General features: G+C 61.6%; 55 protein-coding genes and 1 pseudogene (2 of these 56 cut by a window edge). 23 read left to right on the top strand and 33 right to left on the bottom strand.

What is annotated here, in order from left to right; translation table 11 throughout:
• The 3 genes from P9292_RS39375 to P9292_RS39365 all read left to right on the top strand — a co-directional run.
• Positions 1–838, top strand: partial view of an ABC transporter permease subunit gene (locus P9292_RS39375; RefSeq protein ID WP_250469538.1) — the final stretch only. 944 nt of this gene lie to the left of the window's left edge; only the last 838 of its 1,782 coding nucleotides appear in the window; the start codon falls outside the window, past its left edge; the stop codon is at positions 836–838.
• A gap of 57 nt (positions 839–895) precedes the next feature.
• Positions 896–2,437, top strand: coding sequence for an AMP-binding protein (locus P9292_RS39370; RefSeq protein WP_309965020.1), 1,542 nt, complete (start codon positions 896–898; stop codon positions 2,435–2,437).
• A gap of 73 nt (positions 2,438–2,510) precedes the next feature.
• On the top strand, positions 2,511–3,353 hold the full coding sequence (locus P9292_RS39365) for an IclR family transcriptional regulator (protein WP_250494786.1): 843 nt from the start codon (positions 2,511–2,513) through the stop codon (positions 3,351–3,353).
• A gap of 86 nt (positions 3,354–3,439) precedes the next feature.
• On the opposite strand, the gene P9292_RS39360 is transcribed toward P9292_RS39365, so the two are convergent.
• The 13 genes from P9292_RS39360 to P9292_RS39300 all read right to left on the bottom strand — a co-directional run bounded on the left by P9292_RS39360 (position 3,440) and on the right by P9292_RS39300 (position 15,385).
• A complete protein-coding gene (locus P9292_RS39360) occupies positions 3,440–4,840 on the bottom strand; it encodes a formimidoylglutamate deiminase (protein WP_309965017.1) in 1,401 nt (466 codons plus the stop codon).
• A 36-nt stretch (positions 4,841–4,876) separates the two neighbouring features.
• Positions 4,877–5,641, bottom strand: coding sequence for an amino acid ABC transporter ATP-binding protein (locus P9292_RS39355; protein WP_309965014.1), 765 nt, complete (start codon positions 5,639–5,641; stop codon positions 4,877–4,879).
• Positions 5,638–6,306 (bottom strand): amino acid ABC transporter permease, encoded by a 669-nt coding sequence (locus P9292_RS39350; protein ID WP_250469534.1) that lies wholly within the window; start codon positions 6,304–6,306, stop codon positions 5,638–5,640. Before P9292_RS39350 ends, P9292_RS39355 begins: the two co-directional genes overlap by 4 nt.
• Positions 6,307–6,323: 17 nt before the next feature.
• A complete protein-coding gene (locus tag P9292_RS39345) occupies positions 6,324–7,097 on the bottom strand; it encodes a transporter substrate-binding domain-containing protein (protein WP_244831435.1) in 774 nt (257 codons plus the stop codon).
• 40 nt (positions 7,098–7,137) lie between these two features.
• The gene (locus tag P9292_RS39340; protein WP_309965011.1) at positions 7,138–7,887 is read right to left on the bottom strand and encodes an IclR family transcriptional regulator; all 750 of its coding nucleotides are present in this window, start codon (positions 7,885–7,887) and stop codon (positions 7,138–7,140) included.
• A gap of 168 nt (positions 7,888–8,055) precedes the next feature.
• A complete protein-coding gene (locus tag P9292_RS39335; RefSeq protein ID WP_309965008.1) occupies positions 8,056–8,997 on the bottom strand; it encodes an FAD-binding protein in 942 nt (313 codons plus the stop codon).
• A complete protein-coding gene (locus P9292_RS39330) occupies positions 8,997–9,746 on the bottom strand; it encodes an electron transfer flavoprotein subunit beta/FixA family protein (protein ID WP_309965005.1) in 750 nt (249 codons plus the stop codon). Before P9292_RS39330 ends, P9292_RS39335 begins: the two co-directional genes overlap by 1 nt.
• 46 nt (positions 9,747–9,792) lie before the next feature.
• Positions 9,793–10,401 carry a HutD family protein gene (locus tag P9292_RS39325; RefSeq protein ID WP_309965003.1) on the bottom strand — a complete coding sequence of 203 codons (609 nt, stop codon included), beginning with the start codon at positions 10,399–10,401 and terminating at the stop codon, positions 9,793–9,795.
• Positions 10,382–11,569: an FAD-binding oxidoreductase gene (locus P9292_RS39320; protein WP_309964999.1), complete on the bottom strand. Its 1,188-nt coding sequence runs from the start codon at positions 11,567–11,569 to the stop codon at positions 10,382–10,384. Before P9292_RS39320 ends, P9292_RS39325 begins: the two co-directional genes overlap by 20 nt.
• A gap of 113 nt (positions 11,570–11,682) precedes the next feature.
• The gene (locus tag P9292_RS39315; RefSeq protein WP_244831429.1) at positions 11,683–12,468 is read right to left on the bottom strand and encodes an ABC transporter ATP-binding protein; all 786 of its coding nucleotides are present in this window, start codon (positions 12,466–12,468) and stop codon (positions 11,683–11,685) included.
• Entirely contained in the window at positions 12,456–13,229 is a 774-nt protein-coding gene (locus P9292_RS39310; protein ID WP_244831428.1) for an ABC transporter permease, read from the bottom strand. The genes P9292_RS39315 and P9292_RS39310 overlap by 13 nt, the downstream gene beginning before the upstream one ends.
• Positions 13,230–13,238: 9 nt before the next feature.
• Positions 13,239–14,249 (bottom strand): ABC transporter substrate-binding protein, encoded by a 1,011-nt coding sequence (locus P9292_RS39305; protein WP_250469924.1) that lies wholly within the window; start codon positions 14,247–14,249, stop codon positions 13,239–13,241.
• A gap of 134 nt (positions 14,250–14,383) precedes the next feature.
• On the bottom strand, positions 14,384–15,385 hold the full coding sequence (locus P9292_RS39300; protein ID WP_309964994.1) for a LysR family transcriptional regulator: 1,002 nt from the start codon (positions 15,383–15,385) through the stop codon (positions 14,384–14,386).
• 139 nt (positions 15,386–15,524) lie between these two features.
• Between P9292_RS39300 and P9292_RS39295 the strand changes: the two genes are divergently transcribed.
• A complete protein-coding gene (locus tag P9292_RS39295; RefSeq protein ID WP_309964989.1) occupies positions 15,525–16,541 on the top strand; it encodes a GlxA family transcriptional regulator in 1,017 nt (338 codons plus the stop codon).
• A 30-nt stretch (positions 16,542–16,571) separates the two neighbouring features.
• On the opposite strand, the gene P9292_RS39290 is transcribed toward P9292_RS39295, so the two are convergent.
• The 10 genes from P9292_RS39290 to P9292_RS39245 all read right to left on the bottom strand — a co-directional run bounded on the left by P9292_RS39290 (position 16,572) and on the right by P9292_RS39245 (position 27,797).
• A complete protein-coding gene (locus tag P9292_RS39290) occupies positions 16,572–17,774 on the bottom strand; it encodes an FAD-binding oxidoreductase (protein ID WP_309964986.1) in 1,203 nt (400 codons plus the stop codon).
• Positions 17,775–17,827: 53 nt separating this feature from the next.
• Positions 17,828–19,354 (bottom strand): NAD(P)/FAD-dependent oxidoreductase, encoded by a 1,527-nt coding sequence (locus P9292_RS39285; RefSeq protein WP_309965418.1) that lies wholly within the window; start codon positions 19,352–19,354, stop codon positions 17,828–17,830.
• 149 nt (positions 19,355–19,503) lie between these two features.
• Positions 19,504–20,868 carry an MmgE/PrpD family protein gene (locus P9292_RS39280; protein ID WP_309964982.1) on the bottom strand — a complete coding sequence of 455 codons (1,365 nt, stop codon included), beginning with the start codon at positions 20,866–20,868 and terminating at the stop codon, positions 19,504–19,506.
• 1 nt (position 20,869) lies between these two features.
• A complete protein-coding gene (locus P9292_RS39275) occupies positions 20,870–21,973 on the bottom strand; it encodes a hybrid-cluster NAD(P)-dependent oxidoreductase (protein ID WP_309964979.1) in 1,104 nt (367 codons plus the stop codon).
• Complete coding sequence (locus P9292_RS39270) at positions 21,966–23,219, bottom strand: SRPBCC family protein (RefSeq protein WP_250469916.1); 1,254 nt, start codon at positions 23,217–23,219, stop codon at positions 21,966–21,968. Before P9292_RS39270 ends, P9292_RS39275 begins: the two co-directional genes overlap by 8 nt.
• Before the next feature lie 84 nt (positions 23,220–23,303).
• Positions 23,304–24,149 (bottom strand): nitrilase-related carbon-nitrogen hydrolase, encoded by an 846-nt coding sequence (locus tag P9292_RS39265; RefSeq protein ID WP_309964976.1) that lies wholly within the window; start codon positions 24,147–24,149, stop codon positions 23,304–23,306.
• 10 nt (positions 24,150–24,159) lie between these two features.
• Entirely contained in the window at positions 24,160–25,080 is a 921-nt protein-coding gene (locus P9292_RS39260) for a glycine betaine ABC transporter substrate-binding protein (RefSeq protein ID WP_250510606.1), read from the bottom strand.
• A 22-nt stretch (positions 25,081–25,102) separates the two neighbouring features.
• Positions 25,103–25,825 carry an ABC transporter permease gene (locus P9292_RS39255; protein ID WP_309964971.1) on the bottom strand — a complete coding sequence of 241 codons (723 nt, stop codon included), beginning with the start codon at positions 25,823–25,825 and terminating at the stop codon, positions 25,103–25,105.
• Entirely contained in the window at positions 25,822–27,051 is a 1,230-nt protein-coding gene (locus P9292_RS39250) for an ABC transporter ATP-binding protein (RefSeq protein WP_309964968.1), read from the bottom strand. Before P9292_RS39250 ends, P9292_RS39255 begins: the two co-directional genes overlap by 4 nt.
• Positions 27,048–27,797, bottom strand: a complete 750-nt coding sequence (locus P9292_RS39245) for an ABC transporter permease (protein WP_244831416.1) — start codon at positions 27,795–27,797, stop codon at positions 27,048–27,050. The genes P9292_RS39250 and P9292_RS39245 overlap by 4 nt, the downstream gene beginning before the upstream one ends.
• A gap of 264 nt (positions 27,798–28,061) precedes the next feature.
• Between P9292_RS39245 and P9292_RS39240 the strand changes: the two genes are divergently transcribed.
• Together P9292_RS39240 and hutG are read left to right on the top strand one after the other, a co-directional pair.
• Positions 28,062–29,030, top strand: coding sequence for a LysR family transcriptional regulator (locus tag P9292_RS39240; protein WP_309964966.1), 969 nt, complete (start codon positions 28,062–28,064; stop codon positions 29,028–29,030).
• Positions 29,031–29,072: 42 nt separating this feature from the next.
• Entirely contained in the window at positions 29,073–29,885 is an 813-nt protein-coding gene (gene hutG / locus P9292_RS39235; RefSeq protein WP_309964962.1) for an N-formylglutamate deformylase, read from the top strand.
• Positions 29,886–30,318: 433 nt separating this feature from the next.
• Here the strand turns inward: hutG and P9292_RS39230 are convergent, their stop codons facing one another.
• From P9292_RS39230 to P9292_RS39220, 3 genes are all read right to left on the bottom strand, one after another.
• Entirely contained in the window at positions 30,319–31,836 is a 1,518-nt protein-coding gene (locus tag P9292_RS39230) for a DUF1254 domain-containing protein (RefSeq protein ID WP_309964959.1), read from the bottom strand.
• A gap of 290 nt (positions 31,837–32,126) precedes the next feature.
• Entirely contained in the window at positions 32,127–33,509 is a 1,383-nt protein-coding gene (locus P9292_RS39225; RefSeq protein WP_309965415.1) for a DUF1254 domain-containing protein, read from the bottom strand.
• Positions 33,510–33,535: 26 nt separating this feature from the next.
• Complete coding sequence (locus P9292_RS39220; RefSeq protein WP_309964957.1) at positions 33,536–34,360, bottom strand: hypothetical protein; 825 nt, start codon at positions 34,358–34,360, stop codon at positions 33,536–33,538.
• Between the two features lie 146 nt (positions 34,361–34,506).
• Here P9292_RS39220 and P9292_RS39215 point away from each other — a divergent pair, with 146 nt between their 5' ends.
• Together P9292_RS39215 and P9292_RS39210 are read left to right on the top strand one after the other, a co-directional pair.
• On the top strand, positions 34,507–34,803 hold the full coding sequence (locus tag P9292_RS39215; RefSeq protein ID WP_309964954.1) for a hypothetical protein: 297 nt from the start codon (positions 34,507–34,509) through the stop codon (positions 34,801–34,803).
• Entirely contained in the window at positions 34,790–35,065 is a 276-nt protein-coding gene (locus tag P9292_RS39210) for a penicillin acylase family protein (protein WP_309964952.1), read from the top strand. Before P9292_RS39215 ends, P9292_RS39210 begins: the two co-directional genes overlap by 14 nt.
• A 7-nt stretch (positions 35,066–35,072) precedes the next feature.
• Here the strand turns inward: P9292_RS39210 and P9292_RS39205 are convergent, their stop codons facing one another.
• On the bottom strand, positions 35,073–35,774 hold the full coding sequence (locus tag P9292_RS39205) for a 4'-phosphopantetheinyl transferase superfamily protein (protein ID WP_309964950.1): 702 nt from the start codon (positions 35,772–35,774) through the stop codon (positions 35,073–35,075).
• Positions 35,775–36,222: 448 nt separating this feature from the next.
• Entirely contained in the window at positions 36,223–37,506 is a 1,284-nt protein-coding gene (locus tag P9292_RS39200; RefSeq protein WP_309964949.1) for a cystathionine gamma-synthase family protein, read from the bottom strand.
• Positions 37,507–37,868: 362 nt separating this feature from the next.
• Between P9292_RS39200 and P9292_RS39195 the strand changes: the two genes are divergently transcribed.
• The 3 genes from P9292_RS39195 (at position 37,869) to P9292_RS39185 (ending at position 40,825) form a co-directional block, all read left to right on the top strand.
• Positions 37,869–38,654 (top strand): iron-containing redox enzyme family protein, encoded by a 786-nt coding sequence (locus P9292_RS39195; RefSeq protein ID WP_309964947.1) that lies wholly within the window; start codon positions 37,869–37,871, stop codon positions 38,652–38,654.
• A gap of 151 nt (positions 38,655–38,805) precedes the next feature.
• A complete protein-coding gene (locus tag P9292_RS39190; RefSeq protein ID WP_309964945.1) occupies positions 38,806–39,687 on the top strand; it encodes an aspartyl/asparaginyl beta-hydroxylase domain-containing protein in 882 nt (293 codons plus the stop codon).
• On the top strand, positions 39,671–40,825 hold the full coding sequence (locus P9292_RS39185; protein WP_309964943.1) for a hypothetical protein: 1,155 nt from the start codon (positions 39,671–39,673) through the stop codon (positions 40,823–40,825). Before P9292_RS39190 ends, P9292_RS39185 begins: the two co-directional genes overlap by 17 nt.
• 156 nt (positions 40,826–40,981) lie before the next feature.
• Here P9292_RS39185 and P9292_RS39180 read toward each other — a convergent pair whose 3' ends face one another.
• Positions 40,982–41,899 carry a LysR family transcriptional regulator gene (locus P9292_RS39180; protein ID WP_250469903.1) on the bottom strand — a complete coding sequence of 306 codons (918 nt, stop codon included), beginning with the start codon at positions 41,897–41,899 and terminating at the stop codon, positions 40,982–40,984.
• Positions 41,900–43,246: 1,347 nt separating this feature from the next.
• Between P9292_RS39180 and P9292_RS39175 the strand changes: the two genes are divergently transcribed.
• Positions 43,247–44,137, top strand: coding sequence for a DMT family transporter (locus tag P9292_RS39175; RefSeq protein ID WP_309964941.1), 891 nt, complete (start codon positions 43,247–43,249; stop codon positions 44,135–44,137).
• Here P9292_RS39175 and P9292_RS39170 read toward each other — a convergent pair.
• Positions 44,109–44,381 (bottom strand): hypothetical protein, encoded by a 273-nt coding sequence (locus P9292_RS39170; RefSeq protein WP_309964940.1) that lies wholly within the window; start codon positions 44,379–44,381, stop codon positions 44,109–44,111. The genes P9292_RS39175 and P9292_RS39170 overlap by 29 nt on opposite strands.
• Before the next feature lie 158 nt (positions 44,382–44,539).
• On the opposite strand from P9292_RS39170, the gene P9292_RS39165 reads away from it, so the two are divergent.
• The 10 genes from P9292_RS39165 to P9292_RS39120 all read left to right on the top strand — a co-directional run bounded on the left by P9292_RS39165 (position 44,540) and on the right by P9292_RS39120 (position 53,665).
• Positions 44,540–45,358 (top strand): ABC transporter permease, encoded by an 819-nt coding sequence (locus P9292_RS39165; RefSeq protein ID WP_244831403.1) that lies wholly within the window; start codon positions 44,540–44,542, stop codon positions 45,356–45,358.
• 84 nt (positions 45,359–45,442) lie between these two features.
• Positions 45,443–46,447, top strand: coding sequence for an ABC transporter substrate-binding protein (locus P9292_RS39160; RefSeq protein ID WP_309964937.1), 1,005 nt, complete (start codon positions 45,443–45,445; stop codon positions 46,445–46,447).
• A gap of 62 nt (positions 46,448–46,509) precedes the next feature.
• The gene (locus P9292_RS39155; RefSeq protein WP_309964935.1) at positions 46,510–46,983 is read left to right on the top strand and encodes a MaoC/PaaZ C-terminal domain-containing protein; all 474 of its coding nucleotides are present in this window, start codon (positions 46,510–46,512) and stop codon (positions 46,981–46,983) included.
• Positions 46,984–47,004: 21 nt separating this feature from the next.
• Positions 47,005–47,847, top strand: a complete 843-nt coding sequence (locus tag P9292_RS39150) for an ABC transporter ATP-binding protein (RefSeq protein ID WP_244831400.1) — start codon at positions 47,005–47,007, stop codon at positions 47,845–47,847.
• Positions 47,848–47,864: 17 nt separating this feature from the next.
• Positions 47,865–48,677, top strand: coding sequence for an enoyl-CoA hydratase/isomerase family protein (locus tag P9292_RS39145; RefSeq protein WP_309964934.1), 813 nt, complete (start codon positions 47,865–47,867; stop codon positions 48,675–48,677).
• A complete protein-coding gene (locus P9292_RS39140; protein ID WP_250469896.1) occupies positions 48,674–49,435 on the top strand; it encodes a hypothetical protein in 762 nt (253 codons plus the stop codon). Before P9292_RS39145 ends, P9292_RS39140 begins: the two co-directional genes overlap by 4 nt.
• A 22-nt stretch (positions 49,436–49,457) precedes the next feature.
• Positions 49,458–50,309, top strand: a complete 852-nt coding sequence (locus P9292_RS39135; protein ID WP_250528548.1) for a fumarylacetoacetate hydrolase family protein — start codon at positions 49,458–49,460, stop codon at positions 50,307–50,309.
• Positions 50,310–50,369: 60 nt separating this feature from the next.
• A complete protein-coding gene (locus tag P9292_RS39130) occupies positions 50,370–51,983 on the top strand; it encodes a CoA-transferase (protein WP_309964931.1) in 1,614 nt (537 codons plus the stop codon).
• 2 nt (positions 51,984–51,985) lie between these two features.
• Positions 51,986–52,792 carry a shikimate dehydrogenase gene (locus P9292_RS39125; protein ID WP_309964929.1) on the top strand — a complete coding sequence of 269 codons (807 nt, stop codon included), beginning with the start codon at positions 51,986–51,988 and terminating at the stop codon, positions 52,790–52,792.
• 57 nt (positions 52,793–52,849) lie between these two features.
• Positions 52,850–53,665, top strand: coding sequence for an IclR family transcriptional regulator (locus P9292_RS39120; RefSeq protein ID WP_309853070.1), 816 nt, complete (start codon positions 52,850–52,852; stop codon positions 53,663–53,665).
• A 55-nt stretch (positions 53,666–53,720) separates the two neighbouring features.
• On the opposite strand, the gene P9292_RS39115 is transcribed toward P9292_RS39120, so the two are convergent.
• The gene (locus P9292_RS39115; RefSeq protein ID WP_309964927.1) at positions 53,721–54,107 is read right to left on the bottom strand and encodes a hypothetical protein; all 387 of its coding nucleotides are present in this window, start codon (positions 54,105–54,107) and stop codon (positions 53,721–53,723) included.
• Positions 54,108–54,625: 518 nt separating this feature from the next.
• Between P9292_RS39115 and P9292_RS39110 the strand changes: the two genes are divergently transcribed.
• Entirely contained in the window at positions 54,626–56,077 is a 1,452-nt protein-coding gene (locus P9292_RS39110) for an ISNCY family transposase (protein ID WP_309964924.1), read from the top strand.
• 93 nt (positions 56,078–56,170) lie between these two features.
• Here the strand turns inward: P9292_RS39110 and P9292_RS39105 are convergent.
• Together P9292_RS39105 and P9292_RS39100 are read right to left on the bottom strand one after the other, a co-directional pair.
• A pseudogene (locus tag P9292_RS39105) lies at positions 56,171–56,289 on the bottom strand (IS3 family transposase); the annotation flags it as partial.
• A 69-nt stretch (positions 56,290–56,358) separates the two neighbouring features.
• Positions 56,359–56,900, bottom strand: partial view of an ATP-grasp fold amidoligase family protein gene (locus P9292_RS39100; protein ID WP_309847876.1) — the 3' portion only. The gene runs 340 nt beyond the window's last position; the window shows 542 of its 882 coding nt (coding positions 341–882); its start codon lies off the right edge, out of view — the gene reads right to left on this strand; it ends in the stop codon at positions 56,359–56,361.

The raw sequence follows: 56,900 nt of genomic DNA, 5'->3' as shown, positions 1-56,900 counted from the left end.
GATGCTGGCCGGCCGCCTCTTCGCGCCGTTTCTCATGCGCCGCAATCCGCATGCGGATACCGCCGCGCGCGCAGCCAGTCCGCTCGGCGTCTACACCTGCGCGATCATGGTGGTGCTGGTCGCGCCGGTGCTGTCGGTGATTCCGTACGCGTTCACGAAGAGCGACTACATCGCGTTCCCGCCGAAGCTTTTCAGCGGCAAGTGGTTCGGCACCTTCATGGATTCGCCCGTGTGGCACAGCGCGATCATCCGATCGTTCGAAGTGGGATTCGGCACCGCGGTGTTGTCGCTGCTGCTCGGCTTCGGCGCGACGCTCGCGATGACGCGCATGCCGCGCCGCGCCAGCAAACCGGTGTTCGCGCTGCTGGTCGCGCCGTTGATCGTGCCGCGTATCGTGGTGGCGGTCGGGCTCCTGTATCTGTTCGGACGCTTCGGGCTGACGGGCACCAACCTCGGGCTCGTGATCGGGCATACGGTGCTCGCTATTCCCTACGTAGTGGTGACGCTTGCCGCCGGCTTCCAGCGCTTCGACTGGCGTCTGGACGATGCCGCGCGGGTCATGGGCGCATCGCCGCTGCGGCGTATCACGTCGATCGTGCTGCCGCTTCTGATGGCGAGCGTGACGGCGGCGTTCCTGTTCGCATTTCTGGTTTCCTTCGACGATCTCACCATTGCGATCTTCGTGAGCGGCGGCATCAACTCGACGCTACCCAAACAGATGTGGGACGACATCCAATTGGCCGTGACGCCCACGCTCGCGGCGGTATCGACCACGCTGATCGTGCTGATCGCGCTGGTGGTGGCGGTGTCGTCGTGGATCAAGCGCCGCGCGCGCTGATTTCGACACCATTCAGCGACACCCAGCCATAAAAGCAGTCCATAACCCGATTCGAACATGCATCGTTATTCAGAATACTTTGGCCACCGGCACGCGAACGACGAACTCGATTGCGCGCCGCTCCTCGCGGCCGGATTGCGCGCCACGCCTGCGCGCACCGTCGTGCACTTCGACGATCATGCAATCTCGTGCGTGGACGCCTCGCGTCATATCGTGCAATTGCAACGCTGGTTCGCGGGTCAGGGGCTCGTGCCGGGCGATCGCGTCGCGGTGATGCTCGGCAACAGTCCCGAACACATCCATCTGATTTACGCACTCGTGTTGAGCGGCCTCGTCTGGGTGCCGGTGAACATCAAGTTGCGCGCGTCGGGTCTCGAATATCTGCTGCAACATGCGGAACCGAAACTCTTCGTCATCGACGGCGAGTTCGACGCGATCACGGCATCGATCGACTGCGGCATGTCCAAACGCACGCGCCTGCCCGCGTTCGATGCGGCGGATATGAACGCCGCGTTCGCCACGCCGGCGATCCCCGTCGACGCGCCGTTGTGCATCATCTATACATCCGGCACGACGGGCGCGCCGAAGGGCGTCGTGTTTACGCATCGCATGATGCGCATTGCGAGTGAAGCGGCGTTGCGTGTCGCCGACGTGCGCGAGGGAGACCGCCTGTTCCTGTGGGAGCCGCTGTGCCACATCGGCGGCGCGCAGATGCTGTTGCTGCCGTTCCTCGAACCGGTGACACTGCATGCGGTGCCGCGCTTCTCGGCTTCGCAGTTTTGGCCGCAAGTGGAGCGTGCGGGCGCGACGCAACTGCATTACCTTGGCGGCGTGCTCGATATCCTGATGCAGTTGCCCGAAGCCGCGCAGCCTTCAGCGCATTCGTTGCGCGTGGCGTGGGGCGCGGGCGTGAGCGCGTCTGCGTGGGAGCCGATACAAACGCGCCTCAAGGTGCGTCTGCGGGAGTGCTACGGCATGACGGAGTGTTCCAGCTTCGCTACCGCGAACGTTACCGGCAAGCCGGGGTCCATCGGCCGCGCGCTGCCGTGGCTCGATATCGAATTGCTCGATGAACACGGCCAGCCGGTGCCGCCAGGCGAGGCGGGTGAGATCGTGCTGTCGAGCAAAGTGGAAGGGACCTTTTTTCCAGCGTATCTGAAGAATCCCGAGGCGACGAAATCTGCGCTTCGCAACGGCAAATTGCACACGGGCGATCGCGCGCGCCGCGACGCCGATGGCGATCTGTATTTCGTCGGCCGGCAGACGGACAGCATGCGTGTGCGCGGCGAGAACGTGTCGGCATGGGAGATCGAACGCGTTTTCGCGACGCATCCGGCGGTGCGGTTGAGCGCTGCGATGGGCGTGGCGTCGGCGGTCGGCGAGCAGGACATTCTGCTCAACGTGCAGTTCAAGGACGAGCCGGTGGACTGGGAAACGCTGCACTTATGGGCGCGAGAGCGCCTCGCGAGTTTTCAGTTGCCGCGTTATTACCGCGCGGTGCCGGGCTTCGAACTGACGGCGAGCGAACGCATCAAGAAGCATCTGCTGTCGCGCAGCGTGGAAGACGCGTGGGATTGGCTGGCCAGCGTGAAAGCCTGAGGAGTTATCGCATTCAGATAGGGTAATAGGGCTATGCGATAATTTTGCCATCGACGACAAAAGCATACGAGAGATGAGCGACGAGTCCAAAGCCCCGCGAAAACGCAAGAACGCCGCCGCGAAAGGGGCGGGCGAGGCGGTGGACGCAACTGCGTCGTCGCTGTACGTGCAGTCCGTCGAAAAGGCCATGAAGGTGCTCACGGCTTTCGACGGTAGCAAGCGGCAGTTGTCGCTTTCGGAAATCTCGGCCATCACGGGCTTCGACATGAGCGCGACGCAGCGCTTCAGTTTTACGCTGGCGGCGCTCGGCTATCTGTTCAAGGACCCCGACAGCCGCAAGTACGAACTGTCGCCGCGGCTGCTGGACTTCACCTATCACTACCTCACGTCGAACGATCTCGTGAGCCGCGCCACGCCGTATCTGCAGCAACTCGGATCGGAGACGGAAGAGGCCACCAATCTCACCGTGCTGGACGACACGGACATCGTTTTCGTGCTGCGCATCGTGAGCCGCAACGTGTTCAACGCGCACGTCATCACCGGCTCGCGGTTGCCGGCTTATTGCACGGCGCCCGGTCTCTCGATCCTCGCCACGCTCGCGGACGGCGAGATCGACGACATTCTCTCGCGTACCAACCTCGTGCCCTATACGGCCTCCACGGTGTATCAGCCGCGCAAGATCAAGGAGCGTGTTGCACAGATTCGCAAGCAGGGCTATGCGCACACGGAGGACGAATATTTCGTCAGCGACATCTCCACTGCGGCCGCCATCACCAATGCGCACGGCCGAGGCATCGGCGCGGTGAACATTGCGGTGGCGCGTTCGCGCTGGCAGGCCGATCGCGACGAAAAGCGCTTCGCGGATCTCGTCATTTCCACGGCGTCCGCCATTTCCACGCGCAGGCGCATCGAATAAGCCGCAACGGATACGTTCGACGCCGCTTGGAGCGCGACGATCGGCACGCCCTCCAACGACCGGCACGACAGCGATACTGTGTAGATTCAAGCGCCGGCAAAAAGCCGCGCAAGCGCCGCACGATAGTCGCGATAATGCCGCGCTTCATCGCGATGCCGACGCTCACGGATCACGCACTCGCCGCCAACGAACACATCGCGCACGGGCGATTCGCCGTGTTCGCAGAATACGACGGAAGAGAGCCACGTCGCGCTCGTCTGTTCCGCGAGATTCGGATGATCGGCGTCGAGCACAATCCAGTCCGCGCGCGCCCCCGGCATGAGCGCGCCGACTGCGCGGCCGGTCGCGCATGCGCCGCCTTCGAGGGCGTCGCGAAACAGGCGATCGGCAACCTGCGCCGTTTCGTGCGATGCCAGCACGTTACGCTGCCGCCGCGACAGACGCTGGCCATATTCGAGCAGTCGCAGTTCCGCGCGCCAGTCCACGCCGACATGACTATCCGAGCCGATACCGAAAGCGCCGCCTGCGTCGAGGTATTCGTTCGCGGGGAAAATCCCGTCGCCGAGATTCGCTTCGGTGGTGAGGCACAGGCCCGCAATGGCGCCGCTTTTCGCGAGCGCAGCGGTTTCGCTGGCGTCGATATGCGTCGCATGCACGAGGCACCAGCGCGCGTTCACGTCGAAACGATCCAGCAGCCATTGCACGGGCCGCGCGCCCAGCGCGGCAAGCGAAGCATCCACTTCCGCTGTTTGCTCCGCGATGTGGATATGAACCGGCGCGTCAGGCGAGATGTCGTTCAACGCTTCGATGACGACGCGCAGAGACGCCTCCGACACCGCGCGCAGCGAATGCGGCGCGACGCCGTATCGCAGCGCGCCGTGTTCGGGTCGGGCATGACGCAACGCGGCTAGCAGATCGAGATAGCCTTCGGTGGTATTGACGAAGCGCCGCTGATCGTCGCGAGGCGGCTCTTCGCCGAAGCCGCTGAACTGATAGAGCACCGGCAGCATCGTCATGCCGATGCCGGTTTCGCTCGCCGCATCCACCACGCGTTGCGCAAGCTCGGCGGGGTTTGCATGGCGCGTTCCATCCTCCGCGTGATGCACGTAATGGAACTCGCAGACGGACGTGTAACCAGCCTTGAGCATCTCGACATACAGCCAGCGCGCAATGGCGCCGAGCGTCTCGGGCGTGATGCGCGCGGCGAAGCGATACATCAGTTCCCGCCAGCTCCAGAAACTGTCGGTCGGGTTCGCGCGAAACTCGGTGAGTCCGGCCATCGCGCGCTGAAACGCGTGCGAATGAAGATTCGGCATGCCGGGAATGACCGGTCCGGCGGCGCGCGCGACGTCGGCGGGCGCATCGCGCTTATCGGGTGTGACCGCCACGAGCGTACCTGTGGCGTCCCATTCGAGCAGCACGTCGGTGCGCCAGCCTTCGGGCAATAGCGCATGCGCCGCAAAGAGTGATTTCGTGCGTGTATTCATGAGCGGACTACTCGGTATCGGGCATCGGTGAAACATTCACGCACGCGACAAAACCGCTTGCAGGAACGAGCGTGTACGAGGCTGCGTGGGTGTCGAAAAGATTTGCGAGGGCGGGCCCGCCTCGACGATCTCGCCGCCATCCATCACGACGACGACATCCGCCACTTCTCTCGCAAAGCCCATCTCATGCGTGACGACGAGCATGGTCATGCCTTCGGCGGCGAGCAGCTTCATCACCTGAAGCACTTCGCCGACGAGTTCGGGATCGAGCGCGGACGTGGGTTCGTCGAAGAGCATGACGCGCGGTTGCATGGCCAGCGCCCGCGCAATGGCGACGCGCTGCTTCTGGCCGCCCGACAAACTCGCGGGCATGGCATGCGCCTTGTGTTCGAGGCCGACTTTCCTGAGCAGGCCGAGCGCGGCCGTTTCGGCATCTGCCTTCGATGCACCGCGCAACATCCGCGGTCCCACGGTAATGTTGTGCAGCACCGAAAGATGCGGGAACGGGTTGAACGACTGAAACACCATGCCCACTTCCGTGCGCAATGCATTCAGCGCGCGCTCCTTGAGCATGGTTCCCTGATCGACGAGACGATGCCCGCAAATGTCGATGGTTCCGCGCTCGGGCTGCTCCAGACCGTTGCAGCAGCGCAGAAACGTGCTCTTGCCGGAGCCGCTTGGCCCGATCACCACGACAACTTGACTCGGCTCTATATCGAAGTCGATACCGTTCAATACGCGATGCGTCCCGAACGACTTGGTGAGATCGCGAATGCTGAGAATGGGTTGGGCGCTGTTCATTGCACCATGCCTCCTGCGCGCAGCCGTCGTTCCACGCGATGAAGAATGTAGTTCGTCGTCTGCGTCAGCACGAGATAGACGAGCGCGACGACGAGATACACCTCCAGCGACCGGTACGACACGCTGATGATCTTCTGTGCTTCGTGCATGAGATCGTCGATGGTCAGAAGCGACACCAGCGCCGAGTTCTTGATGAGCGCGATGAACTCGTTGCCGAGCGGCGGAATCATGCGCACGACGGCTTGCGGAAGAATGATCGCGCGCATGGCCTGACCTGCCGACATGCCGATGGAGCGCGCAGCTTCCATCTGTCCACGATCCACCGATTGAATCGCGCCACGCACGACCTCCGACACGTAGGCCGCGGAATACAGGCCGAGCCCGAGCATGCCGCACACGAAGGCAGGCAGCAGGATATTGAACTGCGGCAGGCCGAAGAACAGCAGAAACAGTTGCACGAGCAAGGGCGTGCCGCGAAAGAAGATCAGATATCCGGTGCAGAAGCCGTAGACGATGCGCCGCTGCGGCGAGAGCCGGCCGATGCCGATCAGAAGTCCGAGCAGGCACGAAAGCACGAGCGCGGCGGCGGTCACTTCCACCGTGACGAGCGCGCCATGCGCCAGATCGTCCCAACCGGCGAAGGCTGGCGTGAAGTCGAGTTGCATGGCTCAGGTCCGCCGGCTTACTTCGCGCTTGCCGTCGTGCCGGCGCTCGCGCTGAACCACTTCTTCACGATCGCGTCGTAGGTGCCGTCCGCCTTGATCTTGGCGAGCGCGGCGTTCATCTGATCGCGCAATTGCGGCTCGTCCTTGCGCACCGCGATGCCATATGCCTCGGTCGTCAGCTCCTTGTCCAGCACGCGAAAGCCGGGGCGCGTGCGCGCGAACTGGAATGCGGCGGGCTTGCCCGTGACGGCGGCATCCGCGCGGCCGATGCCGACCAGATCGAACATCTCCTGATTCTTTTCCACTTCCACTCGCTGCACTTGCGGATAGTTGTCGCGCAGGAAGTTGACCGATTTCGTGCCGACTTGCACCGTCACTTTCTTGCCGTTGAGATCGGCGAGCGTCTTGATCGGCGAATCCGCCTTGACCAGTGCGGACAGGCCGCCCGCGAAGTACGACTGGGTGAAGTCGATCACCTGGGCGCGTTCCGGCGTAATGTAGATGCCGGAGATGGCTGCATCGAAACGATGGGCGACGAGGCCCGGAACCAGTCCCTTGAAGTCGATATCGGTCCACTGAATCTGCTTGCCCATGCTCTTGGCGAGCGCGTTCATGATGTCGATATCGAAGCCGGTGCGCTGACCCTTGTCGACGAACTCCATCGGCGGGAAGGTAGCGTCCGTGGCGACGTTCAAAACGTTCGAGTCTTGCGCGGCCGCGGCGCCAGGCAGCGCGGCAATCATCATGGCGATACCGAAACTCGCGGCGGAAAGCAGGTTCTTGATTTTCATGGCGTGGCTCCAGGGGTGTGGTCTGTCGTTGATTGGCGGTTCAGGCGGCCTGCAGCCGCGCGGATATGGCATTGGCGGCGCGCACGGTCCAGTCCGCGAGTTGCTGCTCCCGGCCTGCCGCGCGCGAGGAGGGCGCCATCAGCGTGATCGATGCGCTCGCGCCCGCGCTGCGCGACGCGCGCCGGAACACGGGCGCGCTTACGCCCCATACGCCGGGATCGACTTCGCTTTCGCTCACCGCGAAGCCGCGCGAGCGAATGCGCTCCAGTTCGGTTTCGAGGGCGGCGCGGGTGGCATCGTCGTTGGCGAACAGACGCTCCAGCGTCTCGGCGCGCAGTTTGTCGGCCATGAAGGCGAGCAGCGACTTGGCGGATGCGCCCGAGCGCAACGGCACCGAGCGTCCCTTTTCGAAAGAGCAGCGCAACGACTGCGTGCTCTCGATCATTTCGAGGCAGATCACCTGATCGTTCACGGCGACGATCAGGCCGACGCTTTCCTGCGTGGCGTTCGCGAGCTTCAGCATGCCTTCGCGGCTCGCTTCGACCAGCAGCGAATTGACGTCGAAGCCGAGCGCGAGTTGAAGACTGATCGGGCCGGGCGCGTAAAAACCGGCGTCCTCGGCGACGAAGCCCCAGCGTTTGAGCAACGCCACTTGCCGATAAAGCGTGCTCTGCGCGAGACCGGTGGCGGCGAGTATGTCCTTCGCGGACATGGCCTTGCCGTGGCTAGCGAGCGCGGTCAGCACGAGCAGCAAGCGCTCGGCGCCGGTGACGTTAGATTCCCGTTTCACTGTGATGTCCAGCCGGAAAGGCGATGTCGATGAGCGCAGAATGCCACATCGCTCCCGGCGGACAAAAAAGGGATTCCCAGCGATTGGGAATGAAGGTGAGGTTTTAGTCGAACGAAAGGGGGTCATGCGCGCGAGGCGCGGCAAGGTTTGCCCGATACGCCTCCTGGGTCAGCGCATGTCGATCGATTCAGTCAGTTCCGGCACGAGCGAAAAGAGGTCGCCGACGACGCCGTAATCCGCGACGCTGAAAATAGGCGCTTCCGGATCTTTGTTGATGGCGACGATGACCTTGCTGTCCTTCATCCCGGCCAGATGCTGAATGGCACCCGAAATACCAACGGCCACGTACAACTGCGGCGCGACGATCTTGCCCGTCTGCCCCACTTGATAGTCGTTCGGCACGTAGCCGGCATCCACCGCCGCGCGCGATGCGCCCATTGCCGCACCAAGCTTGTCGGCCAACGGTTCGAGCACCTTCGTGTAGTTCTCGCCGCTGCCGAGACCACGTCCACCCGACACGATGATCGAAGCCGAAGTCAGTTCCGGCCGATCCAGCTTCGTGACTTCGCGGCTGACGAATGACGAGATGCCAGCGTCGGCTGCCGCTTCGATCTTCTCGATCGATGCACTGCCGCCTTCCGCCGCCACCGGATCGAAGCCCGTTGCACGGACCGTGATGACCTTGATCGGATCGCTCGATTGCACCGTCGCGATAGCGTTGCCCGCGTAGATCGGACGCTCGAAGGTATCGGCGCTGTCGACGGCGGTGATGTCGCTGATCTGTGCGACATCCAGATGCGCCGCGATACGCGGGGCGATGTTCTTGCCATAGGCAGTAGCAGGCGCGAGGATGTGCGAATAGTCCTTCGCGATATTCAGCACCGTGCCCTCGACATTCTCGGCCAGACCTTCGGCGAGTTGAGGCGCATCCGCAAGCAGCACTTTAGATACGCCTGCGATCTTGGCTGCCGCATCGGCCGCGCCTTGCGCGTTCGCACCGGCAACCAGCACATGGATATCGCCACCGATTTTTGCCGCCGCCGCTACCGTGTTCAACGTCGCGGCCTTGATGGACGCGTTGTCGTGTTCCGCAATTACCAGAATCGTCATCAGATCACCTTCGCTTCGTTCTGCAACTTCTCGACCAGCGTCTTGACATCGGGCACCACCACACCCGCCGAACGCTTGGGCGGCTCGACGACCTTCAGCGTCTTCAGTCGCGGCGCGACGTCCACGCGGAGGTCGGCCGGCTTCACGACCGTCAGCGGCTTCTTCTTCGCCTTCATGATGTTGGGCAGCGTCACATAACGCGGCTCGTTCAGGCGCAGGTCGGTGGTGATGACAGCGGGCAGCTTCAACGACAGCGTTTCCGCGCCGCCATCGACTTCGCGCGACACGGTGGCTTTGCCGTCGGCTACGACGACCTTCGATGCAAACGTCGCTTGCGGCAAGCCTGCCAGCGCGGCGAGCATCTGTCCGGTCTGGTTCGAGTCGTCGTCGATTGCTTGTTTGCCGAGGATGACGAGTTCGGGCTTTTCCTGATCGACCAATGCCTTGAGCAGTTTGGCGACGGCAAGCGGCTGCAACTCATCCGCGCACTCGACGAGAATGGCGCGATCCGCGCCGATTGCAAGCGCCGTGCGCAGCGTTTCCTGGCATTGCGTAACGCCGCACGACACGGCGATCACTTCAATTGCCACGCCCGCTTCCTTCAGACGCACCGCCTCTTCCACGGCGATCTCGTCGAACGGGTTCATGGACATCTTCACGTTGGCGATATCGACACCCGTGTTGTCCGACTTCACCCGGACCTTCACGTTGTAGTCGACCACGCGCTTGACTGGCACCAGAATTTTCATGGGTGCATATCTCCTTGCTTGAATGATTCGAAAAGAGCCGCGCGGATCAGCGCCGACTGTCGGGCTCGACGAGGACGAGCGCAATCGATGCATCGCTTCCCGACGACCGAGGCGCGAGATGAAGCGCAGGCGCGCCCAGCATGCGCGTCAACACGTGACCTTCCGCCAGCACGATCTCGTCGTCGCTGTCGGCAGCGTGGACGAGGCAGCGGCCATTCATCGTCAGCACGAGCGCGACACATTCGAGGGGCACGAACGCGGCGTCGCGCAATGGCTCGATGCGTGCTCGATAGCGCCCGCGCAACGCCATGACATTGAGCGCGACAACAGGGCCGTCGTGCAACGTGGCTTGCCACGCAACGCCGCCGTCGTATTCCATGGCGATACCGCGCCGCAAGTGACATTGCACGGCGTCGTCTTGCAGCGTGACGCCCGCACCGGTCATGACGAGCGATTGCCGCGTCATGCCGGGAAAGCGCGAATACGGACCGTCGCGTTCCACGTCGGCCAGGCTGATGCGCCAGCCGCCCTCCGCATCTTCCGCGAGCGCGCGCGTGGTGCCGCCGCCGTTGCGCCATGCCTGCGGCGCAAAAGACGCGAGCGGTGCAATGGCGACGCCCTCGGGCGCGCGCGCTTCAGGAGACGGCGCCGACACCGTACTTTCCAGTGAGCAGCGCGCCGGTCTCGAAGCGTTCGATCGAGTAAGGCGCGAGCGAGACATCGGTTTGCAAGCCGAGTGCGGCTTGCGCAAGCACCTTGCCGACCGTCGGCGAGAGCTTGAAGCCGTGCCCCGAAAAGCCGTAGCCGACGACGAGCCCTTCGATGCCGGGCAGCGCGCCGAGCACCGGATTCCAGTCGGGCGTGACGTCGTACACGCCCGTCCACGACGACGCAATGCCCGCCGTTTCGTATGCGGGAAACCGTTCGGCGACCTGAGCGCCGACCTCGACGACATAGTCCATCGAGATGTCGCCCTGTTCGGTATCGGCCGTGGCGAGTTTTTCTCCGGCGGTGCCTTCGCTGACGAGCATCTGATTGCCGCCATAGCAGCGGTAATAGAGCATGCCGGGCGAGGCCAGATCCTTGAACACCGGCATGGTGTAGGTGTAGGCCGCGCCCTCGCATTCGAGCGCAAGCACCGCATGACGCTCCGGCGAGACGGGCAGTGTGCGACCGGTCCATCCGGCGAGTTCCGGGGTCCAGATGTTCTGCGTGCTCACGACCATTGCCGCTGAAAAATCTCCGATGCTCGTCGACACGCCGCTCACCTTGCCGTGCTCGATCAGCAAGCGGTTCACGGTGACGTTCTCGCGGATCGTCACGCCGCCGCGCCGCGCCGCGCGAGCGAAACTGGTCGCCGTGAGATACGCATCCGCGAAGCCCGCCTCGGGTTCATAGCCGATCAACGCGGCGTCGTCGAACTGCGCGATGGGCATGAACTCGTGAGCCTGGCGAGCATCGAGCAATTCGAGCGGAATGCCTTGCTGCTTCTGCTGTTCGAGCGATGCGCGCAGCGGTTCGACCTTGTCGCCATCGGCCGCGACGATCATGTAGCCGCACTTCACGAGTCCGCACGAGGCTTCATCGTCGCCGACGTAGCTCGCGAAATCGTTGAACACGGCCCAGGACTTGCGCGCGAGTTCGACGTTTTCCTTGACCGAATAATGCGTGCGCAAGATGCCCGACGATTGCGACGTCGTGCCCGCGCCGATGGTCGCGCGATCGAGCACGAGCACGCTTTTGGCGCCAAGCTTTTGCAGATGAAACGCAACGGAACTGCCGATCACGCCCGCGCCGATCACCACTACATCGTACGTATTCACTGTCGCGCTTCCTTTCTCATGCGGATGATGTTTGCAGTGTGCCGGGTTGCCGCCATCGCGAGCGCTTCATAAGCAAAAGCGATGGATAGCAGCAGTACCGGCGCGTTCGAACGTCAGCCAGCGCCTTCCAGGCCTCGCATGACTTCGGCCTGCACCGTTTCCCAGATCGACTTCTTCATCTCCAGATACGCAGGCGATAGCTGCACTTCGGCGGTACGCGGCAAGGGGAGGTCGTTGCGGATGTCCTGCACGATGCGCCCCGGTTTCGCGCCCATCACGATCATGCGCGTGGAGAGCAGCAGCGCTTCGTCGATCGAATGTGTGATGAAGACGATCGTCTTGCCGCTCTTCTCGTAGATCGACAGAAGCTGTTCCTGCAGCACTTGCCGCGTCATGGCGTCGAGCGCGGCGAAGGGTTCGTCGAGCAGCATCACGTCCGGGTCGTTGGCGAGTACGCGCGCAATCGACACGCGCTGTTTCATGCCGCCCGAAAGCGCGCCGGGATAGCTGTCCTCGAAGCCCTTCAGCCCCACGGCTTCGATATAGCGACGCGCGGCATCACGCCTTTCAGCCCGGCCGACACCGCGCATTTTCAACCCGAACGCGACGTTCTCGCTGACCGTTTTCCACGGAAACAGCGCGTATTGCTGAAAGACCATGCCGCACGCCGGCTCGACATCCTTCACTTCGCGGCCATTGACGAGCACGCGGCCCTGCGTCGGCGGCTCGAAGCCGGAGATCATGTTGAGCATCGTCGATTTGCCGCAACCCGACGCACCAAGCAGCACGAGAAACTCGCCCTTCGCGACATCGAGATCGACTTCCTTGAGCACTTGCAACGCGCCAAAGGACTTCGCCACGCCTTCGAGGCGAATCATGGGGGCATCTATCGTTGCCATGCGAGCACTCCGCGTTCGATGAGCCTGAACAGGCCATCCGTAATGAGCACCGTGATGCTGATGAGCACCATGCCGAGCACGACCGTATCGGTCTGGAAGAATTCGCGGCCGTTCATGATCATGAAGCCGAGCCCTTGCTGCGCGGCGACGAGTTCGGCGGAAATCACGCAGGTCCACGAGAGGCCGAGAATCACTTTCATGCCCGACAGGATCTGCGGCATGCAGCCCGGCAGGATGACTTCGCGCATGACCTGCCAGCGGTTCGCGCCGAGATTGCGCGCCGCGCGCACGAAGATCGGGTCGATGTTGCGCGTGGCGTCGATCACATAGAGAAGGGCAGGCGCGAACGATCCCATGAAGACGATGCTGTACTTCTGCGTCTCGGTGATGCCGAACCACAGCAGCGACAGCGGTATCCAACTCATCGACGGCAGCGGGCGCAGGAAGGACAGTAGCGGGTCGAACACGGCGCGCGCCACCCGCGAGGTGCCGAGCGCAATGCCGAGCGGTATCGACACGACCGCCGCGGCGAGAAAGCCCACCATGACCCGGCGTATGGAGGCCAGCACGTTATCGAGCAACGTATGCTGATTCCACATGCGGATGCCGCGGCTCAGCACTTGCGACGGCGCGGGCAGAAACACCGCATCGACCAAACCCGCGCGGCACACGAGTTCCCAGAGCAGCAGAAAGCCGATCAGCGAGCAGGCGCTGACGACGAAAAGCCCGCCGCGCTTCGTCCATTTGTTGTCGGATGCCATGCCGCGCGCTCAGAGATACGACGCGTTGATCCAGTCCGCCACTTTCGGCGACTGGTCGATCTGCTTGAGATCGACGAGCATGTCGCTCAGCTTCTGTACGCCGTCGACGAACGGTCCCGGTTTTCCGCCGCTGCCGACGAATAGCGTCTTTTGCTGCGCGTGGGAATACCACTGCGTCTGCTTGAGCACGGCCATCTGCTCGTCCTGCGTGAGATTCGTGAGCGTCATCAGAATGGGCGCGACCTTCTCCGGCTCGTGCGTCATCATGTCGTTGGCTTGCGCGACACCTTGCAGAAAGGCTTTCGGCACATCAGGATGGGCGCTGGCGAATGCGGTGCGCACCAGCAGCACGTCCGGGCCCGGCGTCAACTGATATTGCTTATAAAGCGAGAACGAGGAATCGTCGAGCAGCAGTTTGGTATCGGGCAGCGCCTTGATGCGGTCGAACGTCGGTGTCCATGCGGCGGCGGCATCGATCTGATTACCGCGATACGCCGCCAGCAGTTCCGTCGCCGGCAAGTTGATGATGCTCACGTCCTTCGCCGGGTCCAAGTTCGCCTGGCGCAGCACGTCGAGCAGCAGGACATGCGAGCTCGACGCATACGTGACGCCGATCTTCTTGCCCTTGAGATCGGCGAGCGACTTCACATTGCCACGCACGAGAAGGCCTTCCGATTTGCCGAAGTTGTTCGGCGTCGAGATGAGCTGAAACTGCTTCGCGCCGCTTGCCATCAGCGCGAGCGCCGAGACGACGCCGGTCCCCGCAATGTCGATGTTCCCCGCCATCACCGCGCCCATGCGCGCCGACGAAGTGGAGAACGATTGCCAGCGGCAGTCGATGCCGAGCTTCGTGAAGATGTCCGTCTTCATCGCGACATAGGCCGCGTAGTGCCCAAGCCACGCCGAGCCGCCGTAGTTCACGACGGTCGCGGCGCGCGCGAATGACGCAAGGCCCGAGGTGGCCGCGGCTACGCCGACGAGTGAAGCCTGCTTCAGAAAACTACGGCGGTTTGTGGTCATCGTCCTGCCCTGTCTCTTAGGTTGAACTGCGTGTATCCGCTGTCAGCTACGGATGGTAGAGGCGAACGCATCCCTGCCATTAAGCCGCGCGGCCGAATCAGAAACTCTTATGTTTTGAAGCAGTTCCGCTAATTTCACGCGGCGCTTTGCGCGGCGAACGCGGCGGCATAGGCATCGAAAAGATGGGGCGGCGCGCCGGGCAAAGCCGCAAGCAAGCCCGGTGCAATTACGTCGCGCGTCACGGCCACCGACTCGCGCGCGACGGCCTCTGCCATCGACGACCATTCGGCCTGACGCGTGAGAATGTAGAAATGACGATGCCCGATGCGCGTCGTGGCCAGCGGCACGACCGCGATATCCGCCAGATGCGCGCGCGATTGCCAGAGACACAGCGGCGACGTGATGGCGCAGCCGAATCCCGAGCCGACCAGACTCAGAAGCGGGTCGGTATCGTCAAATTCATAGCGGTTCGGGGCGTTGAAATTCATGTGCCTGATGAGCCGCTCCACTTGCTGCCCGATGAGCGAGCGGCCCGTATAACGCAAGAGCGGCAACTCGCGCAGCACCTCATGAAAGGACTCGGGCGCGCGCTTGCCGCTGAAGCGCCTCGGCGCGACCGCAATGAAAGTCTCGGAGAAAAGCGGCCGTAGTTCGACGCGTCGTGGATCGAGCGTGGCTTCCGTGCAAATGGCGAGATCGAGTTCGCGATTGGTAAGCTGTTCGCTAAGGGTCGGCGTGAGGCCGGACCACATCGACAAGGTTTTCATGCGCCCGGAAAGACGTTGCACGAGATGCGGCCCGACGCTTCCGGCGAAGGAATCCACGCAACCAATGCGAAGACTCGGCACGCCTTCGCTCGTCGCCGTACGCACGTCGTGCGAGACCGCCTGCGCGTGTTCGAGCAGCGCGCCCGCGCGATCGAAGAGAATGCGGCCCGCCGCGTTGGGCCGCACCGGACGGAACTCGCGATCGAAGAGCGCCACGCCCTGTTCGCGCTCGAGCGCCGCGACGAGCTGGCTCACGGCGCTTTGCGTGACGCCGAGTACGCGCGCCGCTTCCGTCATGGAGCGGGTTTCGCAGACCGCGACGAACGCCTGCAACGCGCGCAGATCGACCCCGACGAACGAATTTCGCATGCTTTCTCCTCGGCCGATTCCGCCGCAGATGCAGCGCGTGTCGCCGCTCAGATCCCATACCGTTGCGGCACTTCTGGCCATACGCTTGTTTTAGCGACCATAATAGCGCTCACATGCTGGCCCCAAGCCGCCTTCGCGAATGCGGAGGTTCGAATCGTCCATTGCGAATCGCGCGTTGCTCAAATCCGCTTCTTCGTCCGCCACCGTGCCTCGCCAGTTCGTGTTCTTGCTGGCCGATGGCCTGTCCATGATGAGCCTCTCGTCCGCCATCGAGCCGTTGCGCTCGGCCAACCGCCTCGCTGGCGAAACATTGTATGCGTGGACGCTCGCCAGCCTCGACGGCGAGCCGGCGCCTGCATCGAACGGCATCGCGCTTGCCGCGCGCAAGTTCGACGACGTGCTGGCCGGCGCGGACTATGTGTTCGTCTGCGGCGGCCTGCGGCTCGCGCCCGCGCTCGAACCGGCCTTCGTCGCCGCGTTGCGACGCGCGGCGCGCACCGGTGCGGTCATCGGATCGCTTTCCACGGGCACTTATCTGCTCGCGCTGGCAGGCCTGCTCGATGGCTATCAATGCACCATCCACTGGGAAAATCTGCCGGCTTTCACGGAGGCTTTTCCCGACCTGCTGTGCAGCAGCAAGCTGTATGAAATCGATCGTGACCGCATGACGTGCTCGGGCGGTATCGCTTCGATGGACCTGATGCTGCATCTCATCAAGATGCAGCACGGCAGCGATCTCGCCGTGCGCGTGGCGAACCAGTTCCATCACGAGCGCATGCGCGACACCGCCGACAGCCAGCGCGGCTGGCGCGACCAGAATCACGCAAGTCTGCCGCGCGGCATCCGCCGGGCGATCGAGATGATGCGCGCGCATGTCGAGACGCCGTTGCAGATCAACGATATCGGCTCGGCTATCGGCATGACGTCGCGGCAGATGGAACGCCTGTTCCTGCGGCATCTGAACGCGACGCCCGCACGCTACTACGTGCAGTTGCGGCTGGAGCGCGCGCACGAAATGCTCACGTATTCGAGTGTGCCGGTCGCGGATGTCGCGGTGGCGACGGGATTCGCGTCGCCTTCGCATCTGGCGCGCTGGGTCCGGCGCGCCTACGGCACCAGTCCGACGGAGTTGAGAGCGGCACAGACGCAGTCGTGAGCAGGCGGGCGTAAGGGCGACGCAATGCGCTCAGGCCGCTTCCAGCACCGGCGCCGATGCGCGCAGCGGCAACGGCAGCCAGCCCTGAAGCTCGCGCCAGTCCGGTTCGAGATGAGCGAAGCGCGCCAATCTCAGCGACGACAAATCCGCAAAACCGCAGCGCCCGTCCATCACGAGGTCGCGGATGGCGTGACCGCTTGCGGGCGAAAGGCCGAAGCCGACGCTCGATAGCGTTGCGACCGTCACATTGCCTCGTTCATCCGGACGATCGATCACGGGCCGTCCATCCGGCGTGTTCTCGATATATCCCGCCCAACTGCGGATGACTTTCGCGTGCGCCGCCTTGGGCAGCAACGCAGCCAGGCGCGCCGCGATACTGCACTGAAGCGGAGTCGATTGCGGCCGCACCTTCGGCACATCGTCGAGGCCGATCCATTCGTGCGGACCGCCGCCGTAAGCGAGATTGCCGCGCAGCGTCTGCCGTCCATAGAGGCCATTGCCGTCCACGCCGCCGATGGCCATTGGCGGCAACGGCTCGGTGACGATCATCTCGGCGCGTGCGGCGGCGAGCGGCACATCGATATCGAGTTGCGCCGCGAGCACGCCGGTATGCGGCCCGGCCGCGATCACGAGATGATCGCAGGCAATCTCGCCGTGAGCCGTTCTCACCGCGCTCACGCGTCCGCCTTGCCGGACGAATCCTGTCACCGGCGTGTGCTGGAGAATGCGCCCGCCGTGATCCTCCAGCGCCCACGCATAAGCCTGCAACGTGCGATGCGGATTCGCATGTCCGCCGAAGTGATAGAAGTAGCCGGCATGGACGTTGTCGCCGGCGAGCGGCACCAGTTCGCGCACCTGTTTCGCATCGAGCACGTCCGAGCGCAGGCCGTGGTGTTCGCCGTTTTCGAGCGCGCGCCGGTACAACACGAACTGCTGTTCATCGAGCGCAATGCGCAGACGCTCGGCGCGGAACTCGGTCGGATAGCCGAGCAGGTCGTCCATCATCGGCCAGAGACGCTGTTCTTCGAGAAAGAGCGGGCTGTGATGATGCGAGCAACCGCCGCCGTTTCGGCCCGACGCGCCCCAGCCGATCATTCCCGCTTCGAGCACCAGCACGTCGACACCCTCGCGCGCGAGCCACCATCCCGCCGACAAACCCGTTACGCCGCCGCCGACGATAATTACCGAAGCGCCCTTCGGCGTGCCGCTGTCCTGTTGCGTGTCTGCTTTCATGCTTGTCTGTCCGGAAGATTCGATTCGAGTGCGACGGCCGGTCGATGCTTCGTTCATTCGCTCGCCACCGGTTCGCCCTGACGGCGTGTGCCCGCGCGATACAGCGGATCGACACGCCAAAACGGCACCCATTGCGACGCCATGCCGAACCAGCTGTCCCAATGCGCGCCGGTCGCCTGCGCTTCGGCCACCTCGGCTAGCTGCCGCAGCGCGAGCGGCCGGACGGGCGCGCGGAATGTGGCGAGCGGAATCCGCGGCAGCGCGCAGCCGGAGCCTATCGCGAGCAGCGCGGCGACTTGCTCGCGGCATCGGCGGCCCTGGCACGGGCCCATGCATGCGCGCGTGAGACGCTTCACCGCGTCGGGACTGGGCGGCCCGCTTTGCGCGAGACCCGCGACGCCGCGTGTGTCGTGAAGCGCGTCGGCGGGCTGCCAGCCGAGGTAGCGCGGCGGACGCACATCGAGGATTTCGCGCGCCGTCACTTCCTCGCACTGGCAGACGAACGGCTCGCCCGCCGCGCCGATGACGCTTGCCCGCACCCATTCGACACGCGATAGCGCGATGTCTTGCGCGGGCGCATCGGGTTGGCGCGCGGGCGGTGCGTCGGCGAGAGGAGCGCTTTCATCCAACGACGATAAAGCCGCGCGCGCCGCAAGGCGGCCTTCTTCACGCGCGATCGTTTCGTCGCGGCTCTTCGCCGGCCAGACGCCCGCGCAGTCGCCTGCCGCGTAGGCGAACGGCAACGAGGTGCGCTGCATCGCATCGACACGGGCGATATGACCGCCGCGCGCGGCATCGAACGCAGTCGCGCAGCCTGCCGCTTCGAGCAGCTCGATTGCAGGCAACGCGGCGATGCCGAGCAGCACGGTATCGCAATCGAATGTCGTCAGGGCGGTCGTGTCGGGCGTGGCTGCGTCGACGGAAGTCACGCCATAAGCATCGCCATGTGCATGCCGCACGACATGACGCGTGAGAATGTGCGCGCCGCTCGCTTCGAGTTGCGCCGCGAGCGCCGCATCGCCGACGATTTCACCAGCCTGTTCGATCACCGCGACGATCTGCACGCCGCGCGAGACGAGTTCGAGCGCGACGTTAACCGCATCCGTGTCGCTGCCGACCAGCACCGCGCGCCGCGCGTCGAGCGCGCCGTAGAGAACCGCGAGCCGCCACGCGGCGCTTGCACCCATCACGCCCGGGCGTTGCCAGCCGTCGAAGGCGAGTCCCATGTCGCGCCGCCCCGACGCAACGATCACCTGACTGAATTGCAGCAGCCAGGTATGTTCGGCGTCCGCGAGACCGGCCACGTGCGTGCCGATCCAAGCGTTCGCCGGCCCGTGCGGGAAGAGTCCCCACACTGCCGTGCCCAGCTTCACGTCGATACCCGCTTCGAGCGCGTCGCCCAGTTCGGGACGGGCGTCGAGCATGGCTTCGAGCATCGCGTTGGCGTTGCCTGCCTCCGCGCCCATGCGGCTGCCGAAGTGCAGCGGCACGTCTTCGCCCATGGTTTCGAGCGGCACGGGGTTTTCGTCGACGAGCGTGACGCGTGTACCGCGACCGGCCGCTTCGAGTGCCGCCGCGATCCGCCGGCCCCGCTCCGACGATCAGCAGATCGGTCGATTCGCCGATGGGCGGCGCCTTGCCCGCCACGGACGCGGGATCGTGGAACGGCGTTGGGAATGCGTCGGGATTTACTGGCATGGCTCGTTGTTTCGTTGGCTGATCGGAGTGTTCATGTTTGCGACGCACTGGGCGGCGTGCCCAGCACGAGTTCGCACAGGCGCCCGGCGCGGGCGTGCGGTTCGGCGAGCGCGTCCACCGCGTCTTCGAGTTCGCGCGCGAACCGTGCGCCGAAGCGCGCGCCGCAGAGTTCACGAAATTTGTCGCGCTCGGCGTCGGGTGTCATCGGGCGCGCGAGGTCGCCGCTTGCCTGCATCGGACCGGAATCGAGGCGGCGGCCATCGCGCAGTTCGACCGTCACGCGCGCCCAGCGCTCGGCGGGAAACGCGGCGCTGAACGCGGCGTGCTCCTTTGCGACGAGGCGCGGCAGCAACGCGCACGCGGCGGGATCGGCAAGGCCCGAATCGCCGATGGTGCCGGCATCGACACGGCCATGCGCCAGCGCCGCCGCGACGGGAAACAGCACGCCATACTGCGCTTCCTCGGTGGTGCGTGGCAGCGCGGACCAGAGACGCGTCGCCTCGTGGAAGGTTTCGATCTCCACGCGCTCGATGTTGGCCGCATCGAAGCCGTCGAGCGCGCGCACTGCAAGCGCGGCGGCGATTGCCGGATGCGCCCAGCGGCACACTGGATACGGCTTCACATACTGTTCGAGGATCAGCCAGCGATCGCCGAGGTCGGACCAGCAGGCGGGCGCATCGCGTTCGACGGTGGTCGCGGGCGCGCCGGTGTAGCCGCGCGCGGCAAGCAGGGCGGCGCTGATGCCCGCCAGCGCGCCCCAACCCGAGCCGTCCTTCAGCATGGTCGGATGATCGATGCAGCGCATCATGTCCGAACGCGGCCCGTGATATTCGGCGATGCCGAGCGCGTGGCGCGTCGCCGGTATGTCGAAGCCGAGCGCGCGGCTCGCGATAGCGGCGGCCGCCAACGCATTCCACGCGCCCGAGGTGTGATATTCGCGGCTCGTCGCATGCAGCGCGATGCCGGCACGCGTGCCGATTTCATAACCGAGCACCGTCTGCACGATGAACTCGCGTCCGCTCATGCCGGGCGCGCGCTCGGTCATGGCGAGCAGGGCCGGCAAGACGGTGACACCCGCGTGGCCCTTGGTGAGCGCGTGGCCGTCATGGCCGTCGAGACTGTCGATGGTCGTTGCGCCCGCGAACGCCGCGCCCGGAGCACTGACGATGCGCCCGTCGAATAGCATGCGCGCGGGGGTGCGTCCGGCCGCGAAGCAATCGAGCGCATGCTCGCGCGCGATTGTCGAAAGCCGTGTGGACGTGCCCGCCGCCGCGACGCCGAGCAGGTCGAGAATGCGGCGCTGCGCGTCGCGCACGACGGCAGCGGGAAGCATGTCGAAGCCAAGCGTGCGCGTGAAGCCGCTGGCGTCGTGATGAAGCGTCGGTGCCGTTTGCATGTCAGAAGGCGATTTCGACATCGGTCAAGGGACGGCTCGAACACGCGAGAATCCAGCCTTGCGCTTCTTCGGCCGCGGAAATTCCGCCTGCATGTTTCATCGCGACTTCGCCCGAAAGGTGGCGCACTTTGCACGTGCCGCACAGGCCGCTCGCGCAACCGCACGGAATCACCACTTGCTGACGCGTGGCCGCGACGAGCAGCGTTTCGCCCGCGCGTACATCGAAGCGCCGGCCGTTCAGCCACGCGTTGAAAATGGCATCGCGCTGTTCGTCGGACGAAGGTGCGCCGGTCGTCGCGGCTTCGCTTTCCATCGGCTCGATCACGGGACCGAAATGCTCGATATGAAACGCCGCGCGGCGGGCGCCTTCGGCAGCATGAATCTGCCGCACGCTCTGCATGAAACCGGCTGGACCGCAGCAATAGACCGTGCGGCGTCCGAAGTCCGGCGCCATCGCCCAGAGCGCGCCGCGCGACATGCGCCCGCGCAGACCGAACCAGCCGGGTGCGGGCGCGCTCAGCCACACGTGTACTGTCAGGTTGGGCATGCGCGCCTGAAGCGTCGCGAGTTCATCGGCAAAAAGAATGTCGTCCACGCCGCGCGCGCAATGAAGCCAGGCGATGTCGGCGTGCGGCGAGCGGCGCGCCAGCGTGCGCAGCATGGACATCAGCGGCGATGCGCCCGAGCCCGCCGACACTAGCCCGAGAGGCGTATTGGCCGATGCATCGAGTGTGAAGCGTCCGAGCGGATAGCGCGTGTCGATGCGCATGCCCGGCGCGAAGCGCTCATGCAGCCAGCGGGTGACGACGCCGCCGGACTGCGCCTTGATCGTCAGTTCGAGCGCGTCCGCTTCGAGCGGCGTCGAGGCGATAGAAAACGTGCGGTCGAAGCGCCGCCCCTCGATATCGAGCGTCAGCAGCATGGCCTGGCCCGGCGCGTAGCGGCGCGCGCCGTCGGGGTGCGGATCGCGCAGGCGAAAGGTCTTGACGCCCGGCGCTTCGTCACGCACGCCGATGCACTCGAGCGTGCGCGATGCGGGCGTGTCGCAGGCGAAGGCGAGGGTGCTGTCGAACGCCGTATCGGAAGATGTCGGCACATCAGCCATTCGACACCTTCAGCGCGATTGAGCGCTGCCCGTGTGCGCCGTCCAGATGTGACGCGAGCTTCCTTGCATACCAGTTCGTGAAGTTGCGCAGCATGAACTCGGACGGCGCATACGGTCCCGGCGCATAGCCGAGCGAGCCCACGCCCAGCTGATTGTTCGCCGCGAGCCGCGCGTCCTGAACGTTGGTCGCGTTCCATACGGACGTGAGCGTATCGACGTCGTAATCGACGCCTTCGACGGCATCCTCGTGTACGAGCCACGTCGTGCGCAACACCGTGCGCGTGGCCGACAGCGGCAGAATGCGGAAGTGGATGATGTGGTCGGCGAGAAAATGATTCCAGTTGTTCGGCACGCGAAACATGCGCACCGAGCCGAGATCCGGATCGGTGAGGTCGCCGAGCAGCTTGCCGCACGCGGGCGATCCGTCCGGCGTGAAGGACACCGCGCCGCGATGAAACGGCAGCCGGATGCAGCGGAATTCGTCGCCGCCATCGGCGGGCAAATGCGGCAAGCCGTGACGGTCCCACTTCGCAGCCTGGGCTTCCATCAACAGACGGAAGTCGCGCGAGCCTGCGGGATCGTCGGGCAACGCGAATTCGACGAGCGTCGCGAGCAACTCCGGATGATTGGCCGCGCAGTGATAGCACTCACGATTGTTCTCGATGACGAGCTTCCAGTTGGCTTCCTCGATCATCGTCACGCTGGCCGCGACCTTGGTGCGCCACGGCTGATGCGGCGCAAGGTAGGGCGTGACCGCGTCGCGAAAGCGCGTGATGTCGGGCGGCGTCGCGGCGAGGCAGATATAGACCATGCCGCACACGATCTCGACATGCACGGCGCGCAAGCCGTAGCCCTCGCGCTCGAAGCCCGCCGGCATCTGCCGCGCATGCAGGAGCGCGCCGTCGAGGTCGTACACCCACTGGTGATACGGGCAAGTAAGCCGATGCGCATGCCCTTTCTCTTCGAGACAGATGCGCGAGCCGCGATGCCGGCAGGTATTGAAGAACGCGCGGATTTCGCCGTCCATGTCGCGCAGCACGAGCACCGATGTCGCGCCGATCTCCAGCGTCAGATAATCGCCCGGTTCGCGCAGTTCGCAGCTGTTGCAGGCGAACAGCCACTCGTCGTTGAAAACGGCGTCGAGGTCGAGCCGATGAAAGGCTTCATCGGTATAGAAAGGCTGCGGCAGCGAGAAGTTGTCCTGGCGCTCGGCCAGGGCGGCGCGCACGCGCGTCGGGTCGATCATCGTCACACTCCCATGCGAACGATCAGTTGAATCGATTGTCGGTCGCGGATATGACCGGTGCGGGCAGACACACGACCAACGCGATCACGAAACCGACACGATGCCGCTTTCGAGCGCGTGGATGCCGCGGGCATCGCGCAGGGTCGGCAAGTCGAAGCGCACGGCGCGCACGGCTTCGTAGTCGAGCGGCGCCACGACCAGTTCCTCACGTGCCGATTCGCTTTGCGCGAGCGTTTCGCCGCGCGGCCCGACGACGCGCGAGCCGCCCCAAAAGCGCAGGCCGTTTTCATGGCCGACGCGATTGGCGAACACGACAGGCAGACCGTAGACGAGTGCATGGGCGCGCAGCACCGTGTCCCAACCGCGCGGATTGTCGAAGGCGTCGCCCACGGCTTCGACCGCCGAACTCACCGGCGCCGCGCATAGCGTCGCGCCGTCGCAGGCAAGCCGATGCATCACCGCCGGGCTCCACAAATCCGCGCACACGGGCGTGGCGATCTGCCAGCGAGGATCGGCGGGCAGCGTGAACTGGTCGAGCCGCGCGCCGTGTCCGTAGTGCTTGCCGTCGTCGAGCCGGCCGTAAGTGGCAAGCGCGATCTTGCGATGCACGTGCACCACGCGTCCCGCGTACAGTGTCGCGACGCTGTTGTAGAACTGCGCGCCCGCCGCTTCCTCGACGAAGCCAACCACGGCGGCAAGCGGCGAGCACGCTTCAGCCAGCTCGAGGAGCGCGGCGGCATTGCGCGGCAAGGCGAGCCTCAAGGCATCGGCGCCCGCACTGTGACCGGCAAGCGACAACTCGGGAAACACGAGCAACTGAACGCCGCGCCCGCGTGCTTCGTCGATAAACCGGCGATGCGCCGCCAGATTCGCGGCCAGATCGCCCGCGACGGTTTCGGTTTGCGCGGCGGCGACGATAAAAGGCTTCATCGGACGCGCGTCAGATCAGTCCGGCGGACTTGAGGAAAGTAGCCGACACTTCGTCGAGCGACTTCTTCTGGACGTCGACCTCGGCGTTGAGTCGCGCCATCGTTGCGTCGTCGAGTTTGGCCGACAGCGCGTTCAGGATGCCCGCGAGATTCGGATTCGCGTCGAGCGTCGCCTTGCGTGCGACCGGCGTAAGCGCGTAGGCGGGGAAGAAACTCTTGTCGTCACGCAGCACGATGAAGTTGAAAGCGGGCACGCGGCCATCGGTCGTGAAAACGAGCGCGGTGTCCACCTGACGGTCCTTCAGCGCCTGATAGGTGAGACCCGAATCCATCCGCTTGATCTGCGACGGACCGAAGCTGAAGCCGTATTCTTTTTGCAGCGGACGCAGGCCGTCCGGGCGCGCATAGAACTCGGAGTTACACGCGAAGGTCAGTTCCTTGCCGCTGTTGAGCACCTTGGCGAGGTCGCTCATGGTCGTGACGCCGAGCTTCTGGGCGACATCGCGGTTCATGGCGATGCCGTAGGTATCGTTCGCCTTCGACGGGTCGAGCCACACGAGGCCTTTTTGCGCATCCAGTTCCTTGACGCGCGCATAAGTTTGCTGCGGGTCGAGCTTGTCGGTCACCTTGTTGTAGGTGATGAGGGAAGTGCCGGTGTATTCCCAGTACACGTCCACCTGACCGTTTTCCTGCGCCTGACGCAGCACCGTGCTGCCCATGCCGTCTTTCTTGACGACCGTGAAACCCTTCGCCTTGAGCAGTTGTGTGGTCATTTCCGCCAGCAGCACTTGTTCGGTGAAGTTCTTGCCGCCGACCGTGACGGTTGGCGCAGCCTGCGCGGCCTGCAGGGCCATCGTTCCGAGGGCAAGCGTGAACAGGGATGCGCCGAAAAGACGCGACCACAGTTTGCATGACAGCAAAGGCTTGAGCATGAGCTTCGTTATCCAGGAAAGATCAGCGTTGAGGACTGACGCCGCGCGGCACGAGCCAGTGCTGCATCTGCGCGACGAACAGGTCGGTTGCGACCGCGAGCAGGGCGGTCGGGATGGCGCCCGCAAGCAGCATCGTGAAATCGTTGAGGTCGATGCCCGTGAAAATCAGCTCGCCGAGACCGCCGCCGCCCACGAGGAACGCGAGCGGTGCGGTGCCGACTGTGATGGCGAGCGCGGTGCGCACGCCCGCGAGAATCACGAACATGGCGTTGGGCAATTCCACCTTGAAGAGAATCTGCCGCGGCGTCATGCCGATGCCGTTCGCGGCCTCGATCAGCGCGGGCGGCACGGCGCGTATGCCTTCGTATGTATTCATCGCGATGGGCAGCAGCGTGGCGAGCCATAGCGCGAGAATCGCGGGCTTCGCGCCGATGCCGAGCACGCTCATGGCGAGCGCGAGAATGGCGAGCTTGGGCACGGCCTGGCCCGCGTTGAGCGTGAACATCACGAACTGCGCGGCCCGGCCGTTGTCGGGGCGACTCAGCCAGATGCCCGCGGGCACCGCAACCACGATAGCCGCGACGCCCGCGATCAGCACCATCAGCATCTGCTGGCCGGACTGATAGACGATGTCCGCGCGATACTGCCCGATCGATGCGAGCCAGTCGTCTGCATGCGCCGATGCGCTGGCCAACGCCATCATCGCGCCTAACGCAATACGCGAACCGTCGCGTCGATGGTTCATCGCGCGCCTCCGAAAGCGAGTTCGGGATGCGCCCCGTCATCGCGCGATGCATCGCCCGCTTTCGCCGCGTCGCCAGCGGACGAGGCCAGGCCGCCTTCGGGCAATGCCGCGCCGGACACGCACGCCGCGCGCGCCATCAGCGCGATGCGTTCATACGTCACGTAGCCGATGAAGCGTCCGTCCGCGTCGACGCCCGGCAGCCACGACGCGCCGTGCGCGAGCAGCATCGACATGACCGCGCGCAGGTCGTCGCCCGCGCGCACCACGCTCGGCAACGCGCGCAGACTCGGCGCTTCGAGCGTGGCGCCGCTGGCGTCGAGCTCGGCCGCGCCGACGTGGCCGGCCGGTCTGCCGTGGGCGTCGAGCACGACCAGTGCGTCGGCCACGTGATCGCGCAAGAGCGCGCGGGCATCGGCGCTCGGGTAGCCGAGCCGCGCGACGCGCGCCGGTTCCAGCGCCGCATCGACGGCGCGCATCAGGCGCAGACGCTTGAGCGCCCGGTCAGTGCCCACGAAATCGGCGATGAACGCGCTCGCGGGACGCGCCAGCAGTTCATCCGGGCTCGCCAGTTGTTCGAGCTTGCCGTTGCGGAAGATCGCGACCTTGTCGCCCATTTTCATGGCTTCGTCGATGTCGTGGCTGACGAACATCACGGTCTTCTTCAGGGTCGTCTGAATATGGCGGAATTCGTCCTGAATCGACGCGCGATTGATCGGATCGATGGCGCCGAACGGTTCGTCCATCAGCATTACCGGCGGATCGGCGGCGAGCGCGCGCGCCACGCCCACGCGCTGCTGTTGCCCGCCCGACAGGTCGCGCGGATAACATCGCATGTAGATGGCCGGATCGAGCGTGACCATCTCCAACAGGTTTTCGGTGCGCTCGCGGATGCGCGTTTTGTCCCAGCCGAGCATCTTCGGCACGATACCGATGTTCTCGGCGACCGTCATGTTCGGGAACAGGCCGACTTGCTGAATCGCATAGCCGATGCGCCGCCGCAACTCGACGATATCGAAGCCCGCCGTATCCGCGCCGCCGATCAGAATCTGCCCTGACGTGGGCTGCACGAGCCGGTTGATCATCTTGAGCGTCGTCGTCTTGCCGCAACCGGACGGCCCGAGCAGCACGCAGAGTTCGCCTTCGCCGATCGTCATCGACACGTCGTCGACGACCGGCTTTTCGCCGCGCTTTTCGAATCGCTTCGTCAGATGTCGAAGATCGATCATCGTCCCTCCGCTGTGGATGAAATCGGCGTCGCGGCCGTCGCGGCCGTCACCAGCGGCCCGCGCGTCGCGTTGCGGCGCCAGAAGAAGCGCGCCTGGCGCGGCCGCATGCCTTCCGGCGTCAGGCGCCATTGCAGCGCGCCCAGGCCGAGGTCGGCGAGGATCGCGAGCAGCGCGACGATCACCGCGCCCGCGATCAACTGGCGCGGATCGGATTGCGAAATGCCCCGGCTGATCAGCCGCCCGAGCCCGCCCGCGCCGATATACGTGGCAATCGCCGCAATGCCTATATTCATGACCACCGCCATGCGTACACCCGCCATGATGATCGGCACGGCAATCGGCATCTCCACGCGGTAGAGCCGCTGCCACGCGGTCATCCCCATGCCGTTGGCGGCTTCGCGCAGCGCGGGATCGAGGTTGCGGATCGCGGCGTAGGTGTTGCGCACGATCGGCAATTGCGCATACAGAAAGAGCGCGATGGCGGCAGGCAGAAAGCCGATGCCCTGTCCGATCAGCGAGAGCACCGGAATCAGCAAGCCGAAGAGCGCGATGGATGGGATCGTCATGAGCATCGCGGCGGCGTACAACACCACGCGCGCGAGCCGCTCGTTGAGCGTGATGACGATGCCGAGCGCGACGCCCGTCACGATGGCGCAGCCGACGCCGGCAAGCACCAGCAACACGTGATCGACCAGCATGGAAGCGATCGACGCCGCGTTGCTCCAGATAAAAACCAGTGTCTCCACTGCGGCCTCCCGCGCCTCGATGCCTGTGACGAATGAATGTACCGGTCCAAAATCGCCGGAACCGGCACAAACTCGACGTCTACTGTCATCAATGCGACACGGGCCCCGATCTCGACAAACGACGCACGATCATTTTGCATAAGGCAAACTTATGGCCCATGCGGGCGTTTGCGCGAGACGCGCGGCTTCCAGCCCAGTGCGTGCAACATGAGCGCCGCACGGCGGGACTTGGCCGGGCGCGTGCCTGCAAACCACGGAAACGCGATGAGACGCACCCCACCACCTATCGATCTACGCGCATTGCAGGCCTTCGTCGCCGTTTGCGAGACCGGTTCGATGACGGCAGCCGCGAAACATCTGGGCGTGAGCCAGAGCGCGGTGAGCCAGTCGATTGCGTCGCTCGAGCGCGAGCAGGGCGCTGGCTTGTTCGATCGCGACAGCCGCCCGCCGCGTCCGAATCTGGCGGGACGCGCGCTGCTGGAACTCGCCGGGCCGCTGCTCGACCATGCGCAAACGGTGAGCACGCGCATCGGCGATGCGTCGCTGGCGGGAGCGCTGCCCCTGCGGCTTGGCTGCGTCGATTCCTTCGCGGCGACGGTCGGCCCCGAACTCATTCGCGCGATGTCCGGTTCCGCGCGGCAGATTGCCTTGTGGTCGGGACTCACGCCGGGCCTGTCCGACCAGATGCATGCGCGCGAGGTCGATATCGCGGTCTGTACGCAGACGGTGCTGAACGACAGCCGTATCGTCGAGATGCCGTTGTTTTCGGAAGCGTTCGTGGCCGTCGTGTCGCGACGCTGGCTCGATGAGCGCCAAGGAGCGTCGTCATGGCGGCAGCTTGCAACGGAACTGCCGTTGATCCGCTATACGGCGCGCTCGGTGATCGGCCAGCAGGTGGAGCGCTTCGCGCGGCATCTGGGTATCGAAAGTCCGCGCCGCTACGAGTTCGATGCGACCGATCCGCTCCTGAGCCTCGTCGCCGCGAAACTCGGCTTCGCCATCTCGACACCGCTGTGTCTCTGGCAAGCGCGGCATTATCTGGATGAAATCGCCGTGCTGCCTCTGCCCGCGAGCCGGCTTGGGCGACGCGAGTTCTTTCTGCTGCATCGACAAGGCGAATGGAGCGATTTCGTCGATGAGATCGCCGTGCTCACACGCCGCGTGCTCGACCATCTGATTCGTCCCGCGCTCAAGCGTGCCTTGCCGACATTGCAGGACGACGCGTTGCTTTGAATGTACTGCTCTCAACCTCGATTACCCTTCGCTACTCACGCCATGAACGAAATTTTCACCCTGACTCGCGGCGATGCGCCGCTCCTGCTGTCGATTCCGCACCTCGGCACGATCATCCCCGACGACCTGCGCGGCCAATACACGGACATTGCGCTGACGGTCGCCGATACCGACTGGCATCTCGACCGCCTCTACGCGTTCGCGCGTGAACTCGGCGCGACCGTGCTCGGCGCGCGCCTGTCGCGTTATGTGATCGACCTGAACCGGCCGTCTTCGGACGAAAGCCTCTATCCGGGGCAGACCACGACGGGCTTGTGCCCGGACCTGACGTTTCGCGGCGAGCCGGTTTATCGCGAAGGCTGCGTGCCCGACGCCGCCGAAAGGCAGCGCCGCGTCGCGGCTTACTGGAAGCCGTATCACGACACCATCGCCGGCGAACTCGCGCGCCTGCGCGAGAAGCATGCAAACGTGCTGTTGTGGGAAGCGCATTCGATCGCAAGCGTATTGCCGCGTCTGTTCGAGGGCAAGCTGCCGGATCTAAACATCGGTACGCAGGACGGGCGGACGGCAGCGCCGCCGGTGTTGCAGGCGGTCGCCGACGGGGCTGCGGAGAGCGGCTATACGTGGATTGCCAATGGCCGCTTCATGGGCGGTTTCATCACGCGGCACTTCGGCGCGCCGGAGAAGGGCGTTCATGCCGTGCAGCTGGAGATGTGTCAGAGCACGTATATGGACGAGACGCCTCCGTTCGACTATGCGCCAGCGCGTGCCGATGCCGTACAGGCCGTGGTCGAGCGGATGGTTCGGGGGGCCGTGAAAGCGGTGGCTGGGATATCGTCAACGACTGGTGGATGACGAACTCGTTGGAGCATCGAGCGGGCATGCGTGAACACAAGAGCCCAGCAGCCTTCAAGGCCGCCGGGCTTATTTCCAGTCATTGGATTGCCATTGCGGTAGCCTTTACGGATTGTTCGGTTCTTGCCGCGGCTTCGGGGTTGAGCGCTTGCGGTGCGATGTCGAGCCTTACGTGGTCGAGTTGAAACACTGACATCGCTACGCGTGCTGCAAATAGTCACGCGCGGCTTCGGGGTTGAGCGTCAGCGTTTTGCACCTCCAGCCGCGTCGCCTTCACTATGTCGCTCGCGGGGTCGTCCGGCGCGAATCAGGTCCGACGGCACGCGCAGATAAGGCGCGACGTGCGAAAAGAACCTGTACTACCCATCGCATGGAAAATTCAGACCGGCTTCGCCGTCGCGCGTCACGGCAAAGCAAATGAGATTCTTTTGTTCTAGGGTGCTTGCCGAAGCTCTGGTGTGTGCCACTGATCATTTAGAAGCTCAGGCTTGGGCCAGTAATACCGCATTGTCACCATGAAAGGGCCTGGCGAGGGTAGCCAGTTTGCCTCCTTGGCCTTGCCGGGTGATGTGCTTTGGACGTAGATCGTCGTACCACCATCGCGATCGGTTTTCAACGAAGGCAGCATCGGAGAATTGATCAAGTAGCGATCGATGGAGTTCTTCACCAGCAACTGGCTTGGCAAGGCATACATGGTCATCGACCAGAACGCATTGACGGGGGGCAGTTGGCCTTTCTCGAAGTGCAACGTATACCGATGCTTGCTGCCGTCAAGTGGCTGGCCGCTCGAATCCTTTTCGAGGATCGGATAGAGCGCCTCCTCCCGCGAATTCGCGCCGATACCAACCTGCGTACCTGTAGCCCGTGCAACATAGTCGTTCTTCAGGTACGCGCGTGTTCCGAATAACGTGTCAGTCTTCCCACCAAGGGACGCGCGCTTTGAGTCGATCTCTTTCTGACCGTCTTCCATTCCGGAGAGCAACGCCGCTTTCTGTTCCTCGGAAAGCGCGCCGACGTCGAACGGTCGTCCCGGAACGATTCCAATCGTCGTGAACCGGCTTCGCAAGTCGCTCTCCGTTGGGTTGACTGGCGTGAACTGCAAGGCGAACGCGAGCTGGTTGAAGAACTCGAGCGACGTGTGCTGCATGTCAGGTCGTAATGGCTTGATCCATTGAATCGAGGGTGCCGAGGGCGGGGCCGCGCTACCAGCAAACGAAGAAAGAGTTTGCACCCGATAGCCTGCCTGGATTGTCTTGACGTTATCGAGATCGCCTGGGTTGAAGAGCTGGGTGCGGCCAACGACATTAACGAGCTCGGTTTCTGAGCGGATAACCTGCGTGATACCGGGCGGCGGCGCTTCCTTCCAGTTGGGTCCGGCAATCAAGAAATTGCCCCCACCATTACCAGTGGTGCGAGTGCCGATATAGGCAAAGTTGAAGGTATAAAGGTCCATCAGTTGGAACACGAAATAGCGTTTCGGCTCCATTGGCGGGATCGTGATGACAACCGGCTCGGCGCGAAGGTCGAGGCCGGCGAACGAGTAAGGTGTGTCCGAGTTCGGTGTGACGAAGGCAGTGTCGTCCGGCGTGAAAACCCGAGAGATATTCAGGATGGTGTTGAAAGGACCTTTGTACTGCGGGTTGCTTGAATCGATCGAGAACGCGTACATCGTCGTGTAGGTCGCGACCATGGGTGTTCCATAGATATACGCTTCCTTGGCGACGGCTCGAATTTCATTCGTACTGGCAGTGATCGCAAGCTTCGTTGGCGGCTGGGACGAATTGATCGAGTGAGTCGTGTGGCAGGCGGTTAGTGTCACTGCAATCAGTGCGGCCGCGATGGCTCGTTTGTTGTTTGCAGTCGCGCTGCGCCGTTGCAGCGCGCAGCACGACTCCATCGGCAAACCGGTCACGGCAGTCACAAGAGAGACGAGCTTACGTGCTCTTTTCATCGCGAAGCCCTTTTTCTTTGAAGTACGGTTCAATTCACAGCAGACGGCAACGTCGCTTACCTGAATGTCCTACTGAAATGTCGCGCTCACCGAGAGTTGTACGAGATTCGCTTCGGAAGACGGCTTACTTGAAATTCGTCGACCCGCCGAAGCGACGCTGACACTGGCGTGGCTGACTGTGCCCGATCGTGTGACCATCGGGCCAATGCCGAGAGCGTGTCACTCGCACCGCGGTGGGCTTCTTCACAGCACGCTCCCATAGCGTTGATCAACCGTTCAATCAGTCGAATTCAACGCTTCTGCGGAACGGGAAATTTCCATGTTCCATCAAAGACCGAAGGGTCTGGTCCGTAGATTCGCGCGATGACATCATAGGGGCCGTTTGGGGCTGGCAGCCAGTTCGATTCCTTGTCTGCTCCAGGCGAAGCGTGCTGTAGATAGATATCGAGCGAGCCATCGGCACCGTATTTGATGCCTTTGGTGCGGTCGCCGATCGAGTATCGCTTGATGGGATTCGCGACGAGGTGCCGGCCTGGCAAGTCGTACATTGCCATTGACCAGAAGAAGCGTGCAGGCGGCAGCTCTTTCTTGTCGAAATGAACGACGTAAGGTTGCGAGCCCATCAATTGTTGGTGATCGGCACCCAGTCGAGTGCCGACATACACCGCCTCTTCCTTGGTGTTGCCGTAAATTCCCATCGCGGCAGCCACGGCGCGCGTTAGATAATTTCCCTTAAGGTCGTCCCGCGTGCCGAAGAGATCATAAGAACTGGTCGTGTGCTTCATGGCATCGTCGAGCGCGGCTTTTCCATCCGCGACGCCCGCCGCGATGCTCTGCTTCATGTCCGGCGACAAGGCAGATGCGTCGAAACGCCGGCCCGGCGCAATGCCAATCTTGGCGAAGCGCCGCATGAGTTCCGCTTCCGACGGTGCGGGCGGTTGCGTGAACTGCAGCAAGAAATTCAGATAGGCGATGAAGTCGATAGACGTTGCCTTCGCCTCGTTCCATACCGGAAAGTTGAGCTTAGGCGCTGCAGCGGGAGCATGATCGTGTTCAAAGGCAGAGAGCGGCGTGACCCGGTATCCTTTCTGCACGGCCTGCATGCTCTTAACGTCCTCAGGACCGTTCAGGGCGGTACGGCCGAGCGTTAAAATAAAGTCCGTCTCCGAACGAAACACCTTGTCAACACCCTTTGGCGTTTCGCCATGCCAGTTCGGCCCTGCAAAAAGATAATGACCCGCGCCATTGCCCGTGGTTCGCGAGCCGACATATGCAAAGTTGTACGTGAAAAGGTCGATCCACTGGAACACGTAGTAGCGCTCGTCAGGGACACGCGGCACGGTCAGCACCCAAGGTTCCCGTCGAAAATCGAGCCACGCCCAGGAATAAGGCGTGTCGTTGTTGGGCGTGACAATGTCCTTGTTCTCGGGACTATAGGGCTGCGAGTAATTGCGAAATTTGCCGAAGCCGCCTACATAGCTCTTCGACTTGGGGTCGACCGCTTGCTCATACATTGTTTTGTAGTTGAACAGCATCGGGTAGGCGTAGATGAACGCATCCTTGGCGATGCCACGCGCCTCCTCCGGACTGACCGTATCTTGCGAGTAAGCGCCGGGCGCGAGAAACGACAGGCTCAGCGCAATCGTCCCGAAACGAGTGATGACTCGATGCATGGCGTCTCGTCCTTTGACGTTGCCGTCTATCTTCCGAAGGTCATATTGAGTCCCGCGAAAATTTGCCAGCGCGGAACACCTGCGCCCGAGTGAGCAACGGAATATTGAGGTTCGACGAACGCGTTGTAGATAGTCGATCCGCCTTTCCACGCCTTTCCGGCACCCAGGCCAACTGGGATGTAGTAGCTGCCGTGCTGAAGATCGAAGGTCCAGATTCCCGTCGACCGGATATACCAACCATCGGGAAGATTGAAAATGCCGAACGGCTCCGCCGTCAACGACTGAACCGTCGGCCGGCTGCTCTGTCCGGCGAATGAATGCTGCCACTGAACCAACGCACCGATGAGCCGGGCTTTATTCGCGTTCACCACGACCGCCGCGAGCCCGGCCTGCCACTTGCCGCTTCCGAGGCTCGGGTCGGTCGCGGTCGGCATAGTGATGAGCGGGCCAATGCCGATCTGCGTCTGTCCCTGACTGAGCAGAAAAATGTCGAAGAGATTGATGTCGCCTAGTCCGGTGTTGTAGCCGCCGGTTGGATCTGGCCTCGTGCTGAGCGGTGCCGTCAATCGAAAAATTTCAGGCACCGGCACGATGCTGTTGGGACCGACGGGAACGGTTGGTCTCAGCAGGAAGTCGTTGGTATGTGCGTGCGCGCCATGTACGCTCGGCACGTAATAGTCTTGAATGTTGAACGACGCCGCGAGATTGAGCGGGTTGTTACTCTTGTTTGCGTCATCCGCGGAACTTTGGGCGCGCGACGCGTTACCGAAAAGCAGAAGCGAGGCCGCGACAATCGTGCTGATTGTGGATCGACATCCGGCCAGCAACGATCTCGTATATCGCTCACACATCAGCCGTCCTCACAAACAGCAGACACGTATCAGGGTCGTGCGCACACGCTGGAAGCGTTCCCCGGCACTGAGAAACGACCAGCGCCGCGACCGGTTTTGGTGGCCCTACAAATGATAGATAACATTGTTGGAAGGGCAACGTCAAGATGATTGCTCCCTACGACAAACGTCGTGCAAGCGATATTCCGGACACGCGGCTTTATGCCGAAGCATTCGATCCTGCGCGTCCGCTCGCGACGCCTGCTGGCCTCAGAACGGATAACCCGGCGATCGCGGTGGCGCTCGCGGCGGCCGCAGTGGCGCTGAGGACGAATGGTTTCGCGTTCGATTCGACGCGCGGCGAAATGCTTCATGCGCTCGATGACAACACGAAAATCCCGCTCTACGGCGATTGCGATCCCGAAGCTTATTTCCATGGTGGCGTGTCCGTTGCGCGACCTTGATAAGCACGGCCTGCTGCTCGATCGCGATGCACATGGCAATAGCTATGTGCAGGTGGTCGGCTTCGGCGCAAATGGACCGCAGGCCGATACCTTGCTCGCGCATTCCGAATCGGACAAACCGGCATCTCCGCGTTATCGCGATGGCACGAAGCGTTACGCGCGCAAGGAGTGGACGCGCTTTGCATTCACGGAACAGGATATCGATAAGTCGCCCGGGGTGGTCGAGACGGTTATGGAAGGGTGTCGAAACGGGCGCTTTTGAGGTTGTGCTATGACACGATCGATGCTGAAGACCACGCGACGGCGGCGACGTAGCCTGCCGGCGCATCGAGCGCCGCGGCGCGAATGTCGCCCGCCGCGCTCGATACGGCGAAGCGGCCCTCCAGACAAGGCAGCACCGAAAAGCTGGTGAGACCGAACTGTGCGCTAACCAGGCCTTCGCCGCGTGCCTTCAACACCGCTTCCTTGCCGCTCCAGCAAGCGAAGAAGCTTGCGCTGCGAGCAAGTTCGGGCAGTGCATCGAGAGCGCGCCAGTCGGCATCGGCAAAAACGGCGGACTGCAGTTCGAGCCAGTCGAGCGAAGACCGCATCTCTTCGATATCCACGCCCACGCGCCGCAATGCCGATAAGGCGATCAGCCCATAAGCACCAGAATGCGAGACGTTGAAATCCGGCGCGTGAGGCATTGCGAGAAAGGGCCGGCCATTCGCGTCGGTTTCGAGGACGAGGCCTGCGGGATCGGCATCCAGCGTGAGGGACAACACGTGTCGCAAGGCGGCGCGTACGGTGGCGAAGCGCGCGGCATCGGCCTGATGCCGATAGCGACTCGCGCGTGCGAGTTCTTCGGCGTTCAAGACGCCGGCCGCCGCTTCCGGCAGCGACGCGGTTACGTCGACTTCAACTAGCCAAATGTAGACGTCGTCAGGGACATCGCGATGAAGCGGAGGCTTCGATAAGCATGGTTTCTGCATGGACGATAGTTCGATGCGTGTTGCGATTTTGATGTTGACGATCCACAAAAAGGTCGCTCTTTCTGCGTCAGGTCGCTTCCAACAAACGGTATTGCGCAACGCTTCAAAGAGTCGACGACCGAAGCAGACGCGGCAGATCCGCAGCATCGGGGATGTGCCGTCGCATTTTGCTTGAATGTTTGCAGCTGCGCATGGGAGGGCGCGTTGACTATCGCCAGCTTTCATAGCTGGCGACAGAAAGAAGCAATGGTTCTAATGACGGTTGACCCCACTCTAAGCGACATTATAAAAATAATGTCCAATCGACTAAGACTTAGAAGACAGGTTTCTCGTGAATTACGTCGTATTTCATGAGCCAGTGAACCTGGCATTGTCCGCCTACATCTTCTCCGGCACAAATTGGATCGAGGCGCCCAAGTTCAAATGGATCATGAAGAACAACGAGCCCTCAGCATTGCTCTAAAGCATTCGACAGATCGGCGATCAAATCGTCAGGATGCTCCAGCCCCACCGACACTCGAATGAGTCCTTCTGACACGCCCGCAGCAGCGCGTACTTCAACGGGAACACCAGAGTGTGTCGTCGATGCCGGGTGACAAATAAGCGACTCCGTGCCCCCGAGACTCACGGCCGATTTGAACAAGCCGAGTCCGTTGATGAGCTTGAATGCTTGTTCGCGCCCGCCGTCGAGAACGAATGCGAATGTCGATCCCGGCCCGCTGCATTGACGTCGATACACCGTCTGATAAACCGGGTCGTCGATGAGTTCGGAATGCAGCACCTTGATCGGTGTGAAAGGGTTGTTTGCGAGCCATTGCGCGACGGCCGTGCCGCTCTGCGCTGCGCGCTCCATCCGCAAAACGAGGGTCTCCATCGAACGCGTGATCATCCAGCAAGAGTGCGGGTCGAGTTGTGATCCTAGCGTGCCGCGAATCGCGCGAACTCGCGTGATCAGAGGTTTGCTGCCGGTGACGCCTCCCGCAACGAGATCGCTATGCCCCCCGATGTACTTGGTCAGCGAATACACACTCAGGTCGATGCCTCGATTTACCGGTTGCTGAAACAACGGCCCGAGCAAAGTGTTGTCGCATACGGAAAGAGGGCGATAGCCATGCCGCGCTTCGAACGCATCGATTTCCTGACGCAGACCGTCGAGATCGAACAACGCGTTGGTCGGATTGGCCGGCGTTTCGACGTAACACATGCCGACACGGCCTTTCTTCGCTGCCGCTTCCAGTGCGGTGGAAATCGCTTCACGGGAAAGGCCATCGGCAATCACGTGCGAACGAATACCCCAGTCAGGAAGGAATTTGGAGATCAAAGTTTCGGTGCCGCCATAGAGCGGCGCGGACTGCACGACGCAATCGCCGGGTCGGAGGAACGCGAACAGGATCGCGGCAATCGCCGCCATGCCGCTAGACGTGACGGCGGCGGCTTCTGAGCCGTCCAACAGCGCGAGACGATCCTCGACAATCTCGAGATTGGGGTGATTGAAACGACTGTAGACGAGACCGGCGCTCTCTCCATCGGGCGAAGGCTTGCGCCCGGCGACCATATCGAAAAACGCCGCACCGTCTTCGGCCGTGCGGAACGCGAAAGTCGATGTGAGAAACACGGGTGGCTTGACTGAACCCTCCGAAAGAAACGGGTCGTAACCATACGACATCATTTGCGTTTCGGGATGCAGATCCTGATTGGCGATCTTGCGCTTGTGATAGTTGTGATAGGCCATTCGTCACTCCATGCAGGTCAGGAAGAATCAGTTCCGGCGCACATCGATCGCGCAAGGTCGCATGCACAGTGCTCCGCTCTCGGCGCGTCGATGCTCGGCCATGCTACTCCCGTCTGGATCGTGTTTAAGCTCGCAGGTCTCCATTGCCATTCGAATGCGCCGGGTTTCGCGCGCCGTGAATCCGAGTCACGCAGCAACGTCCGAGCACTCCCATCATCAAGGCGTCTTCACGGTCATCAGAAACCGTCATCAACCTTATCAATAACTTTTGTTGGCGCTATGACAGGTTGGCGGTGGAAACTGCGCGTGTTGTCTAAGTCATTGAAAGTAAACGAATTTATTTGATTTAAAAGGAAACTGAGATGCTTGATCGCACGAGCGTTCGGGACGGGTCGGCACGTCTGTCGACAAAGAACTTCTCCGACGAACTAGAAGCATTAGCCCGATCCGCCATGTCGAGTGGAGCGCTCGATAACGACTTCTACTCTCTATGGACCCGTGAGCGCTTGAACGCACGGCAGATCGCAATCTTTGCGAGAAACTACGGCGAATTCAATCGCGCGTTCCCAGAAGTCTTGGCGGTGATGATAAGCAGCACGCGCAACGTGGTCGCGCAAGCGGAATACGCGAAGACGTTGTATTCGGAGATGGGATACGGCAATCCGGAGAAGGTCCACTCGATTCTCTTCGACGCTTGGTTGAGCGATCTCGGTCGCAAGATTGGAGAAGATACTCGTCTCGATTGGGCTTCGGTTCAACATGACTTGAAGGTTCTGCCGGAAACGCAGGCGCTCATCGAAGGAGAAAAGCGTCTTTATGGCGATGACAATGCAACTGCCGCTGGAGCACAACTGGCGCTCGAATGGCAGGCGTACACGATGCTCCGAAAACTCTATGACGGAGCTTTGGTCTACAAGGACCTATGGGAAGAAGAGGACGAGTTTCACGAGTCCTGCGAGTACTTTTACGCACACATCGGCGCTACAGAGAAAGAACACAAAGTCGAGTCCCTCAGCGCGGCGAAGCAATTCGTGTCGGACACAGACGCGCTCACGAGATTAACCGCAGGCTTCAACACGCACCTGCAACTTTTCGAGCGCTTTTGGAATGCGGTCGCCCGCGAAATGATGTCCGTTAAAAGCCACTGACCCGGCAGTTCTTCAAAAAGTCCCGCCCACGCCCGCGCGCTTATCGCAGCAAAGATTCTTGCGACAAGGGCGCTCGCGCAGCTCCATTCAAACGCTCGTTGCGGTCGAGTTTTCATGCTCGACTGCTGGCTCAACTCGGCCTAAACAATCGATGAATTCGCGAATAATTGGTAAGTCGCACTTTATTATGGCTCCGTGCGAACTCAACGCAGTTCTTGCCTTTACCGATGACAACAAGCATTACAGCGAGTTTCACTTCGGAGACTGGAAGAGCTTCGTCATCTGGAATCAAACAGGAAGCGACGACGATGGCGTCGTGCTAGAACGCGGGTCATCGGTCAGGCCGACATCACGCGGGAATCTTCTCCCTGCGCTCAACGATTGGATAAGCGCGACGTTCGACACGTCGTTGCTTCGACTTGTTCGAATTCATTCGCTTGGCGACGGCGTGTTGGTCCCCCACAGAGATTTTGTGGAATTCGCGGCAGCGCCATGGACTCGTGTGCATGTACCGTTACTGACGAATCATATCTGTCTGCATTCCGATGGCGACACGGTCTTTCGCATGCGTCCAGACGAGATCTGGTTTCTCGATGCATCGAATCTGCATTCGGCCATCAATTACTCGGCTGGGCGCCGCTTGAATCTTTGTCTCGACTTTGATTTGGGCAAGCTGCCCATCGAGAGCGTCTTCAAAGCCCGTGCGGGTTCAACCGGGCGCGTCGCGAATCGGCCCGAAGTCGTGCAGCGAATGCCTCTGGGTGATTCATTCCAGGAAGAGCTTCGTTCACTCGCCGCCACGCTCACTCTTGCAAACTTTCATCAGGCGGTTGGGCTTTTATCGAAAGTCCATTTCTTTCGGCAAGCGCATATCGCCGAGTTCTTCGAGTGGCTGCCTTACGTAGCGGAACATTCGCGCGACGCCTCGTTGCGATCGAAGGCAGATCGCTATGTTCGTTTTCTCCGCGACAAACGCAGCGTTGGCGAGCGCTTCACGCTGCAAGACGAGGTGCAAATTGGCCTCGACGCGTGAAAGTTATCAGGTATTTCCGTGGTGGACAGCCAGGTTCTGGACCTGGTTGACAGGAAAGCCGGCGCCCGGGCAAACACCTCTGTTCGAACCGACGCCGACGCTTTACGCCTTGAGTGCGGTGGCGACTTATGTGACGGGTCTCTCGCTTGCCGTCATTGCCTTCAGGACCGAAGGTCCGTGCTTCATTCTTGCGCTATCGTGCGGCTGGATCATGGCGGTGAATGGAGCGCGTCGCATGATCAGCACGGTCGCGCACCAGTGCATTCACGGTCGCTTTACAGGGATAGCTTCTCGTGATCTTTTCATCGCCGATCTTCTCGCAGTAATGACGCTGACACAGACCGCGGGTGACTATCGTGAAGAGCACTTCAACCAGCATCATCGGCCTGCCGTATTCACGACAATCAGCGATCCGGCTGGCGCCTTTCTATGGCGCGCTGGCTTTAAGTCTGGAATGTCGGTCGGGGCACTCTGGCTTAAGCTCTTCGTCACTCTGCTGTCGCCGCGATTCCACGCCTCGTTCTTCATGCATAGGCTCATGAGCCTGGTTCGAAATCTGCCACCGAAATTCAAGCTAATCGCTGCGGCTGGCGGTGCACTAGCGTGTTGGGGCGCAATTGAACTCTGCCCCGTAACAGCGCTGGTTTTCGGCCTGCTGTTTCCAATCGTTGTTCTTTACCAAATAAGCGTGCTGCTTGAATTTATCAGCGAGCACGCGTGGTTTGTGCCGGCGCAAAGGTGGGATCAGCCCAAGTACATCCATGCGACGCATTCGTGGGGGCGTTTTTGCGGACGAAGAACTCCTGAGCGGGACGAAAGGCATGTCGCGCTTTACGTTTTGTCCTGGATTGCATGGGCCGTCGAGCACGCGATTTACCATTTGCCAGTCCGTTTGTTTGTCATTCCCGGCGATCTATCGCAACACGATTTTCATCATCGAATGCCATCTACCTTGCGCTGGACTACCGCAACGTACGCACGAGAAGAAGACCTGAGATCGGGTGACTCACGTTGGCCTCCTTACCAGGAGTTCTGGGGTCTTCACAATGCGATCGCGCATGTCTTCAATGGCATAGCTAAGGCAGCTTCGCATGTCGATGCCGGTACTTCAGATGCGGCGAGCGAAGCGGGGATCTGAAGCCGTATCAAGACGAGACCGCCGAAAAGCGTGTCTCGCCTAAAGACTCACCGCACTTGCATCGAGACAAAGACGCATTTTTTGTCACCGCGCGTAGGCGAGTAGGCGCGATGAAGCCGTCAGCCCGGACATCCGCAGATGGCTTATCTCGGCTCGTCAGTCGATAATCGCCGGAGCAGTTAAAGACTGTATGGTGCTGACTTTGCGCTCGCACAGACGTGCCGCAAAATGCTTACGGATGATTTCGGAGACGTTGCGAACGACCGGTGATACATCGGATCGGCGTGAATACAATTCAATCGCGGTCGGCTCCAACGTTGGAAAACCGTCCGAAGGTTCCAAAACCCGGTGATGCTCGGTCACGGCGCTCTCGATCATGATCGACACAGCACTGCCGGCTTCCACGGCAGCGAGAAGTCCCTCGTGATTCAGACTCGTGTAGGCAATGCGCCAATCTTTCTTTTTCGCGTCGAGCGCTGCAATTCCCGCGCGCCGATAAAGGCATCCGTCTGGAAACACCGCCAGCGGTACAGGCTTTTGCTGATAGACGTCGCTACCCTGTTTGCAGACCCACATCAAACGCTCATGTCCCAAGGGCACGCCGTCGGGGCGGGAGGGATATTTCGTCGCGATAACCAGGTCGATGTTTTCAGTCTCCATGGACTCAAGCATCTTCCAGCTATGGCCGCAGCGGATTTCCATTTCGATGTTGGGAAACGTCGTCCCAATCGCGCCGAGAATGGGCGGCAACAAGCACGACGCGAATGTTTCCGAGGTCGCGAGCGTGAGTTTGCCGGCCGCAAGGCTATGCTTGAGCGAGAGAAACGCGTCTTCATGCGCTTCGATCAGCCGTTGGGCGATTCCGACGAATCGCTCGCCAATAGAAGTTAGCGTTACGGCGACGGTGTCTCTTTCGAACAGGCGCTCGCCTATCGATTCTTCGAGACGCTTGATCTTCATACTCACAGCCGACTGAGTACGATGAAGACGCGCGGCCGCCTGCGTGAAGTTGCGCGTGTCCGCAACTGCAACGAACGCTCGGACAAGATCTAAATCAAAGTCTTGTGGCCTCACCTGGCCTTCTCCCTAAACAACGCGTGCGCCAAGTCGGCTACGGCGATTTCTCTCATGTCGATCAAACATCCAGTGCGCCTTACGTGCTTAACCAAGTTCGAATCTGCACGGCCGCAGTAGTTGAGTCTGCTCCGTTCGACCTTGTAATCGCAAAATAACGAAAGTTATAGTCAGTGGATTCAGGTATTTTACCTCGTAAAACCGTCCAGTCAGTTATAAACTTCACCGCCGCCTAGTTTTAGTATGATTAATAATTTAGTTCTTACCTGCTTGATACGGACCTTCACCTGATGCAACCCGTCAGGCGCTTCTATCGCCGTAGATCGCACGGTGACGCCTAAACGAAAACCGCGAAAATCGAGGCGTCCTCAAAGCTTACCTCCATCATATTATCAACGCCAAAAATGGTGTGGCGTCGTCAAGGTTATATTCAGCAATTTTGGCCTTTGAATAAGGCAAAGCTTCTTGATGAGCGGTTGCTCAGTGTTGATGAACGGGAGCGATCCAGCGATGGCCATCTGTAAAGGGCGTCGTATCGCAGCATCGATCTTTGTGAAGTAAAGGCTCGAAGCTTATTTAAGAGCTGCTATTGATCCTTGCATCGACTTAAAAAGAAGGAAGATTCGCCAATAGCTTTATTTGAGGGCGCCGCAGATCCAAATCGGTAACAAGTCGAGCGTCAATCTATAGCTTAAATGCGTATGAGCCGTCCAATCGCGGTTAAAAGCGACGAGTTCATATGAATAATCGAAGCGGGCAAATCGACGAATTTAGCAGCATCGAGAAAACACACTAGCACCACGCGCCGACGAAGCCCGCAAGTGCGGAAAAGAGAGGAACAGAAGGTTGTTCACGGACGCCGAAATGCGCGAGTCACGATAAACGAAGAAGGGAAGCTAAGATTGATTCCTGCGCCCCGGCCGGCTTGGCGACCGACCGGGGCGCAGGGCAGACAAGGCTCTGCTTGCTTATCGACTGCTCTCTCAGGTCCCTCACGCGCAAACGAGATAAGCGATACGCTGTCGCTCCAGTCGCTCCCTCCGACTTCAACGAATCTGGGAACGCTCACGCAAGGCGAACGCTACGCGTCACAACATACGCCCGCGCAAAAGGCGAAACGTCTTGTGACAAATTTTCGTATGCGTGCTTTCTAACGGCCAATTCATAAACTTCATTAGGCATATCAGCGACGCGAATGAGTCAGCGGAGAGCGTTCACGTAGGCCGTCCGAGGCGCCTTTACTTCTGGCCGAACTCATCTCTATGGTGAATGGCCGCCATCAGGATAATTCGTTGGGCGGTATTAAAAGGAGTCTGTAGATTTCAGGTAATTTAGCAGGGAAGGGCAATGAAAGAGCGTCGCGGAATTTTGGAACTTGTCTTTGCCATGCTTCTTTCGGGAAGCATCGGCATTTTCGTCGTTTCCTCGAATCAGCCACCCGCGAACGTCGTTTTCTTCAGATGTATTATCGCGTTCATTTGTCTAGTTCCGTATTGCGCTGCCCGTGGTCTTATCCGCCGAGAGTATTTTCAAGTCCGGCTGCTTTTGCCCACCATCGTCTCGGGAATCTTTCTCGTTCTAAATTGGCTGCTGCTGTTCAAAGCTTATCCGCTTATCGACATCGGGCTGGCTACGGTCATTTACCACGTCAACCCGTTCCTGGTGATTTTGGGCGGCGCCGTCGTCCTCCGGCAAGCGGTAAGCCGGAACGACATCTTATGGTCGGCCGTGGCGTTCGCCGGTTTGGTCTGCCTGGTCGGGACCGCCAATGGCGCTCTAATGCTGGGCTCGAACGTGTTTGCCGGCGTCGTCCTGACGCTCTCAGCCTCCGCGCTGTACGCCGGCACAGTGTTGTTGTCTAAGGCTTCCGCGGGCGTTCCTCCCGCTGTCGTCGTCCTGGTGCAGACAGCGGTGGGCTCGCTGTTACTCGCTCCGCTCGCCGATTTCTCGGCTTTGCCGACGAGCACCAGCGAATGGGCTTGCCTCGCGACCCTCGGCGTCGTTCACACGTTTTTTCTTTACTGCCTGGTGTTCTCCGCATATCAGAAACTCAGCGTCAAGGCGATCGCGATACTTTCGTTCATCTACCCTCTGTCCGCCGCTGCGTTCGACTACATCGTCTACGGCCACAAATTCAGCATGGGTCAATGGCTCGGCGCGGGACTGGTGCTGCTGGGTATTCTCGGCGTCAAAACGGGATGGGCGCCGATCAAACTGCGGCGCGCGATAGCCCAGTGAGTTGGTTGCCCATCGCGTTTTCCAATGCCGCGCACTCCTTTCCGCGACGATCGAACGATGAAACGAATCCGCGCGGAATAACGTCGACAACAAGATTCATCGACCCATCTGCGTCAAATCCCACATCGATTTTCATGTACATCAGCGCGCAGCGACGGCGTTGATCATCGAAATCCGCTTCGCCAGCGATGAAGCCGTCGACTGAGATATCAGCGTAAGGCTCACCGGCCACTCTTAGGCGCAAGCGACCGAAGTTCCTTCCCAAACTTACAGTTCTCTGGGTTTGCCCCAATGTTCAACCAACCAAGATTGAACGACATTCAATCTAAGAACGGCGCTGAATCTTCATGCGGTTGCCGTTTGTCAAGGCATCGAAAAAGTTCTGCTTCGGGAGCGTTCTCCATGAATCAAGCATCTGCGCGAGCACCGGCGACCCATCCGCCTTCGGCGGCGCTAAGGCGCGCGAAGCGGATCGGCTGGCTATGCCTGCCACCGTCGACGTTCATTGCGCTCATCGTGCTGTGGGCGGTTGCCATACCGGTGTTCAAGATCCCGCCTTATCTGGTGCCTAGCCCGGCGGGGGTGTTCGCGCGCATCGTCACCGACTGGCGGGATATCTGGTCGAACTCGCTCATCACCATCGCGGAGATTTTGCTGGGCTTCGGCGTAACGGTGGTGACCGCCATCCCGCTTGGTCTTGCAATCGCGCTTTCGCGGGTTGCGCGGCAGATCGTGTATCCGCCGCTCATGTTCATGCAGCTGGTGCCAAAGATCGCGGTCGCGCCGCTCTTTCTCGTGTGGCTTGGATTCGGCATGGAGTCCAAGGTGCTCTTGACCGTGTTGATGACCTTCTTCCCGCTCTTGCTCGCGAGCATCAGCGGATTCCAGATTCTCGACACTCGCTTGCTGTATCTGACGAAGTCGATGGGCGCATCGTCCTGGCAGACCTTCCGCTTCCTTCGCCTTCCCGCAGCGCTGCCCGTGATTTTCTCGGGTATCAAGACTTCCGCCACGATCGCGTCCACCGCGGCAATCGTCGCCGAGTTCGTCGGCTCGAACAAAGGTCTGGGCTACGTGCTCCTACGCGGGACCAGCACGATGGATGTCGAACTGACCTTCGCCGTCCTTGCCGTCCTCACGCTGATCGGCATTGCGATCAACTATGTCGTCGAATTCGCCGAATGGGCCATGACGCCGTGGCAACGTGCGAAGTTCAACTGAGGTGTCAACGCTCGCGCATTGGCCTGAGGCCAGTCGCCTACAACAAACGGACCGAGCGGGTCCAACTACACAGGGAGCGCGACTATGCGCAGCACCATCGGCAAACTGTCTTCGGCAATCTTGACTTGCGCGTTCGCGACGGGTCTATGCGGGACGGCCGTCGCCGACACTGAGGTTCCTTTCCAGCTGAACTGGACCGCAGGCGGCGCGAACGCCGGTTTTGCGGCAGCGGTGGCGGAAGGATTCTATAAGCAGGTCGGGCTCGACGTGAAAGTGACCGAAGGCAACGGCTCCGGCAATACGGCGCAACTCGTCGCAAACGGGCGCGCTCAACTTGCCTATGCCGACGCTGTTGCCGTGAGCCAGCTGATTGCCAAGGGCGCGCCGATGCGAGTCATCGCCACGATCTATCAATCGAACCCGAACGAAGTGTCGGCATTGAAGAAGTCGGGCATCAAATCGATCAAGGATCTCGCCGGGCACAAAGTGGGCGTTCCTTCCGGCTCCTCGCAAACGACCATGCTTCCGCTTTTCCTGCAGGCAAATGGCCTCAAGGAGTCGGACGTGACGCTCATCAGCATGCCCGTGGCAAGCATGGTGCCCGCGCTGCTGCAAGGCCAGGTCGATGCGATCCTAGGTTCCATGGATTCCTACCAGTTGCAACTCGAAGCCCAGGGCGCCGAACTCGTGAATTTCCGGTTTGCGGATTATGGCGTTCCGACGGTGAGCACGTCGATTTTCGCATCCAACGAATATCTGAAGGCCAATCCGGATCTCGTGAAGAAGTTCGTTGCCGCGAGCCTGAAAGGATGGAGCTTCGCCATGGATAACCCGGCGAAGGCGGTAAAGGATCTCAAGACGGTGTTCCCCAACGTCAACGAGAAGCTCGCTACCGCCGAGTTGGCCGCCATCACGCCGTTGTTCTGCAGCGGCGGCGCCAAAAGCGTAGGCAAGGCCGAGGATGCGTCATGGACCAGGACGCAAGATCTGCTCGCACAGGTCAAATTGCTTCCCGCCGGACAGAATCCGAAAACGTACTACACGGACGACTTCTTGCCGCCGGCGAACCAGTTGCGCGCGTGCAAATGAGCCGTCGGTTCGGACAGACTTTTTCGCACGACGGATATCGAATCACGACTAACGAGAAACACATGGGATACCGCTACTCGGACCTTCATGTAGGCATGCAATTTCGCAGTCCCGGACGAACGATCACGGACGCGGACCTCGTCGGGTTCGCGGGACTGACGGGCGACTTTTCGGAGTTGCATACGAGTGATGTGTACGCCAGAGCCAGCCAGTTCGGGCGGCGCGTCGCGCACGGCATGCTTGGACTCGCGTACGCGCACGGCTTGATGTGGGCGCGCACCGGCGAGTTGCGGGAGACCGCGATTGCCTTTCTCGGCATCAATGACTGGAAGTTCGTCGCGCCGCTGTTCGTTGGCGACACGATGTTCGTCGACTACGCGATCAAAGAGCTGCGCGACAGCAAGTCGAAGCCCACGCAGGCCATCGCGCTCTTCGACGTGAAGGTCGTGAATCAGGACGGCGAAGTCGTGCAGCAGGGCACCAAGGCGCTTTTGTGCTCCAAGGAGCCGCTGGCCGCGGTCGAGAAGTCCGCCTGAATCAATGACATCGAGCCGATCATGCCTACTTCCGTACACGACGATATAACGCCGGCCGGTGTGCCGATCCGCATCGAGAGCGTCTCGAAGACTTTCGGCGAGGACACGGAGAAGCCGTTTCGCGCGCTGAAGCCAATCAGCATGAACATCGAGGCGGGCGAGTTCGTGTCCGTCGTGGGACCGTCGGGCTGCGGCAAGAGCACACTCATGCTCATGGTCGCGGGTCTGCTTGCGCGCTCCGACGGGACGATCGTGGTGGGCGACCGGACTGTGGACCGGCCCGTGACGGATGTCGGCATCGCGTTCCAGGATCACCTGCTGCTCGACTTTCGCACGGCGATGGAAAACGTGCTCCTGCAGGCCGACATTCGCGGATTGCCCCGTGACAGGATCGAAGCGCGGGCGCGTGAGCTCTTCAACCAGTTGCGTTTGCAGCCTGCGGTCGACAAGTATCCCCGGCAGCTTTCCGGCGGCATGCGCCAGCGCGTGTCGCTAATTCGAACGCTGGTCCACGACCCTTCGCTCATTCTCATGGACGAGCCTTTCGGCGCGCTTGATGCGCTCACGCGTTTGCAGGTTCGCATGGATCTCGAAGCACTGTGGATGCGGCGCCGTCCCACTGTGCTGTTCATCACGCATAGCGTCGAAGAAGCCGTGGGACTGTCCGATCGCATCTTCGTCATGAGTCCGACACCGGGAGAAGTGGTGGACGAGATCGTCGTCGAGCTGCCGCGCCCTCGGCCGATCGTGCTCGGCGACGCTCCGGAGTTTGCGCGCTATGTCGACAGCATCTATGGCCACTTCGCACGCATGGGCGTGTTGCGCGGTATCGACGTTCCGCGTTCCCGCAGCGAGCAGACGTGAAGAACGGAGACCTTTTCATGGACAAATCCGGTTCGCCTCCCATCTCACACGCTGATGCCGCGAGCGAAGTCACCTTGTGGATAAACGGCCATGTCGCGGAGATCGGGCTCTCGAACGGTCCGCTCAATCTCGTCACGCGCGCTCTGCTGCGTTCGCTCAACAAGGCGATCGACGCACTGGAGGCGCAAGCCGATCTGCGGTGCGTCATCGTGCACGGCGGCTCGGCGCGGGCCTTTTGCGCCGGCAGCGATATCAAGGAGTTCGCGGAAATCTTCGCCGACGCGAGCGAGAAAAAGATTCTTTTCGAGGACATGGTGCTGCGGCGCCTCGCCCGATTGCCCGCGCCGACGATTGCCGCAATGGACGGCCCCGCGCTCGGCGGTGGCCTCGAAATCGCGCTCGCGTGCGACCTTCGCGTTTGTCGTGCCGAGGTGGTGCTTGGACTGACCGAGTCGCGTCTCGGCGGTCTGGCAGGTAATGGTTCGCTGCGGCTGACGCGGCTCATCGGCCCGGCTCGCGCGAAGGAGATGCTCTTCACCGGAAACACGATCAGCGCGCAACAAGCGCTGGCCTGGGGACTCGTCAACCGTATCGCGGAGACGGGCGCCGCACTCGAAACAGCACGCGCGCTGGCGCTCGAGATCTGCGCGCGCGGCCCGCTGTCGAACCGCCTGGCCAAGCAACTCGTCGATGCCGCGCAGGATCAGCCGCTCGATGCCGCGTTGTCGCTTTCAACCGTCGTTCAGCAAAGGATCTTCGACAGCCACGACCTTCACGAAGGCGTCGCCGCGTTCTTTGCCAAACGAGAACCCGAGTTCCTCGCACGATGAAACCCGACAGCCAAACCACGCCGGATAGCCTTGCTGCCAGCGCGCCCACGCACGACATGCCCGGTGCGACCAGCGCCGCGCTGCTAGGCCATGGCATCGTTCTCGTGTGGAACGACATCGAATTCGAAGGGCGCGAGCAGTTCTACGCGTGGCACGACAAGGAACACATTCCCGAGCGGCTCGCCATTCCGGGCTTCAGGCGCGGCAGGCGTTTTCGCCGGGCAGGCCATTCGCCCGAGTGGTTGACCATGTACGAGGCGGCCGATCTCGACGTCATGGTTTCGCCCGCATACATGGCGCGCCTCAATGCGCCGACGCCCGCGACCACGAAGACGCTCACGTACTTTCGCAATACCTCGCGAGCCGTTTGTCAGCCCGTTTGCAGTATCGGCGAGAGCAGCGGCGGCTATTTGTTTGCCGTTCGTATCGACCGGACGGGCGCAGCGAACAACACGCCGGAAGCTTACCTGCGCGACGTGGCTTTTCCACAGGCGATGCGCGCGACCGGCGTGCTCGCGTGTCATCTCTTCGCGTCGGATCAGGCGAGCTTCTTCGACACCGAAGAGGCGCGCACGCGCGAGTTCGATGTTCCGGCGTGGATCGTTCTCGTCGAGGCATCGACGGAAGAGGCCGCAAGCGAGGTGCATGCCCTGATCGACGTTCCGCATTTGCGCGATGCAGGCTTGCACATCAGGCCCGACGCCGCTGTCTATGCACTTGAAATCTGCCGCCTTGGCGCTTCCTCGCACCAATCCTGAACTCAACCCGCTCAACCCGAACATGAAACTCGTCCGACACGGCCAGCCCGGCCAGGAACAACCCGGCATTCTCGATGGCGACGGTCGCGTGCGCGATCTCACTGGCCATTGCGATGACTTCAATCCTGCGTTCTTTGCAAGCGGCGGCATCGAGCGCTTGCGCGCAATCGATCCGCACACGCTGCCCCTCGTCGATGCGTCCGTGCGCCTCGGCCCTTGCGTGGCGCAGCCCGGCAATTTCATCGCGGTCGGCTTGAACTACGTTCAGCACGCAATCGAAACCCATGCCGATATCCCAAAGGACCCCATTCTCTTCAACAAGGCGCCGTCCTGCATCTGCGGACCCGATGACGACGTCATCCTGCCTAAAAATTCCGTCAAGTCGGACTGGGAAGTGGAGTTGGCGTTCGTCGTCGGCCAGGAAGCGTACTACGTGAGTGAGGCCGAAGCGCTGAGCCGTATCGCAGGTTACTTCATCTGCAACGACGTCTCGGAGCGCGAGTTTCAACTCGAACGCAGCGGTCAGTGGGTGAAGGGGAAAATGTCGCCGACCTTTGGCCCCATCGGTCCGTGGCTCGTTACCTCCGACGAGATCGAGGACGTGCAGAACCTCGGCTTGTGGCTCGAACTCAACGGCGAGCGCATTCAGAACTCGAACACGAACGACATGATCTTCACCGTCGCGAAACTCGTGTCGGACATGAGCCAATACGTCCGTCTCATGCCCGGCGACATCGTGACGACAGGCACGCCGCCCGGCGTAGGTCTCGGCATGAAACCGCCGAAATACCTGAAGCCAGGCGATCGCATGCGGCTGGGTGTCGAAGGCCTGGGCGTACAAGCGCAGCGGGTCGTCGAATGGCGCGACCGATGACCGGCGCGACAGCCTGACGAGACCGATTTCCCATCCCGAATACGGAGCGATCAGCGAACCATGGAACGAATAACCGCGGACGAAGCGGCTCAACTCGTCGCCGATAACGATGCCATCCTGATCAGCGGTTCCGGTGGCGGGCATTCCGTGCCCGAGGCGCTTCTGGCTGCCGTCGAGCGCCGCTTCCTGGCGGAACGGAAGCCGCTTGGATTGACCTCGGTGAGCATCGTGGGTGTGGGCGACCGCGGCGAACTGGGCGCATCGCACCTCGCTCACGAAGGTTTGCTGCGACGGGCCATTACAAGCGCGCTCGTCGATTCGCCGGGACTCGTAAGACTCGCGGCGGAAGACAAGATCGAGGCTTACACATTCCCGCAGGGCGTGCTGTCGCAATTGATGCGCGAGATGGCGGGCGGCCGTCCGGGTCTCTTCACGAAGACGGGCTTATACACCTTCGTGGACCCGAGGCAGCAGGGTGCGCGGCAAAGCCCCTGCACGCCGCCCGCTTTCGTCGAAGTGACCGAGATTGCCGGCGAAGAGTGGCTGTTCTTCAAGCACATTCCGGTCGATGTCGCGTTCCTGCGGGGCACGACGGCCGACGAAGACGGCAACGTGACAATGGAGCAGGAAGCCGTATTCGGCGAGATGCTGGCAATGGCGCAAGCGACGCGGCGCGCGGGCGGCATCGTCGTGGTTCAGGTGAAGCGCATGGCGCGAAACGGTACGCTGCCCGCCAAGCACGTCAAGATTCCCGGCATTCTCGTCGATTTCGTCGTGGTGGAATTGGGACAGCGCCAGACCTATGCGACCGACTACGACCCGAGCTATTCCGGCGAGTTGCGTGTTCCTGTCGACCAGATCAGACCGCTGCCGTTCGGGCCGAGGAAGGTCATCGTCCGGCGCGCGGCAATGGAATTGTTCCCCGAGGCGATTTGCAACCTGGGTGCGGGCGTATCCACGGGGCTATCCACCGTTGCGGCCGAAGAGGGGCTGCTCGAAGCGGTGCATCTGACCAACGAGCAGGGACTTATCGGCGGCGCGCCCATTACGGGTCGCGATTCGGGCGGCGCCCAGAACTTCGCCGCGATGATCGAACAACCGTCGCAGTTCGACTTCTACGATGGCGGCGGCCTCGATCTCGCCTTCCTCTCGTTTGCCGAAGTGGACGCTCAGGGGAATGTGAACATCAGCCGGTTCGGCGACAAGATCATCGGTGTTGGCGGCTTCATCAACATCAGCCAGAACGCGAAATGCGTGATCTTCAGTGGAACGCTCACGGCGGGCGATCTCGACATTGGCTGGGAGAACGGGAAGACCGTCATTCGCAGGGAAGGGCGGCACATGAAGTTCGTGCCGAAACTCGAACAGGTTTGCTATAGCGCCCGGATTGGTCAGCAACGCAAGCAACTCACGCTTTTCGTCACCGAACGGGCCGTGTTTCGCGTCGGGCCGCAAGGGCTCGAGCTGATCGAGATCGCTCCGGGGCTGGATGCCGAACGCGATGTCGTCGCCCACATGGGTTTTCGGCCCGTGGTGTCGCCGCAGTTGCGTGAAATGGATGCCAGACTCTTCGAACCGGGCTTAATGAACCTGGCGCAAGACGTGCGCGCCAAGGCGCGTCGCCACCGTAGCCAGCGCGTGGCGCAATGGTACGAATCGCGCGGGAGAGGCTGAACATGGCGGACAGCATTCAGATCTCAGGTGCAACGCGTGTCTATGGCATCGTAGGCGATCCTGTCGTGCAGGTTCGATCTCCGGCGGTCTATACTGCGCGCTTCGCGCAGGAAGGCATCGATGCCGTGCTCGTCCCTCTGCACGTCCATGCAGATCGCTTCGACGACGCATTCCCCGCGCTGCTGGAGATTGTGAACCTCGATGGCTTGCTTATCACCGCACCGTTCAAGAAGCGCGCTTGCGCGTTTGCCCGACAACTCGGCGTGGCCGCGAAGACAGTCGGCGCGGTGAATGCGCTGCGGCGCGAGGCCGACGGTTCGTGGACCGGCGACATGTTCGACGGCGCCGGTTTCGTGCATGGCGTCGAGGCGCGGGGCTTGAGCGTCTCCGGCAGGCGCACACTGTTGTTCGGGGCGGGAGGCGCGGGCAGCGCGATTGCCGCGGCGCTTGCCGAAGCCGGCGTCGCTTCGATCTCCATTCTGGATATCGATGCCGAGCGCGCGGGTATCGTGGCAAGAAACTTGAGCGAAGCGTTTCCGCATACGCGAGCTGCTGGCGTATCGGACGCGCGCGGCGAGTTCGACCTGATCGTCAACGCATCGCCGGTTGGCATGTCCGCGGGCGACGGCTTGCCCGGCAACCTCGGCCCGCTGAAGAAAGACGTGCTCGTGGGCGATGTGGTTTTATCGGAAGAGCCGACGGCGCTCATCGCCCATGCGCAGCGATTCGGCTGTGCATGGGTCAACGGAAAGGACATGCATACCGGTCAGATCGAATCCATCACTTCGTTTTTTCTGACCGATAGATAGCATGTGTCGTCAGTGGCGCACGCGGCGAAATTTCAACCTCAACACGTCTGGATCGCTATGTCGCATGTTCCCGCTGAACGGTGTCTGGAAATCATCGCGCTCCTTGCCGAGGGCGCGAACACCTTGCCCCTCGGGGAAATCGCCGAGCGCCTGTCATTGCCGAAGAGCGGGGCACACCGGCTGCTCTCGACGCTCGTCGATCTTGGCTGGGTTGCCAAGGAGCCCGACACCGGCTTCTATCGGCTGACCATGCGCCTTGCGGTGATGGGGCAGCGGTTTTACGCGGCCACCGGCATTCCGAACATCTGTCAGCCGGTACTCAACAGGCTTGCGCACGAGACGCGAGAGTTCGTGCGTCTAGCCGTTGCGGACGGCGACACCCTCGTCTGGCTCGCGCAGGCGCAGGGCGCGACGGCAGGTCTCATCTACCAGCCACCCAGTTCCGCGACTGGGAGAGTCACGGTCTACTCGACGGCGACCGGCAAGGCATGGCTCGCTTCGATGCCTCGTGACCGGGCGATTCAAATCGTGGCCAGCATGGGCTTCGGAGAAGCCGACCGGCAAGGGCCCAATGTCGTGCGGTCTATCGAGGACCTTTTGAAGGAACTCGCGCTTACGGAAAAGCGTGGCTATGCGGTTGCGGTCAGCGAGGCCGAGCCTGGTGTTTCGGCTGTTGCCGTGCCGATAAGGGTGAACGGTCTTGGAACCGCGCTCGGCACGGTCAGCGTTGCGGGTCCAAGTGTTCGCATGACGACCGAGCAGATCGAGGAAATCGCCCCGAAGTTGCAGAGCACGGCGTCCGAACTCGCAGAACTGTGGCCGTTGAGACCAAGCGGGACCGCGCTACGTGAGCGAACGACGATGGTGGCTTGAGAGGTCCGTGGGCGACTGTGGAAAATCGGATGCATCGAAAAGAATTTCACGCAGGCTATGTGACATACAAAGGATGGCGGAGAACGTAATCAGGGTATAAACGTTCGCCGATCTTGTGTTCTTCGACGATAAACCCTAAGGCCATCAAAAGGGGCGGGAGAAATACACAGGTGATTTCACCTTGTATGTAAGCCCAATGAGCGAGGTAGCTTCCTTCGTCGCTAAAAATATTTCTGCACGAGGCGCACCTCGTAAAGCCGCCTTTGTATGGCAGGGCTTTGCGAATCGCCTCTTGTATCATGTCCAGTCGTTCTATCGACGCGCGCAAATCCTGCTCGGCCAGCCTGCGTTTATCGTCATCATAAGCCTGATCTAACGCGCACCATGCTAAAGACACGGTGATAAGGGCATAAGATTCTTGCTTGCGGAGGCCTGCAGCCATCTCATGGGGTCCCGGTCCACTTCGCTTCGTCAGCGAGCGTAGCGCACGAATGGCTTCGTGCTGGCGTCCAGGCGTCTCGATAGTTGTTTGTCTTATGTTACAGGAGTTTAAGTGGCGGCTGATGGGGTCGCTGGGCGGGGTTTGTAGGAAGGCGCTGGATTAGCGCTTCGTGTAATTTTCGTTTCGACGTCCGGCTTGGATTTTGCGGTTCGTGTCGGGTGCGGGAAGGCCTTTAGCAAATGGTGACGGGGGATCGTTGTGAGCGCTGTAGCGGGTGGCGTTGGTAACTGGTCGAACTCGTAGCCGTGCGGGAACTTTGTAGGTTCAGGGAAAGTAAGTGTGGATTGGAAGTGTTGCGTCGTTTTGTGGTCGGCTTGATCTTATTAGACATAATGTAAATTAGCGCATTTTATGTTTGTAGCGGCTAGATTGTAATGTCCGCTTTTAGCCAGATTCAAATGTCCGCTTCGAACCGCCTAAGCTTACCCCGCGCCGATGCTTCGGCGCAGGAGACCGCGATGGCTGCAACGGACACGATTACCATGTCGATGCGCGAGTTGGACCGATTCAAAGTGATTCAGTCAGTGGTCGACGGACTGCTCAAACCGTGGCGGGCCGCCGAGCGACGTGGACTGAGTACACGACAGGTGCGGCGTCTCAGTGCGCGGTTACGCGAACAAGGCGCGCCGGGCCTGGTTTCCGGCAAGCGCGGTCAAACGGGCAATCATCGTGTCGACGCGGGCTTGGCGGTCCGGGCCGTGGCCATCGTCAAAGAGCCCTATAGCGATTTTGGCCCGACGCTTGCCTGCGAGAAGCTGCGCGAGTGTCATGACATTCGGCTGGCCAAGGAAACCGTTCGGCGGCTCATGATCGGCGCCGGACTCTGGACGCCACGTCGACAGCGTCCTCCAAGGATCCATCAGCCGCGCAACCGTCGCTCGTGCTATGGCGAGCTGATCCAGATCGATGGCAGCGATCATCGCTGGTTCGAAGCTCGCGCGCCGGCGTGCACGCTGCTGGTGTTCATCGACGATGCCACCAGCCGTCTGATGACCCTGCACTTCACGGCCACCGAATCGACCTTCAGTTATTTCGAGGCAACGCGCCGCTACATCGAGCAGCACGGCAAGCCCTTGGCGCTGTATAGCGATAAAGCCAGTGTGTTCTCGCTCAACCGGGGCTCGCGCAAGGCTGACAAGGGGGTCACGCAGTTTGGCCGGGCCTTGTACGAGCTCAACGTCGAGACCCTGTGCGCCAACAGCAGTCAGGCGAAGGGGCGCGTGGAGCGTGCCAACTTGACCTTGCAGGATCGGCTCGTCAAGGAATTGCGGCTGCGCGAGATCGACACGTGGGAGGCCGCGAATGCTTATGCGCCCCACTTCATCGCCGACTTCAACGACCGTTTCGGCAAGCGCGCGAAGAGCGACTTTGACGCGCATCGTCCGGTGCGTGCCGACGAGGATCTCGATTCGATTCTGACGGCACGCGAATCTCGTTGCGTCTCGGCCTCGCTGACGGTGCAATACGATCGCGTGATGTACCTGCTTGAAGATTCGCCGGCGACGCGCGCCTTGATCCATCGCTATCTCGATGTGTACGAGTACCCGGACGGGCGCATCGAGATTTGGGCGAATGGCGCGGCGTTGCCCTGTCGACGTTATGATCGCCTGTCCCATGTCGACCAGGGCGCTGAGGTCGACAACAAGCGTCTTGGACACGTCCTTGCGCTGTCGAGGCAGGTGCAGATGGAGCGCGACAATCGCCCTATCAAGTCAGCGCCCTCACGCACCAATCGGGGCGAAGAGGTGCGCCCGAAGATGCGCGCCAACAACACGCGCAAGCAACGCGAACTCAAGCAGATCGACCTGAACGCGATGATGCTCAGAAGTGCCAAAATGCGGGCAGCCTCGGTGGGGAAACTGTCTTCTTTGGAAGCAGGAACCGACCCCAAACCGGACATTTCAATTTAGCCGAATATCGGACATTTCAAATTGGCCTCGACATGCGTGTTGCGGCAGTATCCTAGTGTCGTGTTTGGGATGCGGCGGAATTCTTGGACTGCCTTATATCGTCAGCCCGAGGCTCGCCCGGTATTCAATCGGACTGAGTGCGCCAAGCGAGATCTCGATCCGCTTCTCGTGTACCAGCGAATGTACGAATCAACGGCCTCAATGAATTGATCGGTGCTGCGGTACAAGCAGGCGGCGCATAGCCTTCGCCCGACGCCCGGGCAAAGGCATAAGCGACCGATCTAACCAACCCCCTTAACCTCCATCAACCTCCCCCACTCGTAATCGACTATATCCGGATGCATGGGAAACACGCCCGCACCCGGCGTGAAGGTCAACTCGCCGAAGAGGATTCGATCGTCCGGTGCGTAAAGATCTACCCGCACGTATTCGAAGCCTTCCGCAAGGCTAACGGCGACCGAGATCAACTCATCAAAGCACTGCGGTCGCGGCGCCGCGACCTCACTACGCGGATAGTGGCCGATCGCAATATCGAGCCGGTTCCAGTTCCCGTCATACATGTCGCCACGTGGATGCTCGCCAAACCGGTCCGAAATGAGCGCGATGTAAATCGTGGGCTGGCTGTCTCTTCCGTTAAAAAAGCAATGGATCTTGATGTCAGCAGGAACGGCACCGCTGGAATCGAGTAAAAGCTCTTCAAAGAAAATGCGCGGCTTGATGGTCCGATAGTGACGCTCCCGCGCTATGCGATAGAAGTCGGTGATCAGCCATTCGCGCGCAAGCGCGTCGAGCTCCTCGAAGGACGTCTCGGCCTTGTCGCGAA

The sequence above is a fragment of the Caballeronia sp. LZ001 genome (genome assembly GCF_031450875.1).
Lineage (GTDB): Bacteria > Pseudomonadota > Gammaproteobacteria > Burkholderiales > Burkholderiaceae > Caballeronia.
This window is presented reverse-complemented; position numbering and strand designations above follow the sequence as displayed.

Bases quoted from the DNA above. Each gene is read 5' to 3' on its own strand.
- P9292_RS39370 (WP_309965020.1), top strand. From the start codon at position 896: ATGCATCGTTATTCAGAATACTTTGGCCACCGGCACGCGAACGACGAA.
- P9292_RS39365 (WP_250494786.1), top strand. From the start codon at position 2,511: ATGAGCGACGAGTCCAAAGCCCCGCGAAAACGCAAGAACGCCGCCGCG.
- P9292_RS39360 (WP_309965017.1), bottom strand. From the start codon at position 4,840: ATGAATACACGCACGAAATCACTCTTTGCGGCGCATGCGCTATTGCCC.
- P9292_RS39355 (WP_309965014.1), bottom strand. From the start codon at position 5,641: ATGAACAGCGCCCAACCCATTCTCAGCATTCGCGATCTCACCAAGTCG.
- P9292_RS39350 (WP_250469534.1), bottom strand. From the start codon at position 6,306: ATGCAACTCGACTTCACGCCAGCCTTCGCCGGTTGGGACGATCTGGCG.
- P9292_RS39345 (WP_244831435.1), bottom strand. From the start codon at position 7,097: ATGAAAATCAAGAACCTGCTTTCCGCCGCGAGTTTCGGTATCGCCATG.
- P9292_RS39335 (WP_309965008.1), bottom strand. From the start codon at position 8,997: ATGACGATTCTGGTAATTGCGGAACACGACAACGCGTCCATCAAGGCC.
- P9292_RS39330 (WP_309965005.1), bottom strand. From the start codon at position 9,746: ATGAAAATTCTGGTGCCAGTCAAGCGCGTGGTCGACTACAACGTGAAG.
- P9292_RS39315 (WP_244831429.1), bottom strand. From the start codon at position 12,468: ATGGCAACGATAGATGCCCCCATGATTCGCCTCGAAGGCGTGGCGAAG.
- P9292_RS39310 (WP_244831428.1), bottom strand. From the start codon at position 13,229: ATGGCATCCGACAACAAATGGACGAAGCGCGGCGGGCTTTTCGTCGTC.
- P9292_RS39305 (WP_250469924.1), bottom strand. From the start codon at position 14,249: ATGACCACAAACCGCCGTAGTTTTCTGAAGCAGGCTTCACTCGTCGGC.
- P9292_RS39300 (WP_309964994.1), bottom strand. From the start codon at position 15,385: ATGCGAAATTCGTTCGTCGGGGTCGATCTGCGCGCGTTGCAGGCGTTC.
- P9292_RS39295 (WP_309964989.1), top strand. From the start codon at position 15,525: ATGCGGAGGTTCGAATCGTCCATTGCGAATCGCGCGTTGCTCAAATCC.
- P9292_RS39290 (WP_309964986.1), bottom strand. From the start codon at position 17,774: ATGAAAGCAGACACGCAACAGGACAGCGGCACGCCGAAGGGCGCTTCG.
- P9292_RS39280 (WP_309964982.1), bottom strand. From the start codon at position 20,868: ATGCAAACGGCACCGACGCTTCATCACGACGCCAGCGGCTTCACGCGC.
- P9292_RS39275 (WP_309964979.1), bottom strand. From the start codon at position 21,973: ATGGCTGATGTGCCGACATCTTCCGATACGGCGTTCGACAGCACCCTC.
- P9292_RS39270 (WP_250469916.1), bottom strand. From the start codon at position 23,219: ATGATCGACCCGACGCGCGTGCGCGCCGCCCTGGCCGAGCGCCAGGAC.
- P9292_RS39265 (WP_309964976.1), bottom strand. From the start codon at position 24,149: ATGAAGCCTTTTATCGTCGCCGCCGCGCAAACCGAAACCGTCGCGGGC.
- P9292_RS39260 (WP_250510606.1), bottom strand. From the start codon at position 25,080: ATGCTCAAGCCTTTGCTGTCATGCAAACTGTGGTCGCGTCTTTTCGGC.
- P9292_RS39255 (WP_309964971.1), bottom strand. From the start codon at position 25,825: ATGAACCATCGACGCGACGGTTCGCGTATTGCGTTAGGCGCGATGATG.
- P9292_RS39250 (WP_309964968.1), bottom strand. From the start codon at position 27,051: ATGATCGATCTTCGACATCTGACGAAGCGATTCGAAAAGCGCGGCGAA.
- P9292_RS39240 (WP_309964966.1), top strand. From the start codon at position 28,062: ATGAGACGCACCCCACCACCTATCGATCTACGCGCATTGCAGGCCTTC.
- hutG (WP_309964962.1), top strand. From the start codon at position 29,073: ATGAACGAAATTTTCACCCTGACTCGCGGCGATGCGCCGCTCCTGCTG.
- P9292_RS39230 (WP_309964959.1), bottom strand. From the start codon at position 31,836: ATGAAAAGAGCACGTAAGCTCGTCTCTCTTGTGACTGCCGTGACCGGT.
- P9292_RS39225 (WP_309965415.1), bottom strand. From the start codon at position 33,509: ATGCATCGAGTCATCACTCGTTTCGGGACGATTGCGCTGAGCCTGTCG.
- P9292_RS39220 (WP_309964957.1), bottom strand. From the start codon at position 34,360: ATGTGTGAGCGATATACGAGATCGTTGCTGGCCGGATGTCGATCCACA.
- P9292_RS39215 (WP_309964954.1), top strand. From the start codon at position 34,507: ATGATTGCTCCCTACGACAAACGTCGTGCAAGCGATATTCCGGACACG.
- P9292_RS39205 (WP_309964950.1), bottom strand. From the start codon at position 35,774: ATGCAGAAACCATGCTTATCGAAGCCTCCGCTTCATCGCGATGTCCCT.
- P9292_RS39200 (WP_309964949.1), bottom strand. From the start codon at position 37,506: ATGGCCTATCACAACTATCACAAGCGCAAGATCGCCAATCAGGATCTG.
- P9292_RS39195 (WP_309964947.1), top strand. From the start codon at position 37,869: ATGCTTGATCGCACGAGCGTTCGGGACGGGTCGGCACGTCTGTCGACA.
- P9292_RS39190 (WP_309964945.1), top strand. From the start codon at position 38,806: ATGAATTCGCGAATAATTGGTAAGTCGCACTTTATTATGGCTCCGTGC.
- P9292_RS39175 (WP_309964941.1), top strand. From the start codon at position 43,247: ATGAAAGAGCGTCGCGGAATTTTGGAACTTGTCTTTGCCATGCTTCTT.
- P9292_RS39165 (WP_244831403.1), top strand. From the start codon at position 44,540: ATGAATCAAGCATCTGCGCGAGCACCGGCGACCCATCCGCCTTCGGCG.
- P9292_RS39160 (WP_309964937.1), top strand. From the start codon at position 45,443: ATGCGCAGCACCATCGGCAAACTGTCTTCGGCAATCTTGACTTGCGCG.
- P9292_RS39155 (WP_309964935.1), top strand. From the start codon at position 46,510: ATGGGATACCGCTACTCGGACCTTCATGTAGGCATGCAATTTCGCAGT.
- P9292_RS39150 (WP_244831400.1), top strand. From the start codon at position 47,005: ATGCCTACTTCCGTACACGACGATATAACGCCGGCCGGTGTGCCGATC.
- P9292_RS39145 (WP_309964934.1), top strand. From the start codon at position 47,865: ATGGACAAATCCGGTTCGCCTCCCATCTCACACGCTGATGCCGCGAGC.
- P9292_RS39140 (WP_250469896.1), top strand. From the start codon at position 48,674: ATGAAACCCGACAGCCAAACCACGCCGGATAGCCTTGCTGCCAGCGCG.
- P9292_RS39135 (WP_250528548.1), top strand. From the start codon at position 49,458: ATGAAACTCGTCCGACACGGCCAGCCCGGCCAGGAACAACCCGGCATT.
- P9292_RS39130 (WP_309964931.1), top strand. From the start codon at position 50,370: ATGGAACGAATAACCGCGGACGAAGCGGCTCAACTCGTCGCCGATAAC.
- P9292_RS39125 (WP_309964929.1), top strand. From the start codon at position 51,986: ATGGCGGACAGCATTCAGATCTCAGGTGCAACGCGTGTCTATGGCATC.
- P9292_RS39120 (WP_309853070.1), top strand. From the start codon at position 52,850: ATGTCGCATGTTCCCGCTGAACGGTGTCTGGAAATCATCGCGCTCCTT.
- P9292_RS39115 (WP_309964927.1), bottom strand. From the start codon at position 54,107: ATGGCTGCAGGCCTCCGCAAGCAAGAATCTTATGCCCTTATCACCGTG.
- P9292_RS39110 (WP_309964924.1), top strand. From the start codon at position 54,626: ATGGCTGCAACGGACACGATTACCATGTCGATGCGCGAGTTGGACCGA.